The organism is Mucilaginibacter sp., assembly GCF_028288105.1.
Lineage (GTDB): Bacteria > Bacteroidota > Bacteroidia > Sphingobacteriales > Sphingobacteriaceae > Mucilaginibacter.
Map to the genome: position 1 here is coordinate 1 of NZ_JAQBOI010000299.1, position 56,785 is coordinate 56,785.

Below are 56,785 nucleotides of genomic sequence, written 5' to 3' on the forward strand. Positions count from 1 at the left end.
CGTTCCACACACAGTGGGCGCCACAAGACTAAATCCGATACACATCATAAATTATTATCATGAGTAGTAGCAGCACAACATCAGAACCAACCATATTCATCATATTTGGCGGTACCGGGGATCTAAACTCCCGGAAAATTGCACCGGCCCTCTATAATCTTTTTTTAGATGGTTGGATGCCTAAGCAGTTCTCTATCATCGGCACCGGGCGTACCCAGCTTACCGATGAGGAGTTTAGGACTAATTTACATAACGACGTAGACCAGTTTTCGCGCAGTGGCAAAACTGAGGATAAAAAATGGGCCGAGTTTTCGGCTAATATCCATTACCAGGTATCGGATGCAAACGATTTTGAAACGTATAAAGAGTTTGGTAAACGTATTGATAAGCATAATGCCGAATGGAAAACTACAGCCAACGTATTGTTTTACCTGGCGGTAGCACCAAACTTCTTCCCTATAATTGCATCTAACATATCAAAAGCCAAACTGGCCGAGGACAAGCAAAAGGTAAGGATCATCATCGAAAAACCTTTTGGCCACGATCTGGAAACAGCTAAAGAGCTAAACGAATTGTTAAAGGGCATCTTTGACGAGTGCCAGATCTATCGTATCGATCATTACCTGGGTAAAGAAACCGTTCAGAATATTATGGCTTTCCGCTTTGCTAACTCCATTATGGAGCCCCTGTGGAACCGTAACTATATAGAGCACGTACAGATCTCGGTTACCGAGCAGTTGGGTGTAGAAGACCGTGGCGATTACTATGATGGCTCGGGCGCTATGCGCGATATGATCCAGAACCACCTGCTGCAATTGCTTTGCCACGTAGCCATGGAGCCACCTGTTAGCTTTAATGCCGATGAAGTACGCGACCGTAAGGTTGATGTATTAAAGGCCATGCGCAAGTTTACTCCGGAAGATGTACGTAATTCGGCCGTTAGGGGCCAATACGGCAGCGGATGGATGAAGGGTAAAGAAGTTCCCGGATATCGCGACGAGCCAAAGGTTAACCCGCAATCGAATACAGAAACATTTGCAGCCATCAAATTTTTTATTGATAACTGGCGCTGGCAGGGTGTTCCGTTTTACCTGCGTACGGGTAAGCGTATGCACCAGTCGTCATCTGTTATTACCATCCAGTTTAAAGATGTACCGCATTTGATATTCCCTACCGAAGCCGCCGAAAGCTGGCAGCAAAACAGGTTGATCATCAGCATTCAGCCCGAAATGAGCATCCGTTTACAGGTGCAGGCCAAACGCCCAGGTATTGATATGGTATTAAACGCAGTGGATATGGTGTTCGATTATAAAGGTACTTATACCAACCAGGCGCCCGAAGCTTATGAAACGCTGATACTGGATACCATGCTGGGCGACCAAACCCTGTTTATGCGTGGCGACCAGGTAGAAGCCGCATGGGAGCTGGTAATGCCGATACTAAGCACATGGCAAAATAAAAAGAGCCTGAATTTCCCTAATTATTCTGCCGACTCATGGGGGCCGGAAGCTGCCGAGGCTTTGATTGCCCGCGACGGATTTAACTGGTTCACCATACCGGTAAATAATAAAAAGTAAGATGGCCGTAAAACTGAACATATATAAAACGGATACCGAAGTACTGGCCTCATTGGCCAAATACTTTGCCGACTTAGCTAAAAAGGCAATTGAGGTTAACGACCGCTTTACTGTGGCGCTAAGCGGCGGCAGCTCGCCCAAGAAATTGCATGAGCTGCTGGTAAGCGAGTACCGCGATACCATTGACTGGGATAAGGTTTACTTTTTCTTTGGCGATGAACGCGACGTGCCTTTGACCGATTCGCAAAGCAATTACCTGATGGCCAAACAGACTTTGTTTGACCCGTTAGAAATTGACCCTTCGCATGTTTTCGCGGTACAAACTAATTTGGGTGCCGAGGAAGCCGCTAAAGCGTATACACTCAATCTTATTAACTTTTTCGACGGGCACAACGCTTGTTTTGACCTGGTGATTTTAGGCCTCGGCGATAACTCGCACACCGCATCGCTGTTCCCGCATACATCTGTGTTAACTGACGAAAGCGCGTCTATCCAGGCTTTGTATATCGACGAAGTAAAAATGAACCGCATCACCTTTACCGCCCCCCTTATTAACAACGCGCATCATATAGCGTTTTTAGTATATGGAGCAGGTAAAGCAGAAGCTGTAAAGCATATTCTTGAGGACAAGAAAAACATTCAGGAGTATCCTGCCCAACTCATAAAAGGCAACGATCTGCAATGGTTTTTAGATGAACCCGCAGCCAGTAAACTGGAAAAGAAATAAAACAGAAAAGCCTCCAAATCGGAGGCTTTTCTGTTTAGGTTTCCCTCTTGAAAAGGCCAGGTGTGTTAGCCAGGTGTTCACGTTCACGCGCCAGGCAGACCGTGAACATGGTTAATATTTTAATAATCAGCGAATTAAATAAACACCTACTGACAATACTGTGTCACCAAAGGTTTGAGTAAAATTTATATTGCCGGGTTGTTAACAGGAAAAGTTGTTAGAGGAGTAGTCGTAGCGACTCTCTTGAGAGGGGTTAGGGGTGTGTTAGAGAATATGCTGCCGCCAAACCCTTTCCCCGCCCTGTCATTTCGAACGAGATACGAGGAGAAACTATCTCTTGAGCGTAGCGAAAAATCTGTTTGATATGCAACGTATGCTGCATGCACGGTTTCCACCTGTCATATCAACAAGATTTCTCTCTATCGTTCGAAATGACATTGGGCTTTTGATGTAATAATTAATTTGTCATGCTGAACGTATGTGAAGCATCTATTCGCCGCTATGCAAATCAGACAAGCACAGTTCGTTAATAGATCCTTCGCTATCACTCAGGATGACAAGGGCTTTACTCCTCATCATCCCCTTCAGCAACTTCTAACAAACCTTCCGGTTGTTTAAAATTGCTTTTTACGAAGTGGCACCAGTCGCATTCTTTTTTGCCGCAGCCGGTGCTGAAATCGTGGGCCATTATTTTTTGGTAAACGGTGGTTATCTGTTTAGTTACATCCTCAATATCCTGCGGACTTATCACAATTTTCTCTTTGTAATACTCACCCTCTTTAACCGGCTCCACAAAATCGAAAATGGTGTTTACCACTTCCCAATCGTTGGTGCGGTCGTTATCAATTAAGATCTTGTAAAACACCGCTTGGCGCCAGTAATCGCCGCCGTTGGGCTGCTCATTGGTTGGGTGTTGCAGTTTATCCTTCGCGTTGCGCACACGGCCGGTTTTGTAGTCTACAACGGTTACATTTTTGCCGTCAAACTCAATCTTATCAAGGTTCCCTTTAATGGGTACGCCTGCTACCTCAATGTTTTTAATGCTGCGCTCGGTTTGGGCTACTTTATTCCAGGTGGGCACATTTTGCTCGTAGTAAGGCGGCAAGATCTTGTCGCCATAATCCACCCGTAACTTAAAGTCGGTTTTGGTGAACGAATCACGGTTGCGGTACATGTACCAGCGAAACTCTTTCACAAATTCTTCGGTAGATATAAACTCATTATCGTTCTCTTTTAACCTGCGGTAAGCTTTATTTAAAGCCCAGTGCACCGCCTGCCCAAACGTAGCCGACGGGCTTTTGCCCGAAGGTACCTTTATTAAACATTGGAAATAAAACCGCAACGGGCAATCCAGGTAGTTATTTAAGTGCGTTACAGATAGTGTATAATTTTGCAGCAGCTGGTTGATGTAGTTCCTGTCCAACAGTTCAACTACGGGCTTATCGGCCTCGCTGAATTGGGTAGCAAAAAAGCCCAACATATCATCGCTGCTCACATGCGGATAGGTAACCTGCAGATGTGTATCGGCCAATATCTCACCAATAAACTGGGATGGTTCCTGGTCCTTGCCGTTCTTATCCTTACCCGCATAGGAGATATTAAGGCATTGTTTTGAACGGGTAAGCGCCACGTAAAACAGCCTTCGTGCTTCTTCTTTCTGGGCGATATCATCAGATGCCGCCCTTGTCAGCGTATCCGGGTAACTAAATCCACTGTTACGGCCTTTGCTGTCCCATGTTTTTTTATCGCAGCCTATGAAAAACACATGCTCAAACTCCAGTCCTTTTGAACCATGGGCGGTTAAAAAGTTGATGCCGTTATCAGAGAAAATAACCTTATTCAGATCAAGCCTTATGTTGTTCTTGCGCATCAGGTCGATGGTGGCGATCAGATCGGCCAGTTTAATCTCGGGGTTCTTCCGGCTTTCGTCCTTCAGGAAGTCGAAAAAGCTGGTGAGGATCTGCATGTGCACACCTTTATCCGGCTGTTTCATAATGTATTTTAGGATGCCCATTTTAGCGATCACATCCTGGAAGAACTGCTGCAACGTAACACTTACGGCCGATTTTAACAGCTCATCAATATCATTGATCAGGAATTTCATTTCCTGCGTAGGCTGCTTACTGAACAGATCGGCTTGTGCCACTACGCGCATCTCATGGATATAGCGGCGTAGCGAGGTCTTGGGCGCGTTATTACTTGCCGTGCCATAATTCTCCTTAGAAACAGCGATGCTTGCCTTAGCGACCTCTATAGGCGGAATAGTGAACAGGTCATAGTGCAGTATCTCGAACAGCAACTCGTCACCACTATACGGCGAATCCAGTTCCATGGCCAGGTAACGCAGTATGTTAACGATCTTCTCACCGAAGGGAATGGTAAGCACATCAATTTTGCGTTTGGTATTCACCGCTATTTGCTGCGTTTCCAAATAATGCAGCAACTCTTCTACCTGGCTATGGTTACGGTATATCACTGCAATTTCGCCCGGTGGGGTGCCTTTGGTTACCAATTGTTTTATCTGCAGGGCAACATCAACCAGTTCCTGGCTTGGGTTCTCGTATTCCTTTATTACCGGCTCAACAATATCTGTAATAAAACGCGGGTGAGATGATTTCAGGTTTTTATCAAGATTAAGCTGCGCGGTTAAACGCTCGCGGTTATTGTTGATCAGCGCCCTTGAAATATCCAGGATATGCTGATTGGAGCGATAATTATGTTTGAGTACAACTGTTTGCAGGGTTTCTACGTAATCGCCGGCAAAATCAAGAATGTTCTTCATGTTTGCCCCCTGAAACTTAAATATCGACTGGTCGTCATCGCCCACCACAAATACGTTTGGCGTTTCCCAATAGTTCAATAAAAATCGTAACAGCTGGTTTTGTGAACCGCTGGTATCCTGAAACTCATCTACCAGAATGTATTGGTAACGCTCCTGGTAACGGCGCAAGATCTCGTCATTCTCCCGGAAGGCTTTCAACACCCACAGAATCATGTCGTCATAATCGTACCAGTTTTTGTCGCGCATTTTGGCCGCGTAATTCTTGTACTCGCCAACGGCAGCCAGCATTTTGCTCATGGCTTCCTGAACTTTATCAATATCTTTTTGCTTGGGGTCGCCTATGCTAATGCCCGCTTTGGGGTTCGCCCTTTTATAAATAAACTCTTCACGGTTCGGCAGATCGTCTAAATATTCTTTAACGGCTTCTACTATCAGCTCTTCGGTCCAGTTCTCGGTTTTCATGGTCGAGAACAGCTTTTTCAGTCGCGGAGCATCGTAGTATTTATCGCCGGTAAAACGCTTTAACGGATGGTCGTTCCCAAAATCATCTATCAGTTCCTGAAACAGCATAGCCGATTCCAAGTCAGATAATGCCTCCAGGTTCAGCTTACCAAAATATTCCAGGTTTTCCTGGATGATCTCGTTACAAAACGCGTGGAAGGTATAAATGTTAATGCGGTAAGCATCCGGCCCAATAAACTCGAACAGGCGCTTGCGCATGGCAACAGCGCCGGCATCGGTATAGGTTAAACAAAGTATCTCGCTTGGCAGGGCATCGGTATCGGTTAATATTTTACCTATGCGCGCGGCCAGGATCTGCGTTTTACCCGTACCCGGGCCGGCCACAACCAGCACAGGGCCGTCCATTTGGTTAACCGCGGCTAATTGCTCGGGGTTTAAACCCGCCAGCGCTTCCTGAAACTTGATGTTATATTTATTGAGTGGAGATTGCATAATTGTAAGTGTAAAATTACTAAAAATTGTAGTGTTAATACTGCCAAAAAACACGACGTAAACATTTGCTTTTACAATTGCTACTCTTACTTTTATAAGCATTAACCTTATTACCTTTTAAAATGGAAACACCGTACATAGGCCGCGCAATAGTTACAGAGCATTTCGACAAAATGGAGATTATCATCCCCGGCAAAAAGAATTATTTTGTGCTTGTGTTTTTTTCGGTGTGGATATTTGGTTGGTTTTTTGGCGAAACAACGGCTGCTACGTCAATAGGCAATGACTCCGGACCCGATCTGTTTTTAATGGTTTGGCTGACCGCTTGGACCTTAGGAGGAATATTTGCGCTTAGCACAATTCTTTTTATGCTGCTGGGCAAAGAGGTAATAGAAGCAGGGCAGGGCGTTATTTCTATCCGCAACCAAGCTTTATTCTTTTTATCGCCCAAGGTTTACGACCTAAACGAGGCTAAACATATTCGGGCGGCCGAAGAGTTTTCGATGTATCACAGCTTTCAGTTTGGCCGCAGGCAAAACGGGTTAGGTAGCACGTTCAACTCCGGAACAATTAAGTTTGATTACGGCCTTAAAACTGTAAAATTTGGCAACGACCTTGATGAAGCCGAAGCCCGATATATTATTGAACGGCTGAAGACTAAGAAGATACTGATCGATAAAAATTTTTAAACAAAAATAGCGATGGGTATAAATCCCATCGCTATTGTATATAAAGCTATATCTTCTTACTTCTGCCTAAACCAAACCTGTATTGGTGCGCCCGAAAACTCGAAATGCTCACGCAGCTGGTTTTCAATAAAGCGGTAGTATGGTTCTTTTACATACTGCGGCAGGTTACAGAAAAACGCGAACATGGGCGATGTACCTGCTATCTGCGTAATATATTTTATTTTAACATACTTGCCTTTCAGTGATGGCGGCGGATATTTCTCAATGATCGGCAGCATTACCTCATTTAATTTTGAGGTTGGTATTTTGCGGGCCCTGTTGGCATAAACCTGGTTGGCTACGTCAATAACCTTTAACACACGTTGTTTCTCGGTAACGGATGTAAACACAACCGGCACATCGGTGAACGGGGCTATTTTCTGGCGGATCTGTTCTTCAAATACCTTTACGGTTTTGTTGTTCTTTTCTATCAGGTCCCATTTGTTCACTACAATAACGATACCCTTCTTGTTCTTTTCGGCCAGGTGGAAAAGGTTCACATCCTGCGCCTCAAGCCCTTCAACGGCATCAATCATAATGATAACCACATCGGCTTCTTCTAAAGCTTTGATGGTACGCATAACCGAGTAAAATTCGATATTCTCTTTTACCTTGGTTTTTTTACGCATCCCGGCGGTATCTATCAGCATAAAATCATGACCGTACTGGTTATAATGGATATGGATAGAATCGCGTGTGGTACCTGCAATAGGGGTAACAATGTTACGTTCCTCGCCAATAAGGGCGTTGATGATAGATGATTTACCTACGTTAGGGCGTCCAATGATGGCATATTTAGGGCGTTCGTTCTCTTCAAACGGAACATCCTCAAAATGCTTAACAACGTCGTCCAACAACTCGCCTGTACCAGAACCCGTCATTGATGATATGGTATAGATCTCGCCTAAGCCTAAACTATAAAACTCGGTAGCATCGGCCAGGTTGGCGTTGTTATCCAGTTTGTTTACTACAACAAATACAGGTTTTTTACCTTTACGCAATAGGTTAGCAATTTCATCATCCAAATCGGTGATACCGGTGGTAACATCAACCATAAATAAAATTACGGTTGCCTCTTCAATAGCGATAATTACCTGCTCGCGGATGGCTACCTCGAAAAGTTCTTCGGAGTTGGCTACATAACCGCCGGTATCAATAACCGTGAATTTTTTATCTATCCATTCGGATGTACCGTAATGTCTGTCGCGGGTTACGCCGCTAAAATCGTCAACAATAGCTTTACGGCTTTCGGTTAAACGGTTGTATAAAGTGGATTTCCCAACGTTGGGCCTGCCTACTATAGCTACTATATTGCTCATTTCAATTTTAGATTGCAGATTTTAGATTTACGATTTAACCGCATCCAAAATCCATATGCTAATTTACAAATCCGATCAGCATAAATCTAAAATCGTAATTCGTAAATCGTAATTATTTATTATTCGTACCCGAATTTTTTCAGGTAATTTTTTTTGCTGCGCCAGTCGGGGATAACCTTAACAAACATCTCCAGGAATATTTTCTTCTGGAAAAAATCTTCCATATCCCTGCGGGCATAAGTGCCTACTATTTTCAGCATTTCCCCTTTGGTGCCTATGATGATATTTTTTTGCGAATCGCGCTCAACAATAATTTCCGCACTGATGCGGTGTAATTTTTCTCCCTCAACAAAAGCGGTTACAATAACCTCAGTACTGTATGGGATCTCTTTTTTGTATTGTTTAAAGATCTGCGCACGTATCATTTCTGACGCGAAAAAACGGTCGTTCCTGTCTGTCAGGGCATCCTTCTCGTAATAAGCGGGGTGCTCCGGCAGGCCATCTAATACAAAATCCATTACGGCTTTTATATTATGATCTAACAGGGCAGATATGGCGTAGATTGCTTTAGGGTTCAGCTTTTCCTGCCAGTATTCCACTTTCTCCTTTACCTCTTCTTCGGTAGATAGGTCTATCTTGTTTATTAAAACAACCAGCGGGGCTGTAGAGCCTTCCAGTTTTTTAATAACATCCTGCTCGTTAAATTCCTCGTGGATATCAGTAACCAGCAAAATCAGGTCGGCATCTACAATAGAGCCATCTACCTGATGCATCATACTTTCGTGTAATGCGTAGTGTGGTTTAATGATGCCGGGAGTATCCGAAAATACTATTTGATAGTCATCAGTATTAACAATCCCCAGTATACGGTGGCGGGTGGTTTGCGCCTTTGGGGTGATGATAGACATTTTTTCGCCCACCAATGCGTTCATAAGGGTTGACTTACCCGCGTTGGGCTTACCAATTATACTTACAAAACCTGCCTTATGCGCCATAAAAAAATAATTAAAATATTATTTGGACTGCAAAGAAACGAATTATATCTTTGCAGTCCAATTAAAAGGAACAGCAAATTGCTTTTTTACAATTGGAACAAACATTTCGGAGTTATGCCCGTTATGTAATATACCAAAAGATAGTGCGGGATGGAGCAGTTGGTAGCTCGTCGGGCTCATAACCCGAAGGTCGTAGGTTCGAGTCCTGCTCCCGCTACCGAATCGGACAACTTGGAAAATTCCAAGTTTGTCCGATTTTTTTTTGCCTGTATCTTGCTATTTATCAGGTAGATGAGAGAGGCGGCTTCGTTGATTTTTCCGGTTCGATAAGTTGAACCATCAAAACACAGTTTTTCAGGGAATATCGAACCAATCAGATGCCTTTTTTGATTGACATTTACCTGATTGTATAACAAATCAAGCCTATACAGCGTATTTAGAGCCTTTTCGGCGAGGTCGTCTATGTCAATGGTTGCTTTTGTAGATCCAAGCAACTTTGACTCAAGACTGAGCAGTTTTTTTTCGGCTGTTGCTTTTAGGCTCTTATACTCAGCGCTTTCTATAGCCCCGTCTAAAAGCAAATTAAGGCCTTTGGCCAGGCGGTCATTCTCAGCATGAATCTGGTTTAATATCTCTCTCCTTCCTTCACAGTGTGAACCTGATTCGAGATTATAGACATCTCTAATCACTAAAGAATAAACTTCAGACATCCCCGGTTTGGGCAGGAATTTTTTAAGTTCTTTTACAAAAATATCATTCGCATTCATCGCATTGAACCGTGTACGGCACGCAGGGGTACAGTGGTAATAATAGAAATATTGATTCCGGCCCCTGGAGGCGCTGCCAGTTAAGTGTTTGCCACACTTATGGCAGATCAGATAATTCCTTAGCGGTAAATTATCCAATGACGTAATTTTTGCCACCTGAACTCTTTTTTTATCGTCCAGCACGTCCTGTACATTATAAAATAGTTTTTCGGTAATGATCGGTTCATGCTGACCTTGTACCAGATGCTTCTCCTCATCCCTATATTGGGGCACGACTATTTTACCGCAGTAAACAGGGTTTCTAAGTAACCTATAGAAGTTACTTTTACTGCAGTTAAGCCCTTTCAGATTAAGTTCTTTTCTTATTTGGTCAATAGCATATCTGCGCTGGGCAATTTGTTCAAATGCCCAGCGTACCAATCCGGCCTTGGGTTCTATTGGCACAATTGTTTTTATTCCCGCGTCCGTAGTCCTGTTCACATAGCCGTAGGGCCCCGTAGTCAAATACCGGCCTTCCTTTCTTGCCCTCCGCATGCCATAGAAAGTATTAAGGGACTACCATACTCCCTGCGCGGGCGTACCGCCCGCGCGACAAGGCCCTGGTGGAGGGTGCCGTAAAGATCATTTATACCAAGATCTACGCCCCTTTAAGCAAAGATATCTTCCATTCCTTAACAGAGCTCAATAAAGCCATCCGGGAGGCCCTGGAAGCCCACAATACCCAGCAGCTCAAAGGCCGCAACTACAGCAGGAGATTACAGTTTGAAGAGATCGAAAAGGAAACCCTCGCCCCGCTGCCTGTACTGCACTACCAGTTCAAAAAGCAGTTTCATGCCAGGGTGATCAAAAACGGGCATGTCAACCTTGGCCCGGACAAACACTATTACAGCGTACCCTACCGCTTTATAGGTAAAAGGGTCAAGCTGCTCTACTCGCGTAATACCGTCGAGATCTACTCCAACTATGAGCGCATAGCCCTGCACAAGCGCAATAAGAACCCTTACGGCTATACGACCGATAAAGACCATCTGGCCACTACACACCGCTTTGTCACCGACTGGACACCTGACAAGTTCCTGGACTGGGCAGCTTCCATCCATGAGGATGTGCGGCTATATATCCTGAAGATACTGGACAGGAAGCAACACCCCGAACAGGCCTACAAATCCTGCCTCGGTGTACTGGGCTTCGCCAAGAAAGCCGGTAATGAACGCCTGACCATGGCCTGCCAGCGGGCCCTGAACTATGGGGTTTATAATTATAAAATCATACAGACCATACTGGAAAACAAAATGGACAGCTACGAGGAAAGCATCTTCGCTAATGAACTGCCTATGCCCAGCCATGATAACATCCGGGGCGATTACAAATAACCGTTAAACAATATTATAAACCAATAAAACAAGATGAATACAAACACCTTAGACAAACTGCGGAAGATGAAGTTCTTCGGCATGTTCCATGCTTTCAAAAGCAGTGTGGAAACCGGTAAAACCAATGATTACACGGCAGATGAACTGCTGGCCGTCCTCGTAGATGCGGAGTGGGACGACCGCCAGAACAGGAGGATAGAGCGTACAATACTGGGCGCCAAATTCCGCTATAAGGCTTCGGTAGAAGAGGTCAACTACCACGCGGACCGGAGCATTGACCGTAACCAGATCAAGCGCCTGGCCGACTGTACCTTTATAGACCGCTTTGAGAATATTATCATCACAGGCAGTACAGGTATCGGTAAAAGCTATATTGCTTCCGCTATCGGTTACCAGGCCTGTATCCTCGGTTACCGGGTATTCTATGCCAGCACACCCAAGCTGTTCGCCAAACTCAAGATGGCCAAGGCAGATGGTTCCTATATCAAGGAAATGGCCAGGATGGAAAGACAACAGCTGTTAATACTGGATGATTTCGGTATCCAGCCCTTTGACGCGCAGAGCAGGGCCGCACTGATGGAGCTGATCGAGGACCGCCACGGCAAGACCTCCCTGATCATTACTTCACAGCTGCCGGTTAGCAAATGGTTTGAAATGATCGGTGAAAAAACGATCGCTGACGCTATACTGGACCGTATCGTTCATGATGCGCACCGTATCGAGCTGAAAGGGGAATCCATGAGGAAAAAACGGAGTGTTGAACCGGAATTCAGCCATCAATAAAAATAACTTTTAAATAACTACTTTTGACAACGCTTCTACAGCATTTGCTGCATACCCAATGTCAGCTCAATTGCCTGGTCAGTTTGGCCCGGAATAAGATGGTCAGTATCATCAGAACATACAACACCTAAAAACAACATTTTACCTGGTCAAATTACCCCGGAATCAGCTTTTTTTTGCGCGTTTTAAGCTATTTTTCAATCATAACCACGGACTGGTTAAATTACCCTGGAATGATTTTTAACCAGTTTGAGCCGGGTGAATGGTGGTCATTCCGGAGTATATTGACCACCTTTATGCTACCTCAACGCCAGGCCGGGTCTTTACAATTATGGCTGTCGCGGAACTCCGCGACCGTTCTTTCCTGCCCCCAGATCTTTTTTCCGGCTTTTTTCGGATGCAGGGCGAAATGCCGGTTACGCTCCTGGAAATGCCGGTCAATGGCAGCCTGGCAATGGCCAATGCTGGCATAGTCACTGTGATGGATGACCGAGCGGGCGAGGCCGCTGAACACAGATTCGATCACATTCAGGAATTGCGCTGATGCCGGTAAAGGTGCAAGTTCAATGATTGGCGTATGGTGCCTGGCACGGTAGCATTCGTCATTAACGATTTCCAGATGCTCCCTGAGTTTTTTAGAAGCATGCCAGCCAGCAGCATCCCAGGAAAAATAAAGTTTATCCTGATCATGGTACCGGATTCGCAGCAATTCGATCAGCCTGATCATTTCCGCGGTATCTTTCTTTTTGGAGTAAAAATGGGTCACCTGGTTGGTGGACAGTTCCAGTGCCGCAGTACAGATCAGGCAGCCCTTGCTTTTCTGATGCTGGGGATAAGTTTTGGATTCACCACGTTTGACCAGCGCACGGCCGCCCTTCATTTTGACCGAGAAAGGGCCGTATTCGTCCACAGAGAAGAATTTCTCTTTAGGCCCTAAATCTTGCAGAATGGATTGAATGTGCGATAATTTTTCGCGAAAATCCGGATCGGGACTGGTTAGTACCTTCCGGGCCTTGCGGAAGACGTATCCTTCTGAACGGATATAAACGGAGATCATAGGTACTGAAACCGGGATTCCGTAAGTTCGCTGGTAAGCTACTGAAAGGTCTTTTAGCCTCCAGGAGGTCCGGTTGAAACCATGCAGCTGTGGTGCTTCGTGGATCAGCCGGATCAGGTTTTCTTTTTTCAGGGAGATTTGCGCCAAGACCTCAGCTTTTGTCCGGTATTGCCGTTGTTGCAAACCTGACAGGCCGCTTTCTTTATAAATTTTCAACCAGCGGCGGATCTTTTCGGGCGTGCGTTCGATCTTGCGTGCAATCGTGGTTATGGAATGCCCTGCCGCAATGTCCAGCATTACGACAGCCTTTTCCCACTTACGCCGGTCGGAACTACGGCGCCATTGCCGGAGGGTATCCCGGTCTGCCGAGCTTACCTCAAAACAGATCATTGGCTTGCACTGAACTGAAGTAGTTTTCATCCATTCGGCATAATGACAGGCAAACTGACTATAGCGATAACCCGCCGGCTGTATGTCCCGGTAGGCCAGCCAAAGCTGTCTGATGGTCCATTTACCCCGGAACTTATCGATCAGTCCCGGCAGTAATTGTTGTAATTGTAATTTAGCGCCGCCTGTCTCCGGCGGTGTCTGAAAAAATTCCAGGCAGGACCGGAAACTTTGAGTGCGGCCGGAGTTCGTTGTCAGGTCACCGAGCAGCCTGATATGTCTTCTTAAAGTATTACGCGCTATGCCGATTTTCCTGGCATCCTGTGTAATATTAATGTTCCCGGAAACGAAAAGTGCGCAGGTCTTCCGGAGCCGGGACCTGGATAATCTGGAGGTTTTCATGAGCGTGTAGTTTACCAGCAGATAACAAGCAGGCTCATGTATGGTCGACAGGAAATCGGCTAAGTTATCTTAAAGCGTAGTTAAAACAGCTCCATCCGTTAATTCATATCCATTGGTATCCAGACCGGTAAATTTTTCAAGGCAATTATGGTAGTCGGGAATGTTAAAATTTTTATAACGGATCACGCCGGTTCTGTTTACTACAGTTGCAGGAAGATCTTCGCCCGTTACAGTCATAAATTGCGGAATATAGTCCCGCAATGTTTCCTGGTACAGATGTCTGGCTGCTAATTCCCGGAACTGAACACCCTTAAGCGCTTTTCTTTTCAAACTGTTATACATATCTCTCATTGAGTGATATTGACCACCGCCATCTGTAAGGAGGCATATAATCCCGGTCTGACCCAGGCGAATGGTGATAAACGGATATGTAAAATTATCTGCAAACCAAAAATCCTCCGGTTCACGGCTGGATATTTTGTAGGTAAAAAAGGACCACGGGAAGTCTCCTTTAAATGTAGTTTCAGGATGGTAGGTTTGCAATAACGTGTACATAACCTGATTCTGATCCTCAAAAAAATTATCCGGTAAAATATTATCTCCGTTTTTTACACGCCTGTCCATAGGCAGGCGCTGCTCAAGATTTCTGATACCCAGATAAATTTTAATCAGCCAAATCACAATCGGATACTGGTCAGCCCGCTTTATCCTGCCGCTTTCCATAATTGCTTTTACCGTGCTCTCAAGCATGGAGAATCTGGTACCGTTGCATTTCTGGCAGAAGGGAACAGTTACCGTACGATATGGTATTGTAGTGCCATTAAGTAGAATCAGATGCTCATCGTATAAGCCGTAAGCTTTTAACATCCATTGAGGAAAGATATGTTCTTTCGTCTGATTTTTAGCAGTTAATACCACGCCGCAAACAGGGCATTTATCTTTTTGAAAAAGCAATGGTGGGATTTCCATAATTGGTATCAGAAGATGATTTGCTTTTTGTCCGTTACCACAATCTCGGGTTTGCCCTTATAGTCGATAACCTGACCGGTCACAGTAATGGTCTTGCCGTTGATCTGTGTGCTTAAAGCTTTGGCATCTCCTCTTAACACGATGGTCAGCGGGCTGTCCGGGTAGGCGGCACCAACATTTACCAGGATCATACTGCTGAATTCCTTGCTGCCGTAAACTTTGGCGGTTAGGGTTACTGTTTCGTTCAGGTGGCTGGCCGCGTCTTTGACATCGATGGTTTTTGCGGTGCCTGCGGTTTGGTTTGCTACTGATTTTGCGGTTTCACCTTCGGGTAATTGCGGTGGTGCAAAAGTATAGGCATAAACCTTGCCACTATAAATATCATTCAGGACACCTGCCAGGCGGATACCGCCCTGATCAATGCGCTGTTCGATGATGCCGATATACGTTTTATAATAATCTTCGTCGATGTTACTGTTCTTCTCTACTTCTGCGTAAAGTTTGGTTGTGATCTGGTAGCTTTCCCAAAGCCATTGCATTGGCTGATCAGCCTGCCATTGCTTAATCTCTGTCGGCGAAGCTTTATCATATTGCTTGCTCATTTCAATCACCGATAAACCCTGGTGGTCGATGAGTTTGCTGTCCCAAAGCGAATGGAGGTTAGTGCCGTTATTATCAAAGCGCACCTGTATGGTATTCCCGCCTTTATCTTCCTTGCGGCTGACATGCATGGGCTGGTGAGCATCACCGACAAAGTGAACGAGGAATTTCAGAGCCTCAATCTTTTGTGCTTTGGTGCTTTGTGGATGGGTCAGGACAATCCGGGCTTTTTGCATCGCTCCGTAGACATTATCCTCGCCCTGTGCTTTTACTTCTTTGCTGAATTCTTCAAAGCTAAGACCCAGCGGCAGGTCGACAAAATGCCAGCCGGCGGTGCTTTTGAAAGCGGGTTCATTGCGTACTTCATCGGCCCATGTAGCAACATCGGATAAGGACTGGCTGCCCAGCAAATCTTTTACGGCTGCTTTAGCCTGTGGTGTTAAGTGGTTTTCAGCGATAGTAGCCACCGCCTGGTGGCCTTTGAAGCCCCAGGAAATCAGCAAAATAGCCACTATGCAAATGGCCAGGTATCTAAAAGATTGTTTCATTATTTTTTATTGTATTGGTCAAATTGTTTCTGTGTCTTTTGTTTGTTTTTTCTGAACCCAATCCTTATAAGCTTTTGCAGCATCAGCAAGATGATGAGCTACAGAAGTCAAAACCTCATAAGGCAGCGGCTTGCCAGTTGCAACACCTTTGTTATTATAATACCTGTTTTGAGCAACAGTTACTGTTAATTTTTTTCCATCGGGTGAAATTTTAACGGGTTCATAAGTATAGCGGCTGATAACCGGGTAAGGTATTTCATATAAAACCAATTCCAATTCCTCCAGGTTACCGAAGTGATTGACAACCTTATTAAACTCCTCATGAACGTAGAATGAATATGACGCATCGCCCATAAACCCACTGGCTGTAACTTTAGTTTTTAATACCGGGGTCATGACAACTTTTGTTTCTTCGATAGCAGCAACAATTTGTTCAAAAACAGGATTTTGCTGTAATTCCGTTTTAATTGCCTGCAGCTTGCTAACCTGATCTGCATTGAGGTAAAAATTTGTGATATATTTATCAATCGCCGGCTGGATAAATTGTGCAGTTTGAATAGCTTTTCTATTATAATCCGCAAGAGCTTCAGGGATTTTAAAACCGATGACTTTTAGCTCTTCATTGCTTACCGGGTTCTGCATATAACGAGCAAAGCTGCCTTCCAGCTCCCTAAAAACATCAGCATCGGCCCCTAATGCCCTGTTGCGCGACTGGAGGCCCAATCCTTTCCTTAAAAAATCTTCATATTCCTGAGCAGTCATAGTGGTTTATTTAGACGGCAAAAGTACGGGTTTGGATTTAAGGCAGAGAAAATTACCTGGTAAATCATAATCCAAAATGCGAAGTTCACTCTCGTTTTCATTGGCTTTCTTCTGCAATACGGCGCTTCAATTTTCTTTTAAACCGACTTGCATCAGCTATGCTACCCGTAGTTAGGTTTGCTGAAAAAAATATAATTTAAGGTCCCTTCCTTAAACGCGTTATTAAAATCAGATAACAAATCATCATAGCCGATAAAATTTTCCTGTTGCTGGATCTTTTCCAACCAGTTTATACGTTTTTCTGCAAAAGCTTCATTTAGCATAATGGGAATAGCTTGTGCAAAGATGTTTTTATTGGGGGCCGGGGTGACTGTATAATACAAGTATTTTTCATCCTGTTCAATGGATTCTTGTACCTGCAAACAAAAAAATAAAGCCATTATCCCATGGTTATGAACATAAACCTCATTTCCATCACGGTCTGTCCAATAGGCTGCGTCGATGGTAGTATCCCAAAGTTCGCCGTCAGCCGTGGGGGTCATTTTTTCCTTTTTATGTCTTATTACAAAAGATGTTTTATCGGGTAATGAAATAAAATAATCACGGAAAAATTCGGACATCAGATTTCTTTTGTGTGCAGTACCCAGGTCAATTTTATAATTTCTACCGGGTTGTAACTGCTGCATGTCCTCAAGCCTGAACAAAGCCCAGATATCAAATTTCTTCCACTTCCAGGCCACCAATACAGGAATTCCTGTAATTTCGGAGTATTTTTTAAATCCGTTATAATACTTTTCGGACCAGCTAAGAGCATCTTCTTTGCTGGTTTTTATTTCAATATAATAGGGCTTTTTTTGTCCATTAATATTTACAACAACCAATACATCCGGAACGGAGAAGTCTTTTTTTGCTGTAACTGGAATTTGAAACTGCTCCAGTTTATGTATTAACTCAACGTTTTTTAACCAGTTTAATATAAAAATGAATTCATCCTCCTGAACAAGGCCATTATCGAGTTCATGAATGCGTTGCCGTATAAATTGTGGATCCGCGTCCCATCCTAATTCGGTGAATATTTTTTGTAAGGCCCTTGCCTGATCGTCCGGTTTTGATAAAAGCATTTTATATCATTTTGGTAATACGTCATTATTCAATAAGCCCTAATTTTCTGCCTATGTCCTGATATAATTTGGCAAGGGGTCTTTTATGTGTATCTGTAATCGTTGAGTAATTCCCGAGAATCAGCCTGTCTATTTCAGCGTTACTTAAATTAAATCCGGTGTAAGTACGCAGATATTCACGGTAACGTTCTGAATAAGCTACTTTACTTTTAATTATCAGTTCCAATACATGATCTGTGTGCTGGGCATATAACAAGTGCAACTTAAACGTGTTCAAATGTCCCCTGATAGCATTTTTAAAGCGCAATTCCACACTGGTTTTATCTGCCAGAGGGTTCATAAAATTAATATTCACAATCTTATAAGTAAATTCAAACTGGCCCTCCTCCAAAAGATATGGATTAATCAAGCCAATGGAAACAGGATCATTATCAGCCTTTACATCTAGTCCGTTACATGTTTGACAACATGGTATCAGGTTGTAAAAACTCACACCAAAAAACGGGTAAATGGACTGTGGGTAAAAATGATCTAATTGGGGCTTGACCCTATATTGCTCCGGAAGGTGATAAATGTAGCTGCGGTTACAGTATGGGCAGGTATCTAATGATATGCGTTTAATAAAATCGAGTTTTTTAAATTCCTTTTTATTGTACGAATGTGATATGAAAATATTCCACAATACCAGGTTATCATCGCTTCCCGGTGTAATTGCCCCCATAAGATTGCCACTCATATAGTCAATAATTCCTTCGAACGCGCTCGGCGGCGCGCTAATCAGCGTTCGCAATTCATCATCATCTTTTAACAGAGTTAAATAGTCGCGCAAATCATTACTCGGATAACGCCGAACTTCGTTATAGGTAATATAACCAGTCGTCAAGGCACTGTCAATGCGCTTTTGAACTAACGGTTTGACAATTTTAAAATGATCTTCAGCTGTACCACTGTTAATGTAAAGTTTGATCATAATTCATTTAATGAATTTATTTGTGCCTGCAATTCCCTGATCTTTCTCTCTTTGTTATATCTGCTATAAAACTTCTCCAGCATGACCTGGCGCAAAAACGGTTCGCCTACAAAATTTACAGTTTTAAAAATATCAGCTTTTGAGTACCCCAGGCCGTCCTGTAAGTTATTACTTGTTTTACCATCCAGTTGCTCAATGATCGCTTGCAACTTTGTTTGGGCAAATGAACCTATTAATCCGTTGCCAAGGAAAAAAGCATCTCCAAGCAGTTCATGAATGTTGCCACCAAATGTCCGGGCTGGCAGACGCTCCTTGTCCGCAGTCCCTGTATCATTTAAATACATAATATTGCAGTCCGGCACATCGGAAAGGATAAACGGGGAGTGTGTTACAAAGCAGATATTAATTCCAACAATGTTTTTTAATCTGATCTTAGCAATACTATCCAGGATGGTTTTAATAAAGTTCCGCTGCAGTTCCGGATGAAAATACAGCTCAATCTCTTCCATAATAACATTAACATATCGGTAAGCTTTACGGCTTTTCCAGTTTCTTATTGAGTCCAGGTTCTTTAAATGATATAATAATGAACTTGCTGAGTAAATTAACTGCTTTTCCCCGGAACTGAGCGTATTGAAATCTATTGTCTTTTCATTATTAAGATCGTTCTTTAATAATATTTCGATTTGGAATACTGGGGGTGGGACAAAAAAGATCGGGTCGTTTTGCTGGCCTGTTTTTAATTTGTTGATTTTTTCGGAAAACTTGACCAGGTCCAGCTCCTGATCAACTAAATCAAGATGCCTGTATTTTAAAAAGTTAATCGTTTGCCTTAGTTTAAAAGTGACATGACTGGTATCTTCAAACAACGCCTTGGCAAAGTCGTCAAGCCGCGCATCATTGAACTTTTTATTTTTTAGAAAAAAGTCCTCGTAATCATCGTACTTAATTGCGATGCTGACCATTTTGTAAAGAATGTAATCTATGGCATCCCTGTTGCTTTCTGTTTTTAGTGAGCGTAAATTAAAATGAAAATGGTTGTTTAAACTTTCTAACGCGTCTTTTTCATTCAGCTTAAGTTCCTTAAATGTTGTTTCATCCTTACTTTCGTCGCCATATATCTTTTTGTCCCTGAATACCGGATTCAGCGTCAGTTTAAGTGTAGTAGCCAAAAGTCTTGGGGTCAGTTGTCGGAAATTGTGCCCTTTTTCGTCGGCGTTCAACAGATTGGCAATAAGCCGACTTTTAACAAGATAATTCTCGCTGTTGATATTGATGTTACCGTTTTTTCGATATGGATTTAAGACGATGGGAGTTTGGTAACCGTCATTTTTATGGAATAGTTTTTTTATCCAGTTTTCCCTTTCTTTTACTCCATAATCATTGTAGGCATGCTGGGAGTAATTAACAATTACCGTGTAGAAAAAATTCTTCAGGTCAAATTTTTGAATTGGCGTTTCTTTTTTCTTTCCCCGATTATAACTGAATATCCTGACTTCGTCACGTGCTTCAATCTTATAGAAACGATCACTGTGAAAATATACATCTGCATAAACCTGTTTCACTGGAATCAGTTTCTGGGTCAGCGGCTGGTATGCTGCGAGATTATTCAGTACCATGAATAATAGCTCAATAATTGTACTCTTACCAGAGCCATTCTTTCCGACTATAGCCGAAATATTGACCCACAGATCTTCACTACGATGAAAGAAATCAGATGGCACAGTTTCGGTAAAACTAATATGGTCTTTGTCATCAATGGTATAATTATTATAGAAATAATAAAATTCGTCAGGGGTCAGTATTTTTAGATATTTTTCATCGCAACCTTTTATTGGTTTTAGCGCGATGAGTTTAAAGTCGATTTTCCGGTTCATTAAGCGAAGGCAAAAGGTTGATTAAATGTATAATAAAAAGCTTATAATATCTTGCACTTAAATATTACCTTGTTATTCCTCTCTGACGACCAAAAGATGCGCTAGTTCAGGGGTATCATATATTCGTTCCATCTCAATGTCAATGATAGCGACCACCTCCTGCTTGATGCGGATATAATTTTCTTCAATCTCTGCCTGTGTAATTTCTCTTGGTTTTGGAATGGGCACGTATGTATCCTCCTCAGCTTTTAAAGCATCATGGTCATTAAGTATTTCGCAGTGAAATGTTTTCAGCTCTATTTTTTCCGTAGGATCATCAGCGACCGCGCCGACAAATTCGCCGGAAGATAAGGAAGCTATTCTGGAGGGGGGTATCGCCGCTTCTAATTGTTTTGACCGGCTTATGGAAGTATCCTGGCTGTTTATGGAAAGGCTTTCGCGCTCCTGCATGATCTTACCAAAACGTTCGCTTAACTGTTTGGCTGTATCACCAACTACCTGCCCGCTGATAATATTGCCTACTATATTAGCTATCACATCTGCCTGCTCTCGGCCATAGTCTTTCCTTAGCTGAGAAAAATCCTGAACACCCAGGCAGGTCGCCACTTTATTTGACCTTGCTGTCGCAATCAGGCTATCCATGGCATTAAAATAAATTGTCGGGAACTCATCAAATATCAGGCTGCTTTTAGTCTGTTTCTTGCGGTTGACCAGTTTAATCATGCGGGAGATGTACAGAGATAGCACTGCGCCGTAAACCTGCTGTTTTTGCGGGTTATTACCTGCACAGATAATCTTGGGGGCATCAGGATTATTCAGGTCCAGTGTAAAATCATTGCCGCTCAAGACATAATAGAGCTTTGGTGAGGAAAGTCGTGCCATGCTGATCTTCGCGCTGGCGATCTGGCCTTCGAGCTGTTCCATAGCACCATTGACATAGGCGGTTACAAATGGGTTGATCAACACTTCAATCTCCGGCTCCGTTCTGAGTACGGGGAAAAGCTGCTCATAATTTATCTGCATGAGTTCTATGGCATGCGGCAGCGTACAATATTTTCCGTTCTTGTATTTTTTCAAAAACCAGATAATGCTGGTAACAAAATTAATGGGGGACTCGACGAAGAAATCACCTTGTTTTTTTATCCACTCCCGGTTAAGACCCAGCATTGTTGTACGGCTGCTTTCTGTAGCGTCGGTAACATCCTCCATGCTCTCAGGATATAACGGGTTACAGCGGTGGTGGATATCATCGAAGTTAATAACATAGAATTCCGGTTCAACAGGATACAGATGTTTGTATTTCAGATAGGTATTATATGCAATAATTGAAAGGTCATCATACTTGAAATCATAAATGAACATGGTAAAGCATTTTTTAATATGCTGTGTGATGACATGGCGAATCACAAAATAGGATTTACCCGCACCGGGCGTGCCGGATACCAGCAATGCGCGGAATGGGTTAATTACATTGATCCATGATTTTCTGATCTTGCCTTTCAGGTTATATTGTGCTGGCAGATTGATGGAGTATTCATTTTCCAGCAGCCTTTCCTCCTGTGGAAAGGTTTCCTGTAAGCGATTAAAGATGTCACCGGCCAGTTGTTGTTTTATTAATCGGGACAGTAGAGCCCCGCCATTGAGTATAAGCAGGTAACCGATAGTGGCGACTGCCATATAAAGCAGGGCGATGACCTGTACTGACGCGGTTATTTTTAATGCCAGGTAGCTGAATATATAAACCAGCAGTCCACCGATAAAATGCTTCAGCGCGGTGGTCAGCTTCAACTTTTCGTCTTTCTTCCCGCGGTAGCCTACGAGCGAGATCAGTAGTAGCAGCAGTGCTGCAGCTTTTGAAATATAAAAGTGTTTGAACAGACCTGTCTTTGCCAGGTTCAATAAAATGCGCAGAACAAATGGCTGCGTTAAATGCCAGCATTCAAAGGCGGCATAACAGTAGATATAAAAATGCAGGCATAGCAGGATAATACTGCCCTTGCGTGTCAGGTCGGTTATCTTTCTTAAAGCTTCTGCGTTCTCTCCGGTATTCATTCTTCACAGCTTTATGATGATTATATTTATTCTACCTGTAGCCTTCTTTTCTTTTTCCTGCGGAACGGATCAGATCCATATTCTCCATGCTTCGTAGATAATAGCGTATCCATCATTCGTTCAATGACAGGCCGGTCATGCGCGGGATAGTTTTTTTGAGCAGCAGGTTGTGGTGTTGCTATCGCCCCTGATAATAATATTTCTGGTTGTTCCTTTTCTGTCGTAGCGCCGGATGACAGGCGTTCCATAAACGCTTTGGCACCGTAAGCTTTGCCGAGATCAGATCCGTTAAAAACCACTCTGGTAGCATTGTCAATGAAAGTGACACCATAAACATTCCCCTGGACATTTTCACGGAACAGGATACGGATACCTTGTTTTTGTAATTGGGCTTTCAGCCCGGCGGTATCTTTGGATGTTCCAATGGCTTTATCAAGCAAGTGCTTTAAGCGCTGGCCATAGGGCTTGCGGCTGGTATCATTCGGCGTATATCTTTTTTCCAGGTTCTTTAAGGTGGGGCTGCCATAAATGGAACTGGCTTTAATTGGTATGCCGACCGGTTCTCCCTGTTCATTTAGTACGTTGTACACCAGGCCACCCTTCTCGTACATCATCGTTCCTTCCGCACCACGATAGGCCCGAACATTAAATTGCTTTAAGGCCGCGTTAAATTCGGGCAGCGAAGTGAATTTATAAGTATCGACTACTTCACGTACGATAGCTGAAATGGCGGCTTTGGTTGGTACCCTACCATAAATTACTTTTTCCAGATTGACTGGCTGAAGCAGATAGGCCGTTTCCTGAACCTGGTCTTCTGCTTTAATTAATCCATATTGTATCTCTAATTCCTTGCGCGCTTTCTCGGACTGATTCTTACCGATATTATGCGTTTCGAGCCGCTGGCCGCCATCGGCAACATTGACGGTAGCTATATGCAAATGCGGATGTGCAGCATCGAAATGCTGATAAACCAGAAAGGGGTGGTTGCCGAATCCTATGCGTTCCATATAATCCAATGCGATACCTTTTAACATGTCATCATCGAGCTTGTCCTGCCTGGAAAAGTTGAGCATTATGTGCAGCGTGTTAGTACGGGTATCTTTATTTTGCCGGGTTAACATTTCAAACCTGTCCAGCTTATTTTTAAAGGACAGGCGGTCAGGATCGCGCGGAAAGCCAGCGGCCATTAATAATGATGCTTCTGCGCTTCTCAGCTTATTCTCATTGTAATTCAGCACGCCCCTGATACTTTTTCCGCAGACTATTTTGGCAACCATTTCTCTGAAAGGTTATCTATTAATTCGAACAGCACATTTATTTTCGCTTCGGTATGCTGAAAGCCATTCAGGATTTCCTGTGCTTGTGTAAGTTCCGCTGTATTGAAATCTGTCTGATGGAGTTTGCGTGTAGCCTGGTTAATATTAACACCCATGGCCTGCAATTCTTTCCGGACGCCGGATAATTCTTCCATCGTTTTGTCCAATGTATTATCATGCGTATGGATGATAATTTTTTGATGTTCCAGGATATCCCGCAGCAGAGCGCTTATGGTTCTGCTGTCGGAATTATCGAGCATAGCTATCAGCTCGTCATATTTTTTCCTGCCTATCCGGGTGAATACTTTATACTCCAGTCTTTCCTTTTTCTCCTTCGTCATCACTCGAAAGTTTAATGGTCAATATTTGAAGAAACCCCGATTCCGGAGGGGTTTCTATTCCGGCGCGGCCAGCGGCTGTGTCCGGCAAGATGGGATTGTTGTCAACAATCCTACATCTTGCCGGACACGCAAAAAACAGTGTCCTTGCCTTATTTAAATGCATTATCGAAAAATTACAGGTTTAGAGGCCTCTTCCTTTTCGCTTTTGAGACCGCTTGACAGTCGGATATTTATTAGCAGGAATCGGACTTTTTTGTTCGGTTTGATTTGTGTTTTTCTCTTCCTTTTGTGATGGCTTCCAGTCCGGATCCAAATGGACATTGGTTGGAATGAGCCGCATATCAGGTGTGTAAACATTCACCGTTTGCTGCTCACGGCTCGCTTCCATACATACCTTTTTATCATTGGCAAATTTGACAGAAACCAGGTCGCCCCTGAGCAATCCGTTTTTTACAGGGTAGTAACTTGAGTTAGGTATCGGAAAAACGTCAAGTACATTTTCCAGTTCAATTTTGCTGAAGCTACGGGTCTGCCTTACTTCATAGTTGCCATTGCCATCTTTATGATTCAGATCTAACCTCAGCCAGTTGTCTGATTCAGGCCGGTATGGGTACATTAAGTTCTCAGGTATGGCCCGTCCGCATAACAAATTATATCCCGCCTTTACATTTAATTCAGGCGGAAATTCCTGTACGTGTTTTGGCAGCTCATCTAAATGATCCCAAGCGGATTGTTGCAGCATGTCACTGAAGAATGTGGCATCCGCCCAATATTTTAATTGTAACTGATCTGCGATATCAGCACCCGCCATGTCTTTACTCAGACGATACATCTGTTCCTGTATATCACCTACCCGTGGGGTGAATTCCGGCTCGGCATCTTCATGGAAAATAAAGAGCTGCCGGTCGTTATGCCAGTCGATCTCCCGCATCTGATCTTCCAATACTTTAGTGTCGATCCCATTGTAAATATCATGCTCAATCGCAGGGTAAGGTATAAAGGAATGCGTGTAACTAGCTACGGAAAACTCATCTGCAACGGTAATCACGGGGATGATAATTTCAGAATATCCTTCCGGTTCATTCCTGGTAAACTTCAGTTCAAAATCTTCCCGTTTTTTAGAAAGGATTTGTTCGAGTTTATTGTAAAGATCGGCTGCTGGCCAGTTGTCGAGGTCCATTGACCGCATCTTTTCAAACAGAGCGTCCAGCCGGCCGGAAAGAACATGGTAAGCTAAGTTGGCATTGCAGATACCATATTCGCTTGGTGAAAAATCCCGACTGCGCTCATGGTAAGTTTTAAAATCGCTTTTGCCATTGCTGTAATAATTCTCGGCGGGCCAATATTTATACATCAGCTCTTCCTGTATCTCTATACCATCAAAGTTTTGACCTTCCGACAATTTATTCAGCAGTTGCGTGGTCTCCAGCATATCTTTTATGGAGGGAGTGTCAGCGGTATCTGTTGGTCTGTTAAAATACATTTCCCAATCCTGAAGCTTCATTCGTTCTTCCAGCGCAGCTGTATCAACTCCGTTAATTATTGTATGTTCCGGCAGGACGGGTGACCGGTGTGTCGCCTGGTAACGTTGTAAACGGTAGGCATTGAACTGTTGATCTCTGACGAAATGCAGCTTAAAAAACATTTGCTCTTCGCCAAAGGGAATCTTGTCCGGCACCATAAAACTGGGCGTGTTCAGCTTCAGTTTTTCTTGAAGCTGGGCCTTAAACTTTTCTCCCGCAAAACCCAAAGATGCGAGATAATCCAGCAGTTCTTTTTCCTGTTCGCTATTCATGGCTCACTTGTTAATTTTTTAAATCAGATGCCTCTGCCTTTTCTTTTCTGGTTGGATTTTTTGACCTCCTGTCCTTGTTTGGGGGCGGCATATTGTTTTTCATTCAGCCCGGCTTCCTTTAATATCTTTTCGGGAATATTGGTGTTCATAATGATTTCGCCTTCTTTTAAATTAGACGCGACGCGTTTGATCAGGATGTCTTTTAAGATATCCGGACCTTTGGGATGGATAAGCAGCATATCCACCGGGAATTTTAATCCTAATGTTTTAAAGGATTGATCGGGGACGCCAACGACAATTGATTTTTCCGATGCCCTGCTGGCTTTGTTTCGGAACTGCTGCAGGTCTTTCTGTCGCAAATGGTCATTAAGTAAATTGTCAATATAATGCTCCAGATTCATATCGATAGTGTATTCCTTGCCGTCTACGGTAAACTTTTCAGGCGGCAGCGATTTACAATGGACTTCCGCTTCTTGTATCAGTTTCCTGCCCTCGTCATCGAAAGGCAGATAGTCCGTCGCGCCGCCGTATCCATGATTGGAAGCGGCTCCCGCTTTGACATCATTGATATAAAGGTTAGCTGAAAATGCATTGGTTTCCTGGCTTAGCTGCTCGCTGAAGTGAATGTTCTTTAACTCGATTTTCATGCTCTATGCGTTTATGTTTAACATCATTTCATTTATTACTCTGAATATTTGCAGGGCAACTTGCGGAACGATAGCATTGCCGCCGGCCTTTATGCTTTCGATCCGCCATTTAGAAAAGGTAATGCCGTCCAGTCCGATGGGAAACCCATCATCTCCATGACAAACAGGGGATTGAGTTGGGAAGCTTTCCCAGTCAGATGGTTGACCGTATCGCCAAGGCTGTTTGTAGGGGAGCGGTTCGCTTTCTTTAATGTGTACGGGTGCCTGCCGCCCTTGTATTCCCGCACCGTTGGAGTTGGCAGTAAACCCATCCAGTTCTCCGTGTCGCTCAAACCCTGCTGTTTGCTGTTGGGGCCCCTTCTCTTGAAATCCTGCGCCGTAGGTGTCGGGAGGAGTTGAACCAGCCTCGCCAGTCCAACGCTGCCATCTTTTCCGTTCTGATTGATCTTTCTTGGTAACCCGCTGGTCATCCTGAATTGGTCGTTCTTGCCTATTATCGCTCCCGTGGTTGCATCCGAAGCCACCGGTGTCGGTAGTCGCCTTTTGTAAAAAGCCGGGATCTGTCCCCAATTGTCGAACTCTTTCGGCAGTACTCCCGTCGATATTTCCACCACCTGTGCCAGGCCCAGGGATACTCCGTGGTTCTGATGAGCATCTCCGATCTTCTGTATCGAATTCCTGCTGTTCCGGTTGCTCCCGGTGGTCGGAGTTGGAAGCAATCCTGACTTTGCCAGATCGCTCAGGTTCGCTGAAAAGATCTGGCCGGATGATCTTTTCTTCGATCTCCCTGTCACCATCTCGCCGCCCCTTGTCCCGTCTGCGACAACCACTGTAGGCAATAAACCAGACCCTTTCCCTGCGGTGCGGGGCATCGACGCCTGCAGCTGGAAGTACGAACGGTTGAACCTGGTAACCTTCAGCTTCCAGGTCAGATTGCACCTCCTCGAATACCACCCCGTCATTCCAACTAACAAGCCCGAGAACATTTTCTGCCACAACCCAGTGCGGTCTGATCTCCCGAATTGCTCTAAGCATGCTTGGCCACAGGTGGCGCTCATCTTCCTTTCCAAGTCGTTTCCCTGCGAGGCTGTAGGGCTGGCAAGGGAATCCGCCGGTGAGGATGTCGATGCTTCCTTTGTGGATACTGAAGTCCGTCTTCCTGATATCTTCATAACTAAGTGCTTTTGGGAAATAATGTTTAAGTACCTGCTGACAGAACGGATTGAACTCACAATGAAAAACGTTTGTCCAGCCTACCCATTCCGCGGCAAGGTCAAATCCGCCGATGCCGCTAAAAAGACTTCCGTGTTTTAATGTTTGTATCCCATCTCTCATATCCGCCACCCGTGTTTCAGGTCACAAAATTGAGGCAGTTAGAAATGTGTTTTTGCTACTATGGGGTTAGCTAATAGAAATATTTTTATGCATTATGTGAGATTTCAGAACATAATCTGCAACAATTTCTTAAGTTTATTCTTGTAGAAATATGGCAGACGTACATTCGAAAGCGACAAGGAGCTTCAATATGTCCCGGATAAGGAGCACGAACACCAAGCCGGAAATGCGTGTCCGTAAATTCCTTTTTTCCACAGGTTTCCGTTACCGTCTGCATCAAAAAAAATTACCAGGCAAACCGGATATTGTGTTGCCGAAATATAAAACTGTAATTTTTATTCATGGTTGTTTCTGGCATGGTCATGATGGCTGTCGTTACTTTGTGATACCTAAAACGAGAACAGAATGGTGGCTGGAAAAGATCAACCGCAACAAAAGCAATGATCAGAAATCAGAAAATGCATTAAAAGATATGGGTTGGAACGTTATTCATATCTGGGAATGTGAAATTAAAACGCAGGAGCTCTTTAGGTTAAGGACAGTTGAATTGTTGAAAGAAATTAGACCCGATTTTTGATAAAAATTTGTTAGTTTGTAGGTTAATTAAAAAATGCGGAATATTTACCGATATGGCAGCTACCAGTACGAAAAGAACGAAATTAAAATTACCGGATGAGCTGGATCTTGCTTTATTGACACACTATCATTCAACCGGCGATCAACGTTATGCTGCCGCGTTAGAGGTTGCTGCGAAAAATGAATTCTTCACCCGGTCATCTTCTGTCTCTGATACCTGCAATGCTGTGTTTAAAGCAATGTTCAATAAGGATGAAATTCCTTTTACACCGGTAGAAAAAGGCAAGGAATCCTTTACTTTTGTTGACCTGTTCGCGGGAATCGGGGGATTCAGGATGGCACTACAGAATCTTGGCGGCCGGTGCGTGTTCACTTCGGAATGGGATAAATACTCCAAACAGACCTACTTTGCAAATTATGGTGATTATCCTTTTGGTGATATTACCAAAGATGCAATTAAAGCCTATATACCTGAAAAATTTGATATAATTTGCGGGGGATTCCCATGCCAGCCATTCTCAATTGCCGGTGTATCCAAAAAGATCAGCCTGGGCAGGAATCATGGTTTTGCCGATGAAAAACAAGGTAACTTGTTTTTTCATGTAGCCGATATCATCGACAAACATCGTCCGAAAGCTTTCTTCCTTGAAAATGTGAAGAATCTGATATCACACGATAAAAAGAAAACCTTTCAGGTGATCAAAGACACTTTCGAGGAACTTGATTATTCACTTGATTTTAAGATCATTGATGGCAGTCATTTTGTACCTCAGCATCGTGAACGTATTATGATGGTCGGATTTGACAAGAGGCAATTTGGCCAGGACGTACAATTTAATTTCGGCAACCTGACTTTTCCCGAAGAAAAGCAAGCCTTCAAAAGCATCATGGAAGCAGATCCTGCGCCCAAATATACATTGAGCGACAAGCTCTGGAACTACTTACAGGAATACGCCAAAAAACATAAGGCCAAGGGAAATGGTTTTGGTTTTGGAATGACCAACCTTGAAGGCGTGTCCCGGACAATCAGTGCAAGGTACTATAAGGACGGGGCAGAAATACTCATCCCGCAGGAAGGAAAAAATCCAAGACGACTAACACCCAGAGAAGCTGCAGCATTGCAGGGTTATCCGATGTATCCGATCAATACCAGTGATGAACAGCATTCGCTCCATATTCCGGTGTCAGAAAATCAGGCTTACCGTCAGTTCGGTAATTCTGTGGTTATGCCGTTGATACAGGTGGTTGGAGAGGAACTTATCAATACATTAAGACGCGTAGGCGGACTGGAAAAAAGCCACAAGGTGGCTTAACAAGTTAAAAGCAAGAAGCAAGCGGCGGTGGTTTACAATTCTTCCTCAGCTTTTATCCTGAGTTCCCGCGAAACATCCTGCCGGAATAATTCAATGATCTTTTTGTCCCGGTCACGAATGACCTGGTTTTCTTTTTCAGCCATTATATTCAGCAGCTTGCTGACAATTGCTTCCCCATCGCTGCCGCATTTCCTAAGCTGATCGGAAAACGGGTGCAATTTATTCATTACCGCAGTGGTCCGACCATCTGTATATACCGGTTCCCAGGCGCTTCCATCTGTTACACTATCATAAGTGAGAGCCGTCTGAGACTCTGAATTCTTTTTTGCCTGCACAAGGTCAAATCCGGTAGCACTGACCAAATGCTTTCGCTTTCCTTCCGAACTTTTCAGGATAAACTCCGTGAGTTTGATGAATATGCCATTGAATGCATCAGCAAAGCCCATACGGTAAACTTTCAGTTCATCGGCAATAACATTTGAGAACATATCCCAGTTGCTGAGAGACATTTCAGTCAATAGTTCCGGGAATACCTGCTTTAGCTTTTCCCTAACCGGCTGAGGGATATACAACCGCTTATATTTTCTGCCATCATGGCAAAGAGCCGTCGCCAGAGCGGCGGAATCAGGACGATAATTTTCAAGAAGAAATAATTCCGCAAAATTGTTCAGCATCTCGCCAACCCCCGATTCTTCAAAATATTTGCTGAATGTATCCAGCAGCAGGGCTTTCTGACCTATATTTTCTTTTGTTGGCTGAGAAGGAAAATTCGCTTTCCAGTTTCTGCCCTCTTTTTTTTCGGTCCAGGCAAACAAATATGCTGCACCAACATGATCCAGGTAGGTACTAAATAAGTTACCTCTCTTTTCAAAAATGTTGTAAATAAGATCCACGGGCATAGGAATATTCCTTTTCCAGAAGATCAGCTCCTCCTGACGTGTGTCAGAAAGCTCATCAAGCAAATATTTTTTGAACTCATATTTGTCCAGGGAGTAGTCAGCCATTGCCTTGAATCATCTCTTTAATTTCCTGTACAGTATACGGAGGATTTTTTGAATGTGCAACAGTATGACAATTAGGGCAAAGCGGTACCATGTCCCGGATCGGATCCGGCCTGATCGTACCTGCGGCTGCAACCGGGTTCAGATGATGAACGTGTACGAAATCGCTTTTCAACCCACGATACATTTGCCGCATATTTTGCCCGCAGGCTTTACAATCGTAACCATGAAAGGCCAGGCACAATGCGCGGTTAAACCGGCTGCGTTCTACAGTAGTACTGATCGTATCTTTCCGCTCACCTTCTTCCTCTCCTTCAGTCCGGTAAGGAAAAAGAAAGAAAATTAAAAAAAGCAGGATGTCGGCGAATGTAAGCATACCAGCCTCTTCTTCATCAACTTTGTATTCGAACACAAGCCACCACACATCTTGTTTTCGTGAGCTGGTATCCAGTATATTTTCAGTTGTGCGCCGAAATATTTTACCGCTGAAAGCCGGGTACCGATCTGTCAAATCACTTAAAAAAGACTTTCCGGCATCTATTTGTGCGGACGCATGATCGATCAGGGGGCGTGCATAATCCTCGAATTCAAATATTGCCTGAAAATACCGAGGTTCCCGATTAATACGAACCTGGTACCCCCTTCCGTTCTCTATGTTTTTATCGCGCAGCTGCAGCTCGCCATTGGCTGAAGTTATTGTCAGCTCAGACGGCAACTGTTGCTGAAGAGCAGCCCGAAATATTTCGATATTAATCATTAAGCGTTATCCTGATCGTCGTCCGTATCATTTTCAGAATCTTCTATATCCGGCAACTCTTCCGCCAGCGTACGCAGTGATCTGGAAACACTTATCCGCATTTCTTCCAGGTTACGTTTTACCGTATCGTTATACACACAAAGTTCAGCTTCGGCCAGACTCCACAATAAAGAGTCCATGGCAAGGATCAGCGTAGCGTTATCCTGATTTGCCAGATAGAATCGTTTATAAAATTCGTGTGATTCATTTAAAAATACCGCATGCTTATTTCCTTCTATCAGGCCAGGTGTCCATAAGACGCCGTCCTGAAGGGAGGAACTGATTTGTACGACACGGTTGGGACTATCATTGAATTGGAGCCTGACATTTGATACACCGAATTGGTTGGTGATTTGGGCGGTGCCTGCTGCACGGTCTGTTGAGCCGACCTGTGACTGTGCAGTGGTTTCTGCATGGTGCTTTCCAATGGCATTGCTTGCCTTTTCGTGCTGTTGCCCCAGCTTGGTATAACCGGATGTGTTAGAATCCTGTGTGCCTGCCCGATAACGTTTTTGTGCCTCCCGTCTTGGCGGAGTGATGATTTTTTTTAGAAGTTCCTGAATATTCTTCGGAAAATCGATCCGTGATTTCTTAATGTCAATCTGGAAGATGTCATCCAGTTTATGATCGAATGAAAGTTCGACCCGGATCAGGTTCAGGTGAGGGTCTTTTACAAATAGCCTGTTAGGCCAGCCACCGGAAAAAATCATTCGGCCTTCCCGAAAAATGTGAAATCCCTGGTTGTCCAGACTGTATCTGGACCTGTTTACTTCGTCAGTACTGAGTGTGTTTTTATTCGGAAGGATGTAAACATTTATGTAAAAAGTACCCAATACTTCAGTAGTTCCGGCTTTGGTTACGGTATAGTCCACTGGTTCCTGCCTGTGGATCTCTACACGGCTACCGCCATCGCCGTTCATCCAGCGACAGAAAGGATCCCAGGGTTCTACGTTGACATTATTGATCTTTATGGCAATATCCGAAAAATCATCTCCTTTTTCCAGGAAATTATAAAATACGCCGGACAGATGATCGTTCAGGTCTTCACATATACTGTTAATCTGAGTTCGCATTGTCCCGGATGCATGTGTGCGTACAAGACGGTCGATATTTTCCCAAACGACTACTGTGCCTGATCCGCCTTCAGCAACCAGGTCCATAAACTCTATGGCTTCACTGTACGTATCTTCTTCAGGCTGCAACAGTAACCATTTATCTTTGGAAACTATGACATCCAGATCCCACTGTCTTAGGTTTAGCTCTCCGTCTTTTCGTGATATCACAGTTAATCGTCGGCAGAACGAGGTTGAAGCCGTTTTCAGACCCATGCCAAATTTACCCAATGATTTAGGATCCGGGCGTTTTGGTGAACCGTAGGCCATGGCTTTTTTAAGTTCGTCCTGATCCATTCCTTTACCATTGTCCGCAATCATCAGCACGGGATGCTGCCCCATTTCCAGGTCAAGGCTGATGTTGATCCGCGTGGCATCTGCAGCAACTGAATTATCGACAATATCTGCAACTGAAGTTGCAAAAGTATACCCGGTGTCGCGCAGGCTTTCAGCGAGTCTTGCTGCGGAGGGAGGCAATATATTTTCTTCTGATTCGATCATGATCTTTATTTTATTGGTGATAATTTAAGTGCATTAATATATTCTTCCATATTTTCAGTATCGGTTACAGTAATTACTTCACCGGAAAGAGCAGTTTTATTGCGCAGTCTTTCGTCAATAACCTCCTCGATCGTATCGGCATAGTACAAGTAATAAATGTTTACTCCCTTTTTCTGACCATTTCGATAAGAGCGGGCAGAAGCTTGCTCTTCGAGCGCAGGATTCCATTGCCGGGTATAATGGATCACGTGATTGGCTGCGGTAATATTGAGTCCCATTCCCGCAGTTTTAGGATTCAGAATCATTATACCAAAACCTTCTGCTGCTGAAAAGCGGTCAATATTGACCTGGCGCTCTGTTGTTTCCACACGACCATCGATAGTAAGTATTTCAACCGGCCAGACATGGAACAACACACGTTTCAGGGTATCTATCATATCCAGGAACTCGGTAAATATGAGTACTTTCTCCTGTTTTATTGCGATCTCATGAATCAGTTCCAGCATCCGGCTGAATTTATAGCTGGTGTTCCGGAGTTCATCAATGCCCGCCGCAGCTAATTTCGCAGGTTCCCGCAGTAAAGGATGTGTCGTAAACATCCTTAATTCTGTGATCATTTTTAATATGTGAGATCCTGAATTCCCGCCAGTTGCAGCCGAAAGGATGTCATTTCTTTTTCCTTCATAAGCTGTTATCTCTTTGTCGTGCATGCTCAGCGCCTGATGGATGTCTATCTTTTCCGGCAAATTATCCAGTACATCTTCTTTTTTTCTGCGCAGCATGATATAAGAAATGTCTTCTCTTAATCTTGCCAGACCTGAATTATTCAGGTCAAAGTTATTTTTGGCCCCGTAGCGGCTGTTAAAATCAATTCTGGATCCCAGATAGCCCGGATGCACATAATCTGCAAGCGACCAGAGGTCGGTCAGAGAATTTTCTACCGGGGTACCGGTCATCGCGATCTTTACTGCTGAAGAAAGTGCTTTCAGGGCGGTTCGTCGTTCTGCATCCGGATTTTTAATCAGACTGGCTTCGTCAAGAATGGTGAGCCCCCACCTGATCTTATTGAACAGATACAGGTCATTAATGATCATCGAATAGGAAGTTACAATGATCTGTTGTTTCTTTAAAACTGCGGGTGAACCTGTCCGCTGGCTTCCATGGTGGATATATGGTATCAGTTCCGGCGCAAAGAATTTAAACTCCCGTTTCCAGTTTTCCAGCAGGGTGCCCGGAACAACGATAAGTATATGTTCCAGCAGTTTTCTTTCAATAACGCCTGATATGAGTGCGATGACCTGTGCTGTTTTACCAAGGCCCATGTCGTCAGCCAGAATACCGCCGATACGGTTAACGCAGCAATAAAGCAGCCAGCTGACGCCATCGCGCTGGTATGGATAAAGATCTCTGATGAACAGACTGGTATCAATACTATATGAACCAGCAGCGAAAATCCGGGTGAAGTCCGAAGACGTCTGATCAAACCTCACCAGCTTTAGTTCATCCCTTTTAGAAAAAAGATCCAGTGCGATATGCAGCGGCAGCGTCATCTGAGCGGAGACAGCATGTAAAAAGCCCTGACTAAAGGTGATAGCTTCCGGATCTACTGCATGACACTTGTTGTCTGCAATGTAATAACCCGTTTGCATAATTAGTTTAAGCGCTGACAGTTCTAGTTCAACCGGAGTTGCTCCCGTTAGTATGGGACGGACAGCTGCACAGTCCTCTTCCATACGAATATTAAAGACAATTTCTTTTAAAAGACGTTGAAATTTGATACTTCGTACCTGCTCATCAACTACCGGTGTATACCCCGCAATACCATCAGGCAGTGTGCCTCCTGTAATAACCGCATATATTTCATCCACAGTAAGGATGCGCGCCTCTCCGGCATCATCAGACAGGAACAACTCGCTGGTTTCCGGGTCCAGCATAAACACTGGAAAAGCAAGATCACCGGCATCACCGGCCCGGCCTCCGGCATTACGTTTTTGAGCTCTTGCTACTTTTTTCTGAATAGCATTGATTTTCCGTAAACCCTTTTCAGCAATTTTGTCCGGATCTTTTCCGGCAGCACGCAGCACCTCACGGGCCTCTTCGATATCTTCTTTAATGAGTTCCGAAAACGCTTCCAGCAGCTGGTCTATTTTTTCTTTATAACTTTTTTTCTCACTCATGATAGTTCACTTTTGATAACTGATCAATTACTTTTTCAGCCAGTCGCCTTAATCTTTTCTGGGCAAGCCGGACCTGTAATATATCAACAGCGTATTCATCTGCGATCTCACGCGGGGCAAGCCCGTCTTTCAGCGCCTTGTAGACGAGACACATCACCGGATCACCCCGCATGGCCTCTGCTATTTCCTGGTCCAGTTGTTTGCTGTAGAGTTCTTCGTCAGCAGTGTTTTCCACTGCATGATATTGGTCGGCGATGCCGTCTATCCTTTTTTCCCCTGCTGCGCCGGAGCGAAGCTCATTGATAATGATACTATTGGTCACACTTTGCAGATGATTCTGGAGATCAGGTTCTTTTTCGAGATCCCAGGCACGCTCGCCGGTATAGATCTTTTCAATCGCTGACAGCGCAATATCTTCAGCCTCCAGTCCTTTTGGTAATCGGTACTGCTTCCATTTACAATATTGCACAACGTAAGCGGTCAGCTTTATGATGACATCGTCCCAGTCTTGCGCATCCAGAATTTTCAGCAGGCCTTCATTCATACCGTTCAATTAACCTATTCAACCATATAGCTGATGAAAGTTCGTTTTTTCCCGCGGCCACTAATTTATTTTTAATACAGGTCATTATAATTTTTTTAAGGCCGTGGCAAAAAAGGTTTTTTCGTTAGCTATACCTTTTGAAACGCTTTAAATTCCAGCAGGACAGGTGGTGAAATTACGCAAAAATCCATCATCGGAAAATAAGCAGTGATACATAATGAAATTGAAATGGAAAAAGAAAGATTAAAATTCTGTATCGGAAGATACGACCACTATTACGATAGTGTAAACAACAAAAGCAATGTGCTGCTTGCGCTCGGTGTTTTCGTAACCGGTGGTTTAGTGGCCCTATATCCCTTTCTGGCCGATAAGGTAAACTGCACCCTTTGTGTTTATCTGATGCTTGGAGCCGAGATCTGCCTTGGGCTGGCTGCGGTACTTGTCACCAAAACAGCCACAACACCCTATCTGAGATCTGGTACAGATTCGCTCCATTACTTCGGCAGTGTAGCACAACTGAGTACCCAGCAGTTTGGCACTTTATCCGAACAGATGACGGAAGCGCAGGAAATTACCGATCTGAGGTGTCAGGTATCAGCACTGGCCAAAGGCCTGGCAATAAAATTTACCCGCCTGCGGGTGGCCAGCATTCTTATCATTATACAGTTTGCCCTTTTTATACCCTTATTAATTCTATTGCTAATAAATCTAAAAAAGTAACATCATGGACATTTACTCAAGTTATGCGGACAATATCAGGTCCGCCATCGCCAACGACCGAAAATCCGGCAACATTAACCTTTCAAACTTTTCCGGTATAGCCGGAGTGCGGAATGATTTCCAAAAAGCAGAAACGAGAACACGCCTGCTGAGCGAAACGCAGCAGGTCCGACCACTTAGCAGTCTGCAGAATATTGTGAACGAGCTCGGCCTGCATCCTAATTTTAATCAGCAGCTTGGCCTTCATCCGGATTTCGCCCATCTCAAGAATACCGGTAACATAGAAAAGCATTATATCCATTCTATGTTTATCGATATCAAAGGTTCAACCCATCTGTTTAAACGATATGAGCCCGAAACCGTTCTGGTTATTACAAACACGATACAACGCGCGGCAATTCACACTTGCATGATCTTCGATGGTTATATCCAGCGCCTGCATGGTGACGGCATGTTTGTTTATTTTGGTGGCAAAAGTCAGGATCCGGCTGAAGCGGCTAAACGTTGTCTGACAGCGGCCAGCCTGTTTACCTACTTTGTAAAAAATGACCTGAAGGAGATTTTTACTGAACAGGGTATTGAAACCATTTTTACGCGGATCGGCATTGATTACGGTAAGACGGCAGATGTGGTTTGGGCAATGGCCGGTATGGCTGAGATCAGCGAGGTAACAACCTGCAGTCTGCATACCAGCCTGGCAGCTAAAATGCAAATGCATGCCGAAAGCAATGGTGTTGTAGTGGGAGATAACATCAAAACGCTGGTTCCGACACCATTCTACAGCCCGGTATGCGGCCGCCCAGGCAAAGAAAACAACCGGTATATTTTCACTATTCCCGAAGAGAATTTTTACTACACGCAGCATGACTTCAACTGGCTGGGACACCTTAAAAGCCTGGACTACATTTCGACTAATCCTATGCTTGGCACCATAAACCTGAAACGCCGTGGCCAGGAGATCAACGTACTAAGATATACTGATAACCTCAAACCAATTGCCGTACAGAGCAAGCCTTATCTGCAGTAACATGAATCCCAAAAAAGCCGCGACCACAGATATTGCACGGATGTCTGATTTTTTCCCAAAACTCACACTGACCAGCAGAGAGGGTACCCCTCTCTGCTATGCCGGCGAAATTGATATCTGTGATTCGACAGGCGTTTACTGGGATACATTTAAGATCAGCTTAAAAGCACCGGCAAATTATCCACACGGTGTACCAGTTGTTCAGGAAACCGAATCAAGGATTGAACGGATACCTGACCGGCACATATCACCAAATGGCTTCTGTTGCGTGGCTATCGACCACGTGCTGCTACATCATGCGGCGAAGGGTTTAACGTTAACAGAGTTCGTTCAGCGGTATCTTTACCCTTACCTTGCCAATCACCTTTATTTTGAACGGGAGGGGCATTATGCAGATCAGGAGTATCTCCACGGTTTTGAAGGTGTTCAGCAGTTCTACAGAGAAACTATGAATGCACCGGATGCTGAAACAGCAATTAAATTACTGGAGGGTGTATTGCTGAGAAAGCAGCCGTCACGAAACAGCCCCTGCTTCTGTGGTAGTTCAAAAAAATTCAAGTATTGCCATATGGCGGCTTCTGAATATTTATCAAAAATCGGTCACGGTAAATTAAAAGAGGATCTGCATTCCTTTAAAAATAAAGGGCCTTAAAGAAAGCAGATTGAAAATGCTCACACGGCAATAATATTTTAGGATTTATTTATGAAAATATGGCGTGTGAAAATATTATTTTGAATTAATCGTACCTTTAATAACCTATCCAATTATTATATGCCAATTGTAAGCTTTCCTAGTATTCGCAATCAGATATTTGCCGAACGCCGTAACTTCATCCTTCATCATTTCCAAAAAGCAGCATTTAATGTCGAAGTGACATTGGTTAGCGTCACCCCCTTTGTAATAGAATATGGTGATGACCAAGTTTTGATAACAAATAAATCTGACGATAATTTTATTGACGACTTTGACATGGTTGTTTTAGCGGGACGAAAACCGACAAAAAAAGATTTCGAAACCAGTAATTTAAAATTATCACACTGGCTTAAGCATCCTTTAATAATTACGGTTAGCCCCAAGGAGGTTATTGATTCATGGACGAATCGGTTCTTTTTTTTAAAAGAAGATCCCATTAATGCGGTCCCTGGTCTTCGGCCTCCTCAATTGGGCGCGTTGCATTCGATACTTGGGCATACTCAAAATGCAGATGACATCGGTATTGTCGTTATGCCCACTGGTACAGGGAAAACAGAAACCATGCTGTGTACCATGGTTTCCAATAAGTGCGAAAAGCTATTGGTTACTGTTCCATCAGATTCTCTGCGGGGACAATTAGCCGGGAAATTTCTAACGCTGGGTTTATTAAAGGAGTTTGGCATTGTTGGCGCCGACGCTTTTAATCCTATTGTTGGTATAATTGGCAATAAAATACTTGACCCCAACCAGCTTACAGAATTTATAGATAAAGTAAATGTGGTGGTTACCACTATGAGCATTGCAGCGGGCGGAACAAACGAAATTCAGCAATTAATGGCTGAGCGTTTTACGCATTTATTCGTAGATGAGGCCCATCATTCTGAAGCTGGTACATGGCAGCAATTTATAAGCAGATTTGACAAGGAAAAGGTTTTTCTATTCACAGCTACTCCGTATAGAAATGACGGAAAAAAAATAAAGGGCAAGTATATTTTTAACTTTTCTCTTAAAAAGGCTCAGGAGCAGAAGTATTATAAAAAGATCAATTTTTTACCGATTCGTGAATATGATAAAAAGAAAGCGGATGAACTTATAGCTGAAAAAGCTATTGAGCAATTGAGAAAAGATAGAGCAGATGGTTTTCCGCATATCATTATGGCGAGGTGCATGAACAAAGAACGCGCAAATGAGGTATTCCCGTTTTACGAAAAGCATGCTGATTTAAAGCCGGTGGTTGTATACACTGGTCGACCTGGACTAATTGATTTGATTCGTGCAATCAGACGCAAGGAGCATTCTATTATTGTCTGTGTGGATATGCTTGGTGAAGGTTTTGATCTGCCAGAATTAAAGATTGCTGCAATTCACGATGAGCGACAGAGCCTGCCAATAACATTGCAGTTCATTGGGCGTTTCACACGTACTGCATATGATTTGTTGGGCGAAGCAAGTTTTATTACAAATTCGGCCTATCCACCAATCAAAGCAGAGCTGGACCAATTGTACGCAAAAGATGCGGATTGGAACCTGCTGTTACCCGTTCTTAGTGAAGCTGCTACTCAAAAGGAGATAAATTTTAAAGAGTTTTTATCGGGATTTGAAGATTTGGATGACTCCAATATCCCTTTTCAAAATATCAATCCTGCGCTGAGTACAGTGATTTTTAGACATGATGGAGATACCTGGCACCCAAACAATTGGCGGGAAGGAATCAGTAATTTGAACACCTATGAGCATCAGTATAGTAGTGTTAATTCACATGAAAATACACTGGTTATTGTACTTGGTAAAATCAGCCGGGTAGATTGGGGAGACTTTGATACTGTTCAGAATTTAGAATGGGATATGATCACCCTATTCTGGGATCTCCGCCCGGACGTAAACCGGATATTTATTAATACTTCGATCAAAGGTTTACATACAGAAAAATTAGTCCATGCTATTTTTGAAGGAAATACAACAAAGGTTACCGGAATGGAAGTCTTTCGTATTTTCCATGAGGTTCATCGGTTATCATTGTTTAATGTAGGTGGCAGACCTGGTATAGGGCAGGATATAAGTTTCCGCTCATTTTACGGCAAAGGTGTGCAGGATGGTTTAGATATGCTGGAACAAGGCACTCTCATTAAAAATAACATATTTGGAGTCGGTTATAAAGATGGAGAAAAAGTTTCGCTCGGCTGTTCAGTTAAAGGGAAAATATGGTCCTATTTACGTGGCAATCTTGACGAATTGACCGACTGGTGCAGAGTAGTAGGAGATATAGTTGAAGACCCGGCAATTAATCCAAATACGGTATTAGAACACACATTACAGGTTAAAAAAATATCAGCAAGGCCACCTCAGAAAGCTGTCGCTGTAGACTGGCATCCGGAGATGTATCAGTTTACGGATAGCCGATATGAGATATACCTTAACGGAATTCGTTACTATTTATGGGAAATTGATATCGAGACTGATGACGACCAGAATAATCCTAATCTCCTTTTTTCACTTAGTACGGAACAATTTGAAGTGCAGTTTGAGTTAGTGTTATCAGAGATTATGGTTGACGGTAAACCACAACCAACATTTAAGATTAATAAATTGGATCAAATAGATGCACGAATTGAATTTGGGTCAACCATCCAGCCGCTGGATGAGTTTTTTCAAAAATACACACCTGTGTTTTGGTTCGCAGACGGTGCTCAATTGCTTCAAAATCAATATATCAAACCTCGTGAGCAGGCAGCATTATTCCCACTTGATCGTATTATTAGCCAAACGTGGCCCGGTGTTGCTTTAAACAAAGAATCACAGGGGGTGACACCATATGTTCAGGACTCCATACAGTATGCTTTTATACAACAAATTCTTAATGATTATCAAATCGTATATGACGGTGACGGTAAAGGAGAAATAGCAGATATTATTGGGATTAATGATTCGGATCAGCAAATAGATGTTCACCTATTTCATTTGAAATACGCAAAAGGAGGAGGTGTAGGTAATGACATTGATAACTTTTATCAAGTTTGCGGACAAACTCAAAAATCCGTTAACTGGAAATATAAGCCAGGGAAAGATTTTTTTGAGCAGTTATTCAGGAAATTAGACAAAACCGAAAGCGGCGTGACATGCAGTCGTTTGATTAAAGGAACAACGGATCAACTTGAAGCACTTTTAACAGCAGCAAAATGGACTAAAAAAATGAAATTTCATATGTCAATTGTCCAACCAGGGATGGCTAAAGCCAATGTATCCAATGACATTCGGTTGCTGTTGGGAAATACTGCGCATTATCTGCATGTAGTTGCCAACATCGACTTAAAGGTTTATTCCAGCTAGTGATTTACAATCGACCGCTTCGCACGGTGCCAATATCTGTTAAAAAGAGTCAATGGATAGTTATTAGAGGATTCTTACCAGCATTAATAATTTATTCTTTATCAATTTGTTATTACTACATTGCTCTATATTATATCTGAAAGTCTATAAATTATTGACATTCAGCTAATAGTCATTACGGCCTAACTCACAATTACACCAACGATGGATTTAAATATTAAACAAAGATTTGTATTAGTTGGTATTTACGCCGCCATCATTTTAAGCATTGGCTATTACTTTTGTGGCAATTGGCAATTTGTTGTGGATTCAAACAATAAATTAAACTCCGTTCTAATTGCTACCGGGCTTGCTTTAATTCTCAGCACCTATATAACAGAACCTTATTTTTCAAAACCGGTAGATGTGATTACCAGGTGGGTTGCTATATTCTTATTCCTTATTGGCTTTAACAGAAAAAGTGATTTGACCTTGTATAGTTATTGGATAGCTGCGTCAATTATTTTTATTGCTGTCGCTTTGTTGCTGATTTTAATACATGGATTTAAAAAATCAGAAAAATTTCAGCGAATAAGTGTTGACATTATCTGTAAAATTTCAAGACCAGAAATTGTTTTCTCCCTTCTGTATTTTGACATTGTAACTTCTCTTTTTCAAAATGACAAAACCGAATATCCCGTTTTAATAGGCTTTGGATTATTATTACTTATTAATAAGCCTTTTGTCTGGACAATCAAATGGGTCACCAATCTTCTGACCTATGCTTTCAGCAAAACGGATACAGGTGATTTTATAGGCCAGGCTATCGGCCATGAAAGTGAGGATTTCTACAATGTAGAAATTCCTATAGATAATCCATTTAGGCAAAAGATATTGAAGGGGAAGTTGGTCTATCTTGAAAATATTACCAATGGCGTTGCGGGTATGGTGATAAGTGAAATCATACTGTTAAATAAAAAATGGGTACAGGTTGTATCGTTAAGAGATAATGACAAAAACCTTGTCTCCTTTAATTTAAAGTCCCATAATCCATTAGCAGGACAGAAAACTATCTATTCAAAAACTAATGCCGTCTATTTCTTAAATATTGATGAGTTGGACGATGAAGTTAAGGTCCTTATTCAGGCAAACCCTGTTCACCGCGACTTTGACAATTTAATCGGCTATATATGGAAGGGATCGACCATAAGTTTAGGCAAGTTCAGGAAGCTATTTGATGATAGATTTCTTATTGAAAAAAATATCGGTGAAGGCACAATTATTCAAACGGAAATTGCCGATCAGGAGGTGCTTTATCAAATCATAGATGCGAGAACAGATGAAGAAACCTTAGAACATAGGGATTCAAACGGGTTTACAGTAGGAACAGCTCAAAAGCTTGGGAAATATGATTTTACGGAAAACGAGTTAAATACAGTTAAGTGGCTACCTGAAATCTATACGCCATTATTTCTGCTCAACCCCCGGACAATTGCGTATAGCCCAAAAGAATTTATTGGCAAATTACCAAACACACATTACGGAATACCTATAAAATCCCCCAATGAACTGGTAACCCATAATACTGCAATTTTAGGGATATTAGGTATAGGAAAGTCTTGTTTAACATTTGAATTATTACAAAAGCTAATCGAAACAACAGATGTAAAAATATTTTGTATTGATTTGACCAATCAATATGCGAGGGAGTTAAAGCGGTATATTGATCCAAATTTAATACAGGAGGACATTCCAGAGGCAGCCAAAGAACAATTGAGAATAAATAACCAAAGTGCGGGACAGGCTGAAAATATTTCAACATGGGGAAATGAAGCATTTTATAAAGCTACAATTGGCACTGAAATTAATACTTTTGCCGGTTCTGCAAAAAGGGTATTAACTTTAAACCCGGATTGGCATCAAGTTTCTAAAGCAGCCAGCAGCTTTAAGATAACAAATAAAATAGATTTAACTGCTTCGGAGAAGACCCGGATTATTACTGAAAGGATATTTGCGAAAGCGCAGGGATTAGGTGAAACTATAGATGCAAGATATCTTATTGTGTTTGAAGAAGCGCATTCCTTGGTCCCTGAATGGAACTCTGTGTCAAGTGATGGCGACAAAAATGCAACAAATGGGATAGCCAAAGTGATATTACAGGGAAGAAAATTCGGACTGGGTTCAATGGTTGTTACGCAAAGAACCGCCAATATTAGTAAAAGCATACTTAACCAATGTAATACGATATTTGCGCTAAGGGTATTTGATGATACAGGAAAACAATTCTTAGAAAACTACATTGGTTCAGACTATTCTAATTTGTTACCAACATTAGAAGAAAGGCATTGTATTGCAATTGGAAAAGCGATGAAATTAAAGCAACCTGTTATTTTGGAATTAAATGATATGAAGGATATTATACTCCCTGAACCTGATAATGTTATTGGAGCGGCATAATTAAACCTTATGTATATATGGAAGAGTTTCCTGTATTAAAATATACTGCTCAACTTTATTTTCATCCTTTTAAAGATAATATTCCAATGGACGAAAGGGATGACGCGCCGATTCAAATAGCATCAGGCGTATTCATTAAAGGGACCTCAAAGTATTTTCTATTAACCTGCAAGCACGTTTTTGACAATATTAAAGCAGAGGATGTAATTATATTAACAAGCTTAGGCTTTGCATTAAGGCTGCCTGATAACATAAAGTTCATCAATAATGATACTGATAGTATCGACTTAGCAATGGTGGAATTTAAAAATGAAAGGCTTGAACACCTTAAGGCCCACTATTCCTTTTTGCCTCTTAAATATCTCGGATTCAATCACATTTTTGATGATGATCTATTTTATATGCTTTTCGGGTTCATTAATAAAAGAACGGACTTAAAAGATCATGCATTCTATGTAGAATCGTTTGGATATTTAACGAACACCAGGACCTATAAAAAAATTAAGGAATTAGGCTTTAATTATACGGAAAATGTCACTTTAGAATATAATATACGTAAACAAGGTGATTTTAACGACGATACCAGAAGACTAGGGCCTAAGGATCTGAAGGGTTTAAGCGGTGGTGGAATCTGGTTGTCTGTAGCAGGAAAAAGAGCTAATACTTACAAGTATATTTTGGTGGGAATCATGATCGAGGAGAGACTAGACAGAGGATTTGTCATTGGCACTAAAATCGAGCTTATTAAAAACGTAATTATTCCGGACTAAAGTGACCACGTTATTGTGAGCTGATAAATACAAGGGGAGTATTTGTTTATTGTGCCGATTTGATAATAGTCCTAATAGGACGTTTGTTCATCAAAGGCACTACCTAACACACGTAAATCTTCGACAAAGCGGTGTGTGAAGTGTCCCTCACGGGCTACCTCAAAAGCCTCAAGTCGAAAGATTTGAGGCTTTCTACTTTCTAAACAGCGGTGACCAAATCAATTTTGCACCTACATTCCCGGCAAGCGGGGAACAATTAACGGAGGTTATGGCCGTTATTATATCATACACCAAATATAGTGCGGGATGGAGCAGTTGGTAGCTCGTCGGGCTCATAACCCGAAGGTCGTAGGTTCGAGTCCTGCTCCCGCTACCGAATCGGACAAGCTTGAAAAATCAAGTTTTGTCCGATTTTTTTTTGCCCCTAACTTGCTGTTAATTAAGTAGATTAGATTGGCGGCTTCGTTCATTCGAGTGGTTCGATAAGCCTTATCTAAACAATCGTCCAAATCAAACAATGTTTTACCGAAACCAGTTAGCTTCGCTTCCAGGCTAAGCAACTTGTTTTCACACTCAGCATTGATCGTTTTATAGTCGTTGCTGTCGATAGCATCATCAAGCAGGAGCTTCCTTGCCTCTTTTAGCATAAGCTTTGTGCCTTGGAAATTGACTTAAATAAGCTCAGGGACATTCTTTCTCTTTTTTAGTACAGCGTCTTCTCGGCTCGTTAATTATCCCAGATAAGTTTTTAACGTTTTTGAACGGGTACTGGCACGCAACCTGGCCAATGCCTTATCTTTAATTTGCCTTACACGTTCGCGGGTAAGATGATATTTTTCACCGATCTCTTCCAGGCTATGTGCGTGCTGATTCTTCAACCCGAAAAACAGTTCTAAAACCTCCCTTTCTTTTTCATCAAGCACGCGCATACTATCGGACACCTCGATGCTGAGGGATTCGTTCATCATTTCCTTGTCTGTTCCAGGCTCAGCGCTTTGTAACACATCAAGCAAAGTATTATCTTCTTCACTGGAAAAAGGGGTGTCATACGATAAGTGCCTGCCTGAATGCGACAAGGAATTGCTTACCTTTTCAACCGTCGTTTCTAAATCTTCTGCCAATTCTTCGGGAGTTGGCTGCCTTTCATAAATCTGCTCCAACTTAGAAGCGGCTTTAGCGATTTTAGAAAGATCGCCCACCTGATTTAATGGTAACCGCACCATTCGCGATTGTTCGCCAATAGCCGACAGGATAGACTGACGGATCCACCATACTGCATACGATATAAATTTAAAACCCTTTGTTTCGTCAAATCGCTTTGCCGCTTTGACCAGGCCAAGGTTGCCCTCATTGATCAGGTCGCCGAGTGTCAGGCCGGAACTTTGGTATTGTTTTGCGACAGAGACCACGAACCGCAAGTTTGCAGTTGTCAATCTTTCCAACGCAGCCTGATCGCCCTCCCTGATTTTTTGAGTCAGGATCACTTCTTCTTGTGGCGTAATCATTGGAATCTTTGCAATGTCTGACAAATATTGATTCAACGACGCTGTCTCACGATTGGTGATCGACTCACTAATTTTAAGTTGCCTCATTTTTTAAAAATACTTTTTAAGTGAATGCTAAAGATCCTTGCCTTAGAATGCGCGAAAAGCAGAAATGATTCTCTAAGAGATTTTAGCGAAGTTGCTGGTGCCTGCGGAAGAAAGGGTATGTAAAAATCTTTAACATACAAATATAAGCACAGGACTAGAAAAGAGTGTTAATTGGATGTCAAGAAGTTAGGAAGCCATATCAACAGCACAGAACTAACAAGATTGACACGTACGGCGGCTGGTGCAGTTCGTTTTAGAAAAAGGTATACTTCGTTCATGGATCGGGAATTACACGTAAGAATATGTCAAAATATTACTGCTCTTCAAAGTATTCCCTGATTATCATTACTTTTAGTGGTTTATCCGTACCATGCCTCAACAACTTAAAGATTTAAATTATTGGCAATCCGGATCGCCGTACCGCGGCACCATAGTTTTTTTGACAGTCTTTTTCACAGCAGCTTAACCAAAAAGCTGGCCTTCCGCACGCCTGTCCCCCTGCTGTTGATCAGGGAAAAAATAACTGCGGTAATGCTGAAGGCTAAAGGATAACGCTATAATTCATTTTCATAGGTTTCAGGATGCACGGAGGGATTATATTTCGGGCTGTTCTTTACATCATTGACAGTGATATCAGCATACACTGCGGATTCTTGCCATTTGACCTGGCTGATCCATTTGGTCGCGATCAGTACCTGCTCTCCGGGAAACCAGTGGCCGGTATCCACCACCAGGAAATGGATGCGCCAATTTTGATCATCGATAATAAAATCTTCCACGTCGCCAATTTCGCCATTGGTAGCATGGATGCGGTAACCTATAACCTCGTCAATGCTGCGCAGATGCGGGTCGGCTGGCTTGTCGTGGTTTGCCGCTGCCAAAATGCTTTCCTCAAACGGGATGCGGGATTCCATCATCCCCGATAGCCCCATGCCGCCATAAAACCCAGCTCCGCCGACGCCCATATAGGGCCAGCCATAATGGGTATAAAGGTCTATTTCCTGCTGGCGGGAAACGGTTCTTTCTGTATCTATGTCTGGGCTGTGCTTAATTTGTGCTTTGGTCAGGTTAACCGGGAAGGTTTCGTTTGCCCAGTCTGGTTCTTTTAAAGCGGAAGGGGGAATGAGTACTTTGCGGCCAAACAACCAGCTCCCGGTTTTAACGATCAGGTAACGTATCGTCCAGGTTTCGTCATCAAAATAAAACTCCTCCACTTTACCAAATTCACCGTCAGTGGCGCCCATTCTGAAGCCCACTAAACCTTTTACATTCCGTCTCATGATTCCCTTCGGTTTATAAGCAGTAAATTATATTACCGCAAAAATCATGCTGAAATGTTTGAAAATCAAGCATAAACGACGTGAATTGCTATCCGTTAAACGGCTTCAAATTCCTTAGATGGGGTTTGTTTAAATGAGCTATGATCGTTTAAGTTAAAATCAAAGAATAAATTATTATTTTAGGTTTTTATAAACCTGAATTTGAAAACATTTGGTCGTGTATTATTAGCCGTTTTTGGTATAATTATCCTTTGCTATATAGGTATTCCAAGTCGCCTAATTTCAATTAATATTGATAAAGATACGTTGGCAAGGTTTAAAAAAGCCAACCATACACTTATTAAAGCGCAATTACAGGCACCGCACAATAGCGTTGTAGGACTAACTCAATTTCTTCCATTTGAATATGGACGCATTACAAGCACCCAACAGGTTGATGAACTTTTCCCTTCCTTATCATATAAGGATAGAAATGAAATTAAATCATTATTTAATGATGGTGATATTATTGAAATAGACATGCACGAACAAAGTTGCATCAGCTACAAGCTAAAAAAATCGTTACAGTGCTATCTAATTAACAGTAGCGCAGAAACGCTTTATTTAATCCACAATAATAACTGCGATTGCAGTTGCGAAAAAAAAGGACATGACAGTAAAGATAAAAGTGACATTAAAAACTTAGGGGATGGGTGGTTTAGGGTAGATATAATAGAACATCGCGAACCCTTTCGAGGGTGATTAGGATATATACTCATCTATAAGAGATGCCAACATTAATTATACAACTACTTCAACTGCTCTCCAAAAAAATCAATCGTCCTCTTCCAGGCAAGTTCTGCGGCGGCTTTATCATAACGGGGTGTAGTATTGTTATGGAAGCCATGGTTCACATTCTCGTAAATAAATGCCTGGTATTTTTTCCCATTCGCTTTTAAGGCGGCTTCGTAGGCCGGCCAGCCCTCTGTGATCCTGGTATCCAGCGATGCATAATGCAGCATCAAGGGGGCCTTAATTTTAGGCACATCCGCGGCAGCAGGCTGGCTGCCGTAAAAAGGCACAGCTGCAGCCAGTTCCGGTATACGAACGGCCATCATGTTGGCTATCCCGCCGCCAAAACAGAAACCAACAACCCCCACTTTGCCGTTACAGTCGGGGTGCTTTTTAAGATATTCATAGGCCGCTATAAAATCTTCCTCCATTTCGCCTTTATCCCTTTTGCTTTGCATAGTGCGTCCCTCGTCGTCATTACCCGGGTAACCGCCAAGTGGTGTAAGTGCATCGGGCGCAAGCGAAATAAATCCAGCCAGGGCGGCCCTTCTGGCAACGTCCTCAATGTAAGGGTTCAGGCCCCGGTTTTCGTGAACTACTATAATGCCGCCAAGCTTCTTTTTAGCATCTGCAGGTTTTGATAACAACCCTTTGATAGTTCCGCCGCCTTTTGGTGAGGGATAAGTGATATATTCTGATTTCAAGCGGGGATCATCGGGCGTTACCTGCACGTTACCTTTATAATCGGGCGTCAGGAAACTCATCAGCGCGGGTACGGTTAACCCGCCAACCGCATAAAAAGATAGTTTTTCTAAAAACCCACGCCGGTCAACCCGGTTGTGCGCGTAATCATCATACAGGTCAAATACTTCCTGTTTAACGTCTTCTTTATTGATCTGGCTCATAATTATAGGCTTTATTCAAATATAAATAATTCATAGCAATTGCTTGATCAATTGCTGATCAATACCTTGAGCGCTTTTTCTTTCGCGCCGTTTTGAAACACCTCATAGGCTTCCAAGATCTGATCGAGTTTGAACCTGTGAGTTATGAGTTTGTTGGGTGATATCCTTTTCGATGCCACGGCATTTAAAAGCATTGGCACTGTGTTAGTATTGACCAGGCCGGTGGTTAGGGTGATGTTTTTAATCCACAACTCCTGGATCTGAAAATCCACACTTTTTCCGTGTACGCCCACATTGGCAATATGCCCGCCAGGCCTAATTATGTGCTGGCAAATGTCAAAGGTTTGGGGTAGCCCTACAGCTTCTATGGCCACATCAACACCTTCTCCATCTGTAAGTTCATTGATAAATTTAGCAACATCCCCGGTGCCGGAATTAATTGTGTGGGTAGCGCCTAATTTTTTTGAAAATTCCAGCCTGTTATCATCCGTATCCATCATTACAATATTAGCCGGCGAGTAAAACTGTGCCGTTAGCAGGGCAGCCATCCCAACAGGGCCCGCGCCTACAATGGCTATAGTATCTCCCGGTTTAACATTCCCATACTGTACGCCTATTTCATGCCCGGTAGGCAGTATATCACTTAGCATAATGGCGGTTTCATCATCTACTGTTTCGGGGATCTTGTGCAGGCTATTATCCGCATAAGGTATCCTCACATACTCCGCCTGCGTGCCATCGATAAGATGCCCTAATATCCATCCCCCATCCTTACAATGGGCGTACATCTGTTTTTTACAATAGATACAACTCCCGCAAGCGGTAATACAGGAAATGATCACTTTGTCTCCCTTTTTGAACTGCGCGACGCCGGAACCTATTTCCTCTATAATACCAACACCCTCATGGCCCAAAATGCGGCCACTGGCCACCTCTGGGTTTTTCCCTTTCAGGATCCCCAGGTCAGTTCCGCAAATGGTCGTATGAACAATACGGACAATGGCATCTGTCGCTTTTTCTATTTGAGGTTTCGAAACATCGGCTAAAGTGATGTTATGCTCCCCGTGGTAAACCAAGGCTTTCATAGATGATCATATTAAATTAGTGAATTAACATAAGTATAAAAGAGTATTATACTATAGTAGTTAGTAGTACCCTTTACTACAATAACATGTAAGAGTTGTTTCAACCAAAATGATCAATCGGTAATAATGGCTACAGGTTTCTCCATTCAACTGTCAATATCCGTACACCTGCTGTTCGGTACCGTACGGTATTTGCCATCAATAACACCATAATAAATACATTATCAAATAATTATAAGTTTGGCTTGTACCATATTTAAACGATACAATCCCGATTATCCATTCGATTTTAAGTTTATGGATGAATCCTACAAGATCAAATTCCAGGATGAGAAGAACACTGGGCAAGTGGTAGCAGTATTTGCCGGCCTAAGTATATTTATATCGTGCCTGGGCTTGTTTGCGCTGGCGGCCTGCATGGCCGAAGGCCGCATTAAAGAGATAGGCATACTTAAAGTACTTGGCGCTTCGGTAGCGCGTATTACCGCCCTACTCACAAAAGACTTCCTGATATTAGTGCTCATTTCTTTTGTTATCGCATCGCCGGTGGCCTGGTGGCTGATGAGCAAATGGTTACAGGATTATCCATATCACACAAATTTAAGCTGGTGGATATTTGGGCTTACCGGGCTGGGCTCTGTCCTTATTCCTTTTTCAACAGTAAGTGTACAAGCTATAAAGGCGGCTATTGCTAACCCGGTTAAAAGCTTGAAAACAGAGTAAAAGCAACCCGGGAGCCCTTAATAAATAGTAAACAAGCCTCTTAATAAGGGGCTTGTTTGTTTGAAGGGGTTACGCTGCAGTGTCATCTGGCAAAAGAAACCGTAATGGACTGATTGGGCCTAAAGGGATAAAATCAAATTCCATCATACCGGCTATACCTAAAGGCAACTTTTCCAAAAGCTGATGCGCTTCGGCAGGGTCGGTAATGTTCATAATGAATACTACGCCGCTTATATCAGGCTTTACGTACCACATTTCTATTTTGCCTGTAAGATAGAGGCGCACGGTAGCAGGTACTTCTTTCACCATCACCGGGAATCTTGTTTTAGGATCCATGCCCTTTTCTGTCCAACGGCCAATGGCCAGTATTTTTGTTGTAGGGGTGGTTAAGTCTATTGGATTACTGATTTGTTCGTTGTTCATAATAATTTGTATTTGTTATAAGCAAAGGTCATAAGTTGGGCGGCCCATTCACTTGCCAATTGGCAAGAAATGACTGTGGTTTTTTTGTTCAGATATTTATTAAGTTAGTAGTCAGTAATACATCAACCACATATTTAACCCACTATGAGCAAAGAAAACCTTGCTTTGTTTTTCCGAAACACAAACCTGGTTTCTTTATCAGGCGCAAAAGAAATTGCCGATCAATTTGAACATAAGGCCATTTTAAAAACCCAACTCCAGCTTATGGCAGGTAAAATATGTAATGAATACCTTTTCCTGGAAAAAGGCTACATGCGTGCTTTTGCACATGATACAGAGGGCAATGAGGTAACAACAAATTTTTGTTCGCCGGGGCAGGTGGTATTTGAGGTCTCCTCTTTTTTCAATCGCACCCGGTCAAAAGAAAATATCCAGGCATTAACAGATTGCGAAGGTTGGTATATTACGTATGAGCAGCTCAATAATCTTTTCCACTCGCTTCCCGAGTTTAGGGAGTTTGGCAGATCGATACTTGTTAAAGGATTTGCAGAACTTAAAACCAGGATGCTATCTATGATAACCGAAACCGCCGAAGAGCGGTATGAGCTACTACTAAAAACCAATCCCGAAATTTTTCAGCATGCCCCCTTGAAAAATATCGCGTCTTACCTTGGCATCACAGATACATCTTTAAGCAGGATCCGTAAGGAAATATCCAGAAAACAGTAACGCGTTCATTTCTTGTCATTTGGCAAGGTGCCGCCTTGTTTAATTGGGTTCCTTTGTTTTATAAACAATTAAGCAATGGAACATTTACCAAATTACATCAGCATCGTATTTATACTAACGGCATTACTCACTTTGCTGCTATTGTATAAAGCTTCTAATTATTCAAAAAGGGTTATGGTTGTTATAGTACTGTGGCTGGTATTACAGGCTGTTGTAAGCCTATCGGGGTTTTATGAGGTTGCCGGCGGTGTGCCACCAAGGTTTGCACTATTGTTAATGCCACCGGTGCTGTTTATTGCTATTATGTTCCTAACAAAAACAGGGCGAAACATAATAGATGGCTTTGATATAAAAACCCTAACGTTGCTGCATGTGGTAAGGATACCGGTAGAACTTACTTTATACTGGTTGTTTTTACATAAGGCAGTACCCATGGTTATGACCTTTGAGGGCAGAAACTTTGATATCCTTTGCGGACTAACCGCACCGGTAGTTTATTATTTTGCATACATTAAAAACGTATTTGGTAAAAAAGCGTTGCTGGTATGGAACATCATTTGTTTATTACTGCTTACAAATATTGTTGTTACAGCAGTGCTATCTGTGCCGTTGCGTTTCCAGCAATTTGGCTTTGAGCAGCCTAACATCGCCTTTTTTTATTTCCCTTTTGCGTGGCTTCCCTGCTTTGTTGTACCTGCTGTATTATTTGCGCACTTGGCGGTTATAAGGAGGTTGATAAAGTAAAGTAGTAGCGTATAGCAACGAGACAGAGAAAGGTCGAATTGTTAAGCCAGTTATATTATCAAACGCTAACCGGGCCTGCTTTTTCGGTAATCTTCTTCCAGATAGAATATCCCCCGTAAGTAAACATCAGGGCAATAAATATATAAACCCAGACAGACAGGTTGCGACCGGCAATTACCAAATAAAGGTAGGGCATACTAAAACTAATGCATGCAATAAGTAAAGGCGTAAGAACAGGCTTTTTAGCTCTTAATGTTTTCAGCACCCAGCCAAGTGAGGTAAAAAAACATAATTTACTTACTAAATAAAGGCTCCCCAATATAAGTGGATCAACCTCGTGTTTCTCGCCCAGGCCAATAACCCAGTCTTTAAATAGTGTAAGGTAATCCGTCATTATCTGCAAGATATGAATAACAAGTTTATGTAGTGTGCATTTGTGCGAATTATTACTTTAATGTTGCTTTCGCTTATTACTTAAGTACTTGCGCACGGGGATATCATAAGCCACCATTACTCCCCAGGCTATGCCAACCAATAGTATTATACTTGTTATAATGACGATGGCTAACTGTGCAGTGGCGGGTTTGTGGGTGCCATAATAATTACCAAATGCCCATATTACAGCATAATGTGTCATATACAGCGGATAGGAGATCTTCCCTGAAAACACGCAAAGTTTTTTAAAGCCGGGAGTAAGTATAGCCCCTGCACCTAATGCAATTAGCAACGGAAAGTAGAATAATACTACCAGCGATTCTGATAGCCAGTTCCATTTAGAAAACGGCATAATAAAGGCTAATACAAGCAATACCGAAAGGCCTATAAAACCCAGCCTGTTTTTAATGATCCAGTTAGAACGGTAAATAAGCAGCCCCGCTAAAAACGAATAAGAGATACGTGCGCCGCCATGCCAAAAGCTATTTCCGTCCCATCCACCCATTAAGTTAGCTGCATTATAAGCTACAAAGCAAATAGCTGCTGCCGAAAATATGGTCATTAAAAGCAACCAGCAGCGGCCAACCCTGTAAAGGATAAAGGCATAAAATATATTGGCCACATATTCCCAGAATAACGACCATGATGGGGCATTAAAACCAAACAGGTTAAAAGCCCGTTCCTGCATAATCGGGAGGGGAATAAGAAAAACGGAACACAGAAAGATCAATATAACTTTGCCGGTACTATATAATTCGGGGTGGCCGCCAAACGGGTCGAAAAGAAAGGTGAGCAAACCTAATACCGATCCTAATATTACCAAAGGATGCAGCCTTATCAACCTGGATTTGAAAAACTCCCAAACCCCCATTTTACCAATACGGTCGTCATAGGCATATCCAATAACAAAGCCGGATAGGCAGAAAAAGAAGTCGACCGCTAAAAAACCATGTGCAATAAAATTTTTGCTGTAATCTGAAATAGCCATTTCCATAAAATGGAAAGCCACTACTGCTATGGCTGCTACTCCTCTTAATCCATCAAGGATATCGAAATGTTGTTTAGGTTTTAGAATATCCGGGCTTATTTTATTCATACTTATGGTTCTTCTATACATCAACTTATCATGATGTATAGAAGAACCAATAATAACAATTTCGGCTTAATAACACCGCCCGGATTTTATTGCGCGCTTAAATAAGCCTCCAAATTATCTAATCCGGCGGTAAAGCCTTCCTGGAAGCCCATTTGCATGAGCGTTTCCATATCAGCTTCCTTATCAAAAGTTATTTCGATGTTTACCTTGCTCGCGTTGCCAGTTCCGGTAAATTCTTTTTCCCAGTTCATTATAGGGAAATCAGTATTTGGATTACCTTCTTCATCACTAAACGCAACCGAATTGACGATTCGTTTTTTGGGTTCGATAGTTTTATAATTCTCTATGCACCACGAACCGTCGTCCTCCGGCCCTATCATGAGGTATAGCCAAAAACCGCCTTCTCTAAAATCCATTTTTTTTGTTTCGGTCCTGTAAGGTTTTGGTGCCCACCATTGGTCAAGTATCTCACTTTTTGTCCATGCTTCCCATACACGCTCTAACGGTGCATCAAACTCTCTTACAACAGTAAGTTTTTTGTTTTGCAGGTCTTTTGAAAAGACAGTTTCTCTTTTAGTCATGATGTTTTATTTTGTGGTTTTTAATAAGTTGTCCAATTGATCAAAACGGGTCTCCCATATAGCGCGGAATTGTTCCATCCATATATCCACCTCTTTCATTTTTTGCACATTAAAATGATAATGGATCTCACGGCCGCTTTGTTCCTGTTTTACCAACTCACATTCGGTAAGTATCTTAATGTGTTTGGATATAGCTTGCCTGCTACTGTCAAAATGTTCGGCAATAGCGTTTGGCGTCATTGCGTGTAAAGCCAATAAAGTTAAAATTGCCCTGCGGGTAGGGTCGGCAATCGCCTGAAATACGTCTCGTCTCATATCAATTCGCAACCGTTTGATTGCAAATATAAACGCAACCTATTGATTGCGCAAATTTCTTTTCAATTATTTGGATAATCGAGCTTGCAGATATTGATAATTAGGTCACAATGGTTAGGATAGTATGCCAAACCTGTTGCAAAAAAATGCCTCATAGATTTCTCTAAGAGGCATTTCTATTGATACCTTAAACTATGGAAGTTAACTTAAAAGGCCTCATTCAGCCCCAAAAAGAAACCCCGTGCGCCATATTTACCCCAGGCATAATCCAAACATAAGTTGGTGCGTGTAGCTTTATTGAATAACACACGTAAACCGGCACCACCACCGGGCTGCCATTGCTCAAATAGCTTGGTACCCAATCCGTCATCGCTGGCGGTTTGCATATTTACGAAGGCAACACCGCTTAAAAACTTGTTTTTTGTTATAGGAAAGCGATATTCAACCTCTGAATAATCGTACTGCGGCGATTTAAAATAACCAACGGTGTATCCCCTTCCGCTCCGAAAGGCTCCGTCCTTAGCTGTTCCGGGTAGTTCCAGGTAGGGCAGGGCGCCGCTCACCAGGTACGATCCCCAGTTCCAAAAGGCAATAACGTGTTCAGGGTTTGAAGATGATAGGCTAAAGTACTTTCTAAAGTCGGTGGTGAATACAACCGCATTTTTTGAACTTCCCAACCATGATTGATTAACCCTGATACCTGCATCCGCATAAATACCTTTGTATGCACGATTTTGATTATCACGTGTGGTGTATTGTACATTAAAGAGCAGCCCGTTTGACATATACTTATCCCGGTCGAACCCGTATTTATCGCTGTAAATATTATAGGGGGTTAGTTCATCATCTGTTACTTTATTCTCAATTTTTCTGCGGATATCAAATGATACACCCGCCCCAACAAACAAATTCTTCTCCACCTCTTTAT

Annotated in this window: 49 protein-coding genes, 2 tRNA genes and 1 pseudogene; 19 read left to right on the top strand and 33 right to left on the bottom strand. The window is 42.7% G+C overall.

Annotation, left to right across the window (positions count from 1 at the left end; all coding sequences use genetic code 11):
- Positions 1–59: 59 nt before the first annotated feature.
- Positions 60–1,577 carry a glucose-6-phosphate dehydrogenase gene (gene zwf / locus JWQ85_RS19585; RefSeq protein WP_299470988.1) on the top strand — a complete coding sequence of 506 codons (1,518 nt, stop codon included), beginning with the start codon at positions 60–62 and terminating at the stop codon, positions 1,575–1,577.
- A 1-nt stretch (position 1,578) separates the two neighbouring features.
- Entirely contained in the window at positions 1,579–2,304 is a 726-nt protein-coding gene (gene pgl, locus JWQ85_RS19590; protein ID WP_299470990.1) for a 6-phosphogluconolactonase, read from the top strand.
- Between the two features lie 565 nt (positions 2,305–2,869).
- On the opposite strand, the gene JWQ85_RS19595 is transcribed toward pgl, so the two are convergent.
- A complete protein-coding gene (locus tag JWQ85_RS19595; RefSeq protein ID WP_299470993.1) occupies positions 2,870–6,040 on the bottom strand; it encodes an ATP-dependent DNA helicase in 3,171 nt (1,056 codons plus the stop codon).
- A gap of 122 nt (positions 6,041–6,162) precedes the next feature.
- Between JWQ85_RS19595 and JWQ85_RS19600 the strand changes: the two genes are divergently transcribed.
- Complete coding sequence (locus JWQ85_RS19600) at positions 6,163–6,729, top strand: hypothetical protein (RefSeq protein ID WP_299470995.1); 567 nt, start codon at positions 6,163–6,165, stop codon at positions 6,727–6,729.
- Between the two features lie 56 nt (positions 6,730–6,785).
- Here the strand turns inward: JWQ85_RS19600 and der are convergent, their stop codons facing one another.
- Positions 6,786–8,087, bottom strand: coding sequence for a ribosome biogenesis GTPase Der (gene der, locus JWQ85_RS19605; RefSeq protein ID WP_299470997.1), 1,302 nt, complete (start codon positions 8,085–8,087; stop codon positions 6,786–6,788).
- A gap of 119 nt (positions 8,088–8,206) precedes the next feature.
- Positions 8,207–9,082 carry a GTPase Era gene (gene era / locus JWQ85_RS19610; RefSeq protein ID WP_299470999.1) on the bottom strand — a complete coding sequence of 292 codons (876 nt, stop codon included), beginning with the start codon at positions 9,080–9,082 and terminating at the stop codon, positions 8,207–8,209.
- Between the two features lie 144 nt (positions 9,083–9,226).
- On the opposite strand from era, the gene JWQ85_RS19615 reads away from it, so the two are divergent.
- Positions 9,227–9,299 (top strand) — tRNA-Met (locus tag JWQ85_RS19615).
- Here the strand turns inward: JWQ85_RS19615 and JWQ85_RS21950 are convergent.
- The gene (locus tag JWQ85_RS21950) at positions 9,259–10,383 is read right to left on the bottom strand and encodes a recombinase family protein (RefSeq protein WP_367186258.1); all 1,125 of its coding nucleotides are present in this window, start codon (positions 10,381–10,383) and stop codon (positions 9,259–9,261) included. The two genes, JWQ85_RS19615 and JWQ85_RS21950, sit on opposite strands and share 41 nt — an antisense overlap.
- A 68-nt stretch (positions 10,384–10,451) precedes the next feature.
- Here JWQ85_RS21950 and JWQ85_RS19620 point away from each other — a divergent pair, with 68 nt between their 5' ends.
- Positions 10,452–11,222, top strand: a complete 771-nt coding sequence (locus tag JWQ85_RS19620) for a hypothetical protein (RefSeq protein ID WP_299471001.1) — start codon at positions 10,452–10,454, stop codon at positions 11,220–11,222.
- 33 nt (positions 11,223–11,255) lie between these two features.
- Positions 11,256–12,005, top strand: coding sequence for an IS21-like element helper ATPase IstB (istB, locus tag JWQ85_RS19625; RefSeq protein ID WP_299471003.1), 750 nt, complete (start codon positions 11,256–11,258; stop codon positions 12,003–12,005).
- Between the two features lie 304 nt (positions 12,006–12,309).
- Here istB and JWQ85_RS19630 read toward each other — a convergent pair whose 3' ends face one another.
- The 14 genes and pseudogenes from JWQ85_RS19630 to JWQ85_RS21960 all read right to left on the bottom strand — a co-directional run.
- The gene (locus tag JWQ85_RS19630) at positions 12,310–13,851 is read right to left on the bottom strand and encodes an IS630 family transposase (protein ID WP_299471005.1); all 1,542 of its coding nucleotides are present in this window, start codon (positions 13,849–13,851) and stop codon (positions 12,310–12,312) included.
- 69 nt (positions 13,852–13,920) lie between these two features.
- Positions 13,921–14,820, bottom strand: coding sequence for a hypothetical protein (locus tag JWQ85_RS19635; protein ID WP_299471007.1), 900 nt, complete (start codon positions 14,818–14,820; stop codon positions 13,921–13,923).
- An 8-nt stretch (positions 14,821–14,828) separates the two neighbouring features.
- Positions 14,829–15,968 (bottom strand): S1/P1 nuclease, encoded by a 1,140-nt coding sequence (locus JWQ85_RS19640; RefSeq protein ID WP_299471009.1) that lies wholly within the window; start codon positions 15,966–15,968, stop codon positions 14,829–14,831.
- Between the two features lie 18 nt (positions 15,969–15,986).
- The gene (locus JWQ85_RS19645; protein ID WP_299471011.1) at positions 15,987–16,610 is read right to left on the bottom strand and encodes a hypothetical protein; all 624 of its coding nucleotides are present in this window, start codon (positions 16,608–16,610) and stop codon (positions 15,987–15,989) included.
- Between the two features lie 281 nt (positions 16,611–16,891).
- Positions 16,892–17,851 (bottom strand): hypothetical protein, encoded by a 960-nt coding sequence (locus JWQ85_RS19650; protein ID WP_299471013.1) that lies wholly within the window; start codon positions 17,849–17,851, stop codon positions 16,892–16,894.
- Positions 17,852–17,876: 25 nt separating this feature from the next.
- Positions 17,877–18,821, bottom strand: coding sequence for a hypothetical protein (locus JWQ85_RS19655; RefSeq protein ID WP_299471015.1), 945 nt, complete (start codon positions 18,819–18,821; stop codon positions 17,877–17,879).
- Positions 18,818–20,698: an AAA family ATPase gene (locus JWQ85_RS19660; protein ID WP_299471017.1), complete on the bottom strand. Its 1,881-nt coding sequence runs from the start codon at positions 20,696–20,698 to the stop codon at positions 18,818–18,820. The genes JWQ85_RS19655 and JWQ85_RS19660 overlap by 4 nt, the downstream gene beginning before the upstream one ends.
- Positions 20,699–20,770: 72 nt before the next feature.
- A complete protein-coding gene (gene mobC / locus JWQ85_RS19665; RefSeq protein WP_299471019.1) occupies positions 20,771–22,750 on the bottom strand; it encodes a conjugal transfer protein MobC in 1,980 nt (659 codons plus the stop codon).
- A gap of 26 nt (positions 22,751–22,776) precedes the next feature.
- The gene (locus JWQ85_RS19670; RefSeq protein WP_299471021.1) at positions 22,777–24,027 is read right to left on the bottom strand and encodes a relaxase/mobilization nuclease domain-containing protein; all 1,251 of its coding nucleotides are present in this window, start codon (positions 24,025–24,027) and stop codon (positions 22,777–22,779) included.
- A complete protein-coding gene (locus JWQ85_RS19675) occupies positions 24,012–24,407 on the bottom strand; it encodes a hypothetical protein (RefSeq protein WP_299471023.1) in 396 nt (131 codons plus the stop codon). Before JWQ85_RS19675 ends, JWQ85_RS19670 begins: the two co-directional genes overlap by 16 nt.
- A 181-nt stretch (positions 24,408–24,588) precedes the next feature.
- Positions 24,589–26,202 (bottom strand): hypothetical protein, encoded by a 1,614-nt coding sequence (locus tag JWQ85_RS19680; RefSeq protein ID WP_299471025.1) that lies wholly within the window; start codon positions 26,200–26,202, stop codon positions 24,589–24,591.
- Positions 26,203–26,225: 23 nt separating this feature from the next.
- Positions 26,226–26,849, bottom strand: a complete 624-nt coding sequence (locus JWQ85_RS19685) for a hypothetical protein (protein WP_299471027.1) — start codon at positions 26,847–26,849, stop codon at positions 26,226–26,228.
- A gap of 3 nt (positions 26,850–26,852) precedes the next feature.
- A complete protein-coding gene (locus tag JWQ85_RS21955) occupies positions 26,853–27,419 on the bottom strand; it encodes a hypothetical protein (RefSeq protein WP_367186259.1) in 567 nt (188 codons plus the stop codon).
- A gap of 57 nt (positions 27,420–27,476) precedes the next feature.
- Positions 27,477–28,184, bottom strand: a pseudogene (locus JWQ85_RS21960) (DNA cytosine methyltransferase); the annotation flags it as partial.
- A 151-nt stretch (positions 28,185–28,335) separates the two neighbouring features.
- Here JWQ85_RS21960 and JWQ85_RS19695 point away from each other — a divergent pair.
- Entirely contained in the window at positions 28,336–28,761 is a 426-nt protein-coding gene (locus JWQ85_RS19695) for a very short patch repair endonuclease (protein WP_299471031.1), read from the top strand.
- A gap of 52 nt (positions 28,762–28,813) precedes the next feature.
- The gene (gene dcm / locus JWQ85_RS19700) at positions 28,814–30,073 is read left to right on the top strand and encodes a DNA (cytosine-5-)-methyltransferase (RefSeq protein ID WP_299471033.1); all 1,260 of its coding nucleotides are present in this window, start codon (positions 28,814–28,816) and stop codon (positions 30,071–30,073) included.
- A gap of 32 nt (positions 30,074–30,105) precedes the next feature.
- On the opposite strand, the gene JWQ85_RS19705 is transcribed toward dcm, so the two are convergent.
- From JWQ85_RS19705 to JWQ85_RS19725, 5 genes are read right to left on the bottom strand one after another with little or no spacing between them, the layout of a single operon-like run.
- Positions 30,106–31,077: a hypothetical protein gene (locus tag JWQ85_RS19705; protein WP_299471036.1), complete on the bottom strand. Its 972-nt coding sequence runs from the start codon at positions 31,075–31,077 to the stop codon at positions 30,106–30,108.
- On the bottom strand, positions 31,070–31,831 hold the full coding sequence (locus JWQ85_RS19710; protein WP_299471038.1) for an HNH endonuclease: 762 nt from the start codon (positions 31,829–31,831) through the stop codon (positions 31,070–31,072). Before JWQ85_RS19710 ends, JWQ85_RS19705 begins: the two co-directional genes overlap by 8 nt.
- Positions 31,831–33,483 (bottom strand): ATP-binding protein, encoded by a 1,653-nt coding sequence (locus tag JWQ85_RS19715; RefSeq protein WP_299471040.1) that lies wholly within the window; start codon positions 33,481–33,483, stop codon positions 31,831–31,833. Before JWQ85_RS19715 ends, JWQ85_RS19710 begins: the two co-directional genes overlap by 1 nt.
- A gap of 5 nt (positions 33,484–33,488) precedes the next feature.
- A complete protein-coding gene (locus JWQ85_RS19720; protein WP_299471042.1) occupies positions 33,489–35,660 on the bottom strand; it encodes a DEAD/DEAH box helicase in 2,172 nt (723 codons plus the stop codon).
- A complete protein-coding gene (locus tag JWQ85_RS19725) occupies positions 35,653–36,204 on the bottom strand; it encodes a hypothetical protein (RefSeq protein WP_299471044.1) in 552 nt (183 codons plus the stop codon). The genes JWQ85_RS19720 and JWQ85_RS19725 overlap by 8 nt, the downstream gene beginning before the upstream one ends.
- Positions 36,205–36,432: 228 nt before the next feature.
- On the opposite strand from JWQ85_RS19725, the gene JWQ85_RS19730 reads away from it, so the two are divergent.
- The 7 genes from JWQ85_RS19730 (at position 36,433) to JWQ85_RS19760 (ending at position 45,551) form a co-directional block, all read left to right on the top strand.
- Complete coding sequence (locus JWQ85_RS19730; RefSeq protein ID WP_299471046.1) at positions 36,433–36,924, top strand: Pycsar system effector family protein; 492 nt, start codon at positions 36,433–36,435, stop codon at positions 36,922–36,924.
- 4 nt (positions 36,925–36,928) lie between these two features.
- Positions 36,929–37,951, top strand: coding sequence for an adenylate/guanylate cyclase domain-containing protein (locus JWQ85_RS19735; RefSeq protein ID WP_299471048.1), 1,023 nt, complete (start codon positions 36,929–36,931; stop codon positions 37,949–37,951).
- A gap of 1 nt (position 37,952) precedes the next feature.
- Positions 37,953–38,603, top strand: coding sequence for an SEC-C metal-binding domain-containing protein (locus tag JWQ85_RS19740; protein ID WP_299471050.1), 651 nt, complete (start codon positions 37,953–37,955; stop codon positions 38,601–38,603).
- Positions 38,604–38,723: 120 nt separating this feature from the next.
- The gene (locus JWQ85_RS19745) at positions 38,724–41,972 is read left to right on the top strand and encodes a DEAD/DEAH box helicase family protein (protein ID WP_299471052.1); all 3,249 of its coding nucleotides are present in this window, start codon (positions 38,724–38,726) and stop codon (positions 41,970–41,972) included.
- A 204-nt stretch (positions 41,973–42,176) separates the two neighbouring features.
- Positions 42,177–44,408 (top strand): DUF87 domain-containing protein, encoded by a 2,232-nt coding sequence (locus JWQ85_RS19750; RefSeq protein WP_299471054.1) that lies wholly within the window; start codon positions 42,177–42,179, stop codon positions 44,406–44,408.
- A 17-nt stretch (positions 44,409–44,425) separates the two neighbouring features.
- On the top strand, positions 44,426–45,178 hold the full coding sequence (locus tag JWQ85_RS19755) for a hypothetical protein (protein WP_299471056.1): 753 nt from the start codon (positions 44,426–44,428) through the stop codon (positions 45,176–45,178).
- Positions 45,179–45,478: 300 nt separating this feature from the next.
- Positions 45,479–45,551 (top strand) — tRNA-Met (locus JWQ85_RS19760).
- 358 nt (positions 45,552–45,909) lie between these two features.
- On the opposite strand, the gene JWQ85_RS19765 is transcribed toward JWQ85_RS19760, so the two are convergent.
- Together JWQ85_RS19765 and JWQ85_RS19770 are read right to left on the bottom strand one after the other, a co-directional pair.
- Positions 45,910–46,770 (bottom strand): RNA polymerase sigma factor RpoD/SigA, encoded by an 861-nt coding sequence (locus tag JWQ85_RS19765; RefSeq protein WP_299471058.1) that lies wholly within the window; start codon positions 46,768–46,770, stop codon positions 45,910–45,912.
- A gap of 554 nt (positions 46,771–47,324) precedes the next feature.
- A complete protein-coding gene (locus JWQ85_RS19770) occupies positions 47,325–48,050 on the bottom strand; it encodes a PRC-barrel domain-containing protein (RefSeq protein WP_299471060.1) in 726 nt (241 codons plus the stop codon).
- 201 nt (positions 48,051–48,251) lie between these two features.
- Here JWQ85_RS19770 and JWQ85_RS19775 point away from each other — a divergent pair, with 201 nt between their 5' ends.
- Positions 48,252–48,791 (top strand): hypothetical protein, encoded by a 540-nt coding sequence (locus JWQ85_RS19775; RefSeq protein ID WP_299471062.1) that lies wholly within the window; start codon positions 48,252–48,254, stop codon positions 48,789–48,791.
- Positions 48,792–48,838: 47 nt separating this feature from the next.
- Here the strand turns inward: JWQ85_RS19775 and JWQ85_RS19780 are convergent, their stop codons facing one another.
- Positions 48,839–49,726 carry a dienelactone hydrolase family protein gene (locus JWQ85_RS19780; protein WP_299471064.1) on the bottom strand — a complete coding sequence of 296 codons (888 nt, stop codon included), beginning with the start codon at positions 49,724–49,726 and terminating at the stop codon, positions 48,839–48,841.
- A 47-nt stretch (positions 49,727–49,773) separates the two neighbouring features.
- On the bottom strand, positions 49,774–50,811 hold the full coding sequence (locus tag JWQ85_RS19785) for a zinc-dependent alcohol dehydrogenase family protein (RefSeq protein ID WP_299471066.1): 1,038 nt from the start codon (positions 50,809–50,811) through the stop codon (positions 49,774–49,776).
- A gap of 297 nt (positions 50,812–51,108) precedes the next feature.
- Here JWQ85_RS19785 and JWQ85_RS19790 point away from each other — a divergent pair, with 297 nt between their 5' ends.
- Positions 51,109–51,534, top strand: coding sequence for an FtsX-like permease family protein (locus tag JWQ85_RS19790; RefSeq protein ID WP_299471068.1), 426 nt, complete (start codon positions 51,109–51,111; stop codon positions 51,532–51,534).
- Positions 51,535–51,603: 69 nt separating this feature from the next.
- On the opposite strand, the gene JWQ85_RS19795 is transcribed toward JWQ85_RS19790, so the two are convergent.
- Positions 51,604–51,957, bottom strand: a complete 354-nt coding sequence (locus JWQ85_RS19795) for a hypothetical protein (protein WP_299471070.1) — start codon at positions 51,955–51,957, stop codon at positions 51,604–51,606.
- A gap of 144 nt (positions 51,958–52,101) precedes the next feature.
- Here JWQ85_RS19795 and JWQ85_RS19800 point away from each other — a divergent pair, with 144 nt between their 5' ends.
- Entirely contained in the window at positions 52,102–52,686 is a 585-nt protein-coding gene (locus tag JWQ85_RS19800; protein WP_299471071.1) for a Crp/Fnr family transcriptional regulator, read from the top strand.
- Between the two features lie 75 nt (positions 52,687–52,761).
- On the top strand, positions 52,762–53,430 hold the full coding sequence (locus JWQ85_RS19805) for a hypothetical protein (RefSeq protein ID WP_299471073.1): 669 nt from the start codon (positions 52,762–52,764) through the stop codon (positions 53,428–53,430).
- A 58-nt stretch (positions 53,431–53,488) separates the two neighbouring features.
- Here the strand turns inward: JWQ85_RS19805 and JWQ85_RS19810 are convergent, their stop codons facing one another.
- The 5 genes from JWQ85_RS19810 to JWQ85_RS19830 form a co-directional block, all read right to left on the bottom strand.
- A complete protein-coding gene (locus JWQ85_RS19810; RefSeq protein ID WP_299471075.1) occupies positions 53,489–53,824 on the bottom strand; it encodes a hypothetical protein in 336 nt (111 codons plus the stop codon).
- 57 nt (positions 53,825–53,881) lie between these two features.
- Positions 53,882–54,967, bottom strand: a complete 1,086-nt coding sequence (locus tag JWQ85_RS19815; RefSeq protein WP_299471083.1) for an acyltransferase — start codon at positions 54,965–54,967, stop codon at positions 53,882–53,884.
- Between the two features lie 80 nt (positions 54,968–55,047).
- Positions 55,048–55,542, bottom strand: a complete 495-nt coding sequence (locus JWQ85_RS19820) for an SRPBCC domain-containing protein (protein ID WP_299471077.1) — start codon at positions 55,540–55,542, stop codon at positions 55,048–55,050.
- A gap of 6 nt (positions 55,543–55,548) precedes the next feature.
- Positions 55,549–55,857: a metalloregulator ArsR/SmtB family transcription factor gene (locus JWQ85_RS19825; protein ID WP_299471079.1), complete on the bottom strand. Its 309-nt coding sequence runs from the start codon at positions 55,855–55,857 to the stop codon at positions 55,549–55,551.
- A 206-nt stretch (positions 55,858–56,063) separates the two neighbouring features.
- On the bottom strand, positions 56,064–56,785 hold a 722-nt coding region (locus JWQ85_RS19830), incomplete at its 5' end, for a BamA/TamA family outer membrane protein (RefSeq protein ID WP_299471081.1).

What these genes read in the sequence shown, in the direction of transcription:
- zwf (WP_299470988.1), top strand. Translation starts at nt 60, where the DNA reads ATGAGTAGTAGCAGCACAACATCAGAACCAACCATATTCATCATATTT.
- pgl (WP_299470990.1), top strand. Translation starts at nt 1,579, where the DNA reads ATGGCCGTAAAACTGAACATATATAAAACGGATACCGAAGTACTGGCC.
- JWQ85_RS19595 (WP_299470993.1), bottom strand. Translation starts at nt 6,040, where the DNA reads ATGCAATCTCCACTCAATAAATATAACATCAAGTTTCAGGAAGCGCTG.
- JWQ85_RS19600 (WP_299470995.1), top strand. Translation starts at nt 6,163, where the DNA reads ATGGAAACACCGTACATAGGCCGCGCAATAGTTACAGAGCATTTCGAC.
- der (WP_299470997.1), bottom strand. Translation starts at nt 8,087, where the DNA reads ATGAGCAATATAGTAGCTATAGTAGGCAGGCCCAACGTTGGGAAATCC.
- era (WP_299470999.1), bottom strand. Translation starts at nt 9,082, where the DNA reads ATGGCGCATAAGGCAGGTTTTGTAAGTATAATTGGTAAGCCCAACGCG.
- JWQ85_RS21950 (WP_367186258.1), bottom strand. Translation starts at nt 10,383, where the DNA reads ATGCGGAGGGCAAGAAAGGAAGGCCGGTATTTGACTACGGGGCCCTAC.
- istB (WP_299471003.1), top strand. Translation starts at nt 11,256, where the DNA reads ATGAATACAAACACCTTAGACAAACTGCGGAAGATGAAGTTCTTCGGC.
- JWQ85_RS19630 (WP_299471005.1), bottom strand. Translation starts at nt 13,851, where the DNA reads ATGAAAACCTCCAGATTATCCAGGTCCCGGCTCCGGAAGACCTGCGCA.
- JWQ85_RS19635 (WP_299471007.1), bottom strand. Translation starts at nt 14,820, where the DNA reads ATGGAAATCCCACCATTGCTTTTTCAAAAAGATAAATGCCCTGTTTGC.
- JWQ85_RS19640 (WP_299471009.1), bottom strand. Translation starts at nt 15,968, where the DNA reads ATGAAACAATCTTTTAGATACCTGGCCATTTGCATAGTGGCTATTTTG.
- JWQ85_RS19645 (WP_299471011.1), bottom strand. Translation starts at nt 16,610, where the DNA reads ATGCAGAACCCGGTAAGCAATGAAGAGCTAAAAGTCATCGGTTTTAAA.
- JWQ85_RS19650 (WP_299471013.1), bottom strand. Translation starts at nt 17,851, where the DNA reads ATGCTTTTATCAAAACCGGACGATCAGGCAAGGGCCTTACAAAAAATA.
- JWQ85_RS19655 (WP_299471015.1), bottom strand. Translation starts at nt 18,821, where the DNA reads ATGATCAAACTTTACATTAACAGTGGTACAGCTGAAGATCATTTTAAA.
- JWQ85_RS19660 (WP_299471017.1), bottom strand. Translation starts at nt 20,698, where the DNA reads ATGAACCGGAAAATCGACTTTAAACTCATCGCGCTAAAACCAATAAAA.
- mobC (WP_299471019.1), bottom strand. Translation starts at nt 22,750, where the DNA reads ATGAATACCGGAGAGAACGCAGAAGCTTTAAGAAAGATAACCGACCTG.
- JWQ85_RS19670 (WP_299471021.1), bottom strand. Translation starts at nt 24,027, where the DNA reads ATGGTTGCCAAAATAGTCTGCGGAAAAAGTATCAGGGGCGTGCTGAAT.
- JWQ85_RS19675 (WP_299471023.1), bottom strand. Translation starts at nt 24,407, where the DNA reads ATGACGAAGGAGAAAAAGGAAAGACTGGAGTATAAAGTATTCACCCGG.
- JWQ85_RS19680 (WP_299471025.1), bottom strand. Translation starts at nt 26,202, where the DNA reads ATGAATAGCGAACAGGAAAAAGAACTGCTGGATTATCTCGCATCTTTG.
- JWQ85_RS19685 (WP_299471027.1), bottom strand. Translation starts at nt 26,849, where the DNA reads ATGAAAATCGAGTTAAAGAACATTCACTTCAGCGAGCAGCTAAGCCAG.
- JWQ85_RS19695 (WP_299471031.1), top strand. Translation starts at nt 28,336, where the DNA reads ATGGCAGACGTACATTCGAAAGCGACAAGGAGCTTCAATATGTCCCGG.
- dcm (WP_299471033.1), top strand. Translation starts at nt 28,814, where the DNA reads ATGGCAGCTACCAGTACGAAAAGAACGAAATTAAAATTACCGGATGAG.
- JWQ85_RS19705 (WP_299471036.1), bottom strand. Translation starts at nt 31,077, where the DNA reads ATGGCTGACTACTCCCTGGACAAATATGAGTTCAAAAAATATTTGCTT.
- JWQ85_RS19710 (WP_299471038.1), bottom strand. Translation starts at nt 31,831, where the DNA reads ATGATTAATATCGAAATATTTCGGGCTGCTCTTCAGCAACAGTTGCCG.
- JWQ85_RS19715 (WP_299471040.1), bottom strand. Translation starts at nt 33,483, where the DNA reads ATGATCGAATCAGAAGAAAATATATTGCCTCCCTCCGCAGCAAGACTC.
- JWQ85_RS19720 (WP_299471042.1), bottom strand. Translation starts at nt 35,660, where the DNA reads ATGAGTGAGAAAAAAAGTTATAAAGAAAAAATAGACCAGCTGCTGGAA.
- JWQ85_RS19725 (WP_299471044.1), bottom strand. Translation starts at nt 36,204, where the DNA reads ATGAATGAAGGCCTGCTGAAAATTCTGGATGCGCAAGACTGGGACGAT.
- JWQ85_RS19730 (WP_299471046.1), top strand. Translation starts at nt 36,433, where the DNA reads ATGGAAAAAGAAAGATTAAAATTCTGTATCGGAAGATACGACCACTAT.
- JWQ85_RS19735 (WP_299471048.1), top strand. Translation starts at nt 36,929, where the DNA reads ATGGACATTTACTCAAGTTATGCGGACAATATCAGGTCCGCCATCGCC.
- JWQ85_RS19740 (WP_299471050.1), top strand. Translation starts at nt 37,953, where the DNA reads ATGAATCCCAAAAAAGCCGCGACCACAGATATTGCACGGATGTCTGAT.
- JWQ85_RS19745 (WP_299471052.1), top strand. Translation starts at nt 38,724, where the DNA reads ATGCCAATTGTAAGCTTTCCTAGTATTCGCAATCAGATATTTGCCGAA.
- JWQ85_RS19750 (WP_299471054.1), top strand. Translation starts at nt 42,177, where the DNA reads ATGGATTTAAATATTAAACAAAGATTTGTATTAGTTGGTATTTACGCC.
- JWQ85_RS19755 (WP_299471056.1), top strand. Translation starts at nt 44,426, where the DNA reads ATGGAAGAGTTTCCTGTATTAAAATATACTGCTCAACTTTATTTTCAT.
- JWQ85_RS19765 (WP_299471058.1), bottom strand. Translation starts at nt 46,770, where the DNA reads ATGAGGCAACTTAAAATTAGTGAGTCGATCACCAATCGTGAGACAGCG.
- JWQ85_RS19770 (WP_299471060.1), bottom strand. Translation starts at nt 48,050, where the DNA reads ATGAGACGGAATGTAAAAGGTTTAGTGGGCTTCAGAATGGGCGCCACT.
- JWQ85_RS19780 (WP_299471064.1), bottom strand. Translation starts at nt 49,726, where the DNA reads ATGAGCCAGATCAATAAAGAAGACGTTAAACAGGAAGTATTTGACCTG.
- JWQ85_RS19785 (WP_299471066.1), bottom strand. Translation starts at nt 50,811, where the DNA reads ATGAAAGCCTTGGTTTACCACGGGGAGCATAACATCACTTTAGCCGAT.
- JWQ85_RS19790 (WP_299471068.1), top strand. Translation starts at nt 51,109, where the DNA reads ATGGATGAATCCTACAAGATCAAATTCCAGGATGAGAAGAACACTGGG.
- JWQ85_RS19795 (WP_299471070.1), bottom strand. Translation starts at nt 51,957, where the DNA reads ATGAACAACGAACAAATCAGTAATCCAATAGACTTAACCACCCCTACA.
- JWQ85_RS19800 (WP_299471071.1), top strand. Translation starts at nt 52,102, where the DNA reads ATGAGCAAAGAAAACCTTGCTTTGTTTTTCCGAAACACAAACCTGGTT.
- JWQ85_RS19805 (WP_299471073.1), top strand. Translation starts at nt 52,762, where the DNA reads ATGGAACATTTACCAAATTACATCAGCATCGTATTTATACTAACGGCA.
- JWQ85_RS19810 (WP_299471075.1), bottom strand. Translation starts at nt 53,824, where the DNA reads ATGACGGATTACCTTACACTATTTAAAGACTGGGTTATTGGCCTGGGC.
- JWQ85_RS19820 (WP_299471077.1), bottom strand. Translation starts at nt 55,542, where the DNA reads ATGACTAAAAGAGAAACTGTCTTTTCAAAAGACCTGCAAAACAAAAAA.
- JWQ85_RS19825 (WP_299471079.1), bottom strand. Translation starts at nt 55,857, where the DNA reads ATGAGACGAGACGTATTTCAGGCGATTGCCGACCCTACCCGCAGGGCA.